Source organism: Agromyces sp. Y782 (assembly GCF_059445405.1).
Genome location: NZ_JCAIUG010000001.1, coordinates 1,585,229 through 1,641,138, shown reverse-complemented (window position 1 = coordinate 1,641,138; position 55,910 = coordinate 1,585,229). Strand labels below are relative to the sequence as shown.

The 55,910-nt window shown below is 69.5% G+C and carries 51 protein-coding genes and 1 pseudogene (2 of these 52 running past the window's edge); 30 read left to right on the top strand and 22 right to left on the bottom strand.

Translation table 11 applies throughout. The features are described 5' to 3' along the window. From AC1C2S_RS07500 to AC1C2S_RS07490, 3 genes are all read left to right on the top strand, one after another. Positions 1-221 carry the 3' portion of a pyridoxamine 5'-phosphate oxidase family protein gene (locus AC1C2S_RS07500; protein WP_495351900.1) on the top strand. It extends 484 nt beyond the left edge of the window, so only the last 221 of its 705 coding nucleotides appear in the window; its start codon lies off the left edge, out of view; its stop codon occupies positions 219-221. Positions 222-519: 298 nt separating this feature from the next. Then, a complete protein-coding gene (locus AC1C2S_RS07495; RefSeq protein WP_495351899.1) occupies positions 520-711 on the top strand; it encodes a hypothetical protein in 192 nt (63 codons plus the stop codon). Continuing rightward, positions 708-3,926, top strand: coding sequence for a helix-turn-helix transcriptional regulator (locus AC1C2S_RS07490; RefSeq protein WP_495351898.1), 3,219 nt, complete (start codon positions 708-710; stop codon positions 3,924-3,926). The genes AC1C2S_RS07495 and AC1C2S_RS07490 overlap by 4 nt, the downstream gene beginning before the upstream one ends. Positions 3,927-4,180: 254 nt before the next feature. Here AC1C2S_RS07490 and AC1C2S_RS07485 read toward each other — a convergent pair whose 3' ends face one another. Together AC1C2S_RS07485 and AC1C2S_RS07480 are read right to left on the bottom strand one after the other, a co-directional pair. Beyond that, on the bottom strand, positions 4,181-5,704 hold the full coding sequence (locus AC1C2S_RS07485) for a leucyl aminopeptidase family protein (RefSeq protein ID WP_495351897.1): 1,524 nt from the start codon (positions 5,702-5,704) through the stop codon (positions 4,181-4,183). After that, positions 5,701-7,374, bottom strand: a complete 1,674-nt coding sequence (locus tag AC1C2S_RS07480) for an MFS transporter (RefSeq protein WP_495351896.1) — start codon at positions 7,372-7,374, stop codon at positions 5,701-5,703. The genes AC1C2S_RS07485 and AC1C2S_RS07480 overlap by 4 nt, the downstream gene beginning before the upstream one ends. Positions 7,375-7,529: 155 nt before the next feature. On the opposite strand from AC1C2S_RS07480, the gene AC1C2S_RS07475 reads away from it, so the two are divergent. Genes AC1C2S_RS07475 through AC1C2S_RS07460 form a run of 4 tightly spaced genes read left to right on the top strand, consistent with a single transcriptional unit; the run spans position 7,530 to position 11,781 of the window. Further along, positions 7,530-9,293 carry a threonine/serine exporter family protein gene (locus tag AC1C2S_RS07475; protein ID WP_495351895.1) on the top strand — a complete coding sequence of 588 codons (1,764 nt, stop codon included), beginning with the start codon at positions 7,530-7,532 and terminating at the stop codon, positions 9,291-9,293. A gap of 27 nt (positions 9,294-9,320) precedes the next feature. Then, complete coding sequence (locus tag AC1C2S_RS07470; RefSeq protein ID WP_495351894.1) at positions 9,321-10,880, top strand: SLC13 family permease; 1,560 nt, start codon at positions 9,321-9,323, stop codon at positions 10,878-10,880. A gap of 35 nt (positions 10,881-10,915) precedes the next feature. Continuing rightward, positions 10,916-11,416, top strand: coding sequence for a glutathione peroxidase (locus AC1C2S_RS07465; protein ID WP_495351893.1), 501 nt, complete (start codon positions 10,916-10,918; stop codon positions 11,414-11,416). 56 nt (positions 11,417-11,472) lie between these two features. Beyond that, positions 11,473-11,781: a GNAT family N-acetyltransferase gene (locus AC1C2S_RS07460; protein ID WP_495351892.1), complete on the top strand. Its 309-nt coding sequence runs from the start codon at positions 11,473-11,475 to the stop codon at positions 11,779-11,781. Between the two features lie 62 nt (positions 11,782-11,843). On the opposite strand, the gene AC1C2S_RS07455 is transcribed toward AC1C2S_RS07460, so the two are convergent. Next, the gene (locus tag AC1C2S_RS07455; RefSeq protein ID WP_495351891.1) at positions 11,844-12,818 is read right to left on the bottom strand and encodes a carbohydrate kinase family protein; all 975 of its coding nucleotides are present in this window, start codon (positions 12,816-12,818) and stop codon (positions 11,844-11,846) included. 255 nt (positions 12,819-13,073) lie between these two features. Here AC1C2S_RS07455 and AC1C2S_RS07450 point away from each other — a divergent pair, with 255 nt between their 5' ends. After that, on the top strand, positions 13,074-13,778 hold the full coding sequence (locus AC1C2S_RS07450; protein WP_495351890.1) for a TetR/AcrR family transcriptional regulator: 705 nt from the start codon (positions 13,074-13,076) through the stop codon (positions 13,776-13,778). 117 nt (positions 13,779-13,895) lie between these two features. Then, positions 13,896-14,864, top strand: coding sequence for a DUF389 domain-containing protein (locus AC1C2S_RS07445; protein ID WP_495351889.1), 969 nt, complete (start codon positions 13,896-13,898; stop codon positions 14,862-14,864). A 56-nt stretch (positions 14,865-14,920) separates the two neighbouring features. Here the strand turns inward: AC1C2S_RS07445 and AC1C2S_RS07440 are convergent, their stop codons facing one another. Then, a complete protein-coding gene (locus tag AC1C2S_RS07440; protein WP_495351888.1) occupies positions 14,921-17,779 on the bottom strand; it encodes an immune inhibitor A domain-containing protein in 2,859 nt (952 codons plus the stop codon). Positions 17,780-18,110: 331 nt separating this feature from the next. Here AC1C2S_RS07440 and AC1C2S_RS07435 point away from each other — a divergent pair, with 331 nt between their 5' ends. After that, a complete protein-coding gene (locus tag AC1C2S_RS07435) occupies positions 18,111-18,521 on the top strand; it encodes a hypothetical protein (protein ID WP_495351887.1) in 411 nt (136 codons plus the stop codon). 31 nt (positions 18,522-18,552) lie between these two features. Here AC1C2S_RS07435 and AC1C2S_RS07430 read toward each other — a convergent pair whose 3' ends face one another. The 3 genes from AC1C2S_RS07430 to AC1C2S_RS07420 form a co-directional block, all read right to left on the bottom strand. Further along, entirely contained in the window at positions 18,553-19,248 is a 696-nt protein-coding gene (locus tag AC1C2S_RS07430) for an HAD hydrolase-like protein (RefSeq protein ID WP_495351886.1), read from the bottom strand. A 74-nt stretch (positions 19,249-19,322) separates the two neighbouring features. Beyond that, on the bottom strand, positions 19,323-20,018 hold the full coding sequence (gene nucS, locus AC1C2S_RS07425; RefSeq protein ID WP_495351885.1) for an endonuclease NucS: 696 nt from the start codon (positions 20,016-20,018) through the stop codon (positions 19,323-19,325). Between the two features lie 480 nt (positions 20,019-20,498). Then, positions 20,499-21,749 carry an MFS transporter gene (locus tag AC1C2S_RS07420; RefSeq protein WP_495351884.1) on the bottom strand — a complete coding sequence of 417 codons (1,251 nt, stop codon included), beginning with the start codon at positions 21,747-21,749 and terminating at the stop codon, positions 20,499-20,501. Positions 21,750-22,241: 492 nt separating this feature from the next. Here AC1C2S_RS07420 and tdh point away from each other — a divergent pair, with 492 nt between their 5' ends. The 3 genes from tdh (at position 22,242) to AC1C2S_RS07405 (ending at position 25,091) form a co-directional block, all read left to right on the top strand. Beyond that, positions 22,242-23,285 carry an L-threonine 3-dehydrogenase gene (gene tdh / locus AC1C2S_RS07415; RefSeq protein WP_495351883.1) on the top strand — a complete coding sequence of 348 codons (1,044 nt, stop codon included), beginning with the start codon at positions 22,242-22,244 and terminating at the stop codon, positions 23,283-23,285. Next, positions 23,285-24,481 (top strand): glycine C-acetyltransferase, encoded by a 1,197-nt coding sequence (locus AC1C2S_RS07410; protein WP_495351882.1) that lies wholly within the window; start codon positions 23,285-23,287, stop codon positions 24,479-24,481. Before tdh ends, AC1C2S_RS07410 begins: the two co-directional genes overlap by 1 nt. A gap of 178 nt (positions 24,482-24,659) precedes the next feature. Next, entirely contained in the window at positions 24,660-25,091 is a 432-nt protein-coding gene (locus AC1C2S_RS07405) for an SRPBCC domain-containing protein (protein WP_495351881.1), read from the top strand. A gap of 165 nt (positions 25,092-25,256) precedes the next feature. On the opposite strand, the gene AC1C2S_RS07400 is transcribed toward AC1C2S_RS07405, so the two are convergent. The 3 genes and pseudogenes from AC1C2S_RS07400 to AC1C2S_RS07390 all read right to left on the bottom strand — a co-directional run bounded on the left by AC1C2S_RS07400 (position 25,257) and on the right by AC1C2S_RS07390 (position 27,346). After that, positions 25,257-25,562 carry an EthD domain-containing protein gene (locus AC1C2S_RS07400; protein WP_495351880.1) on the bottom strand — a complete coding sequence of 102 codons (306 nt, stop codon included), beginning with the start codon at positions 25,560-25,562 and terminating at the stop codon, positions 25,257-25,259. Between the two features lie 71 nt (positions 25,563-25,633). Then, positions 25,634-26,741, bottom strand: a pseudogene (locus tag AC1C2S_RS07395) (dihydrolipoyl dehydrogenase family protein). Next, entirely contained in the window at positions 26,738-27,346 is a 609-nt protein-coding gene (locus AC1C2S_RS07390; RefSeq protein ID WP_495351879.1) for a hypothetical protein, read from the bottom strand. Before AC1C2S_RS07390 ends, AC1C2S_RS07395 begins: the two are co-directional and overlap by 4 nt. A gap of 179 nt (positions 27,347-27,525) precedes the next feature. Between AC1C2S_RS07390 and AC1C2S_RS07385 the strand changes: the two genes are divergently transcribed. The 6 genes from AC1C2S_RS07385 (at position 27,526) to AC1C2S_RS07360 (ending at position 33,855) form a co-directional block, all read left to right on the top strand. Next, positions 27,526-28,071 carry a TetR/AcrR family transcriptional regulator gene (locus tag AC1C2S_RS07385; protein WP_495351878.1) on the top strand — a complete coding sequence of 182 codons (546 nt, stop codon included), beginning with the start codon at positions 27,526-27,528 and terminating at the stop codon, positions 28,069-28,071. A 34-nt stretch (positions 28,072-28,105) separates the two neighbouring features. Further along, the gene (locus AC1C2S_RS07380; protein ID WP_495351877.1) at positions 28,106-29,176 is read left to right on the top strand and encodes a LacI family DNA-binding transcriptional regulator; all 1,071 of its coding nucleotides are present in this window, start codon (positions 28,106-28,108) and stop codon (positions 29,174-29,176) included. Between the two features lie 279 nt (positions 29,177-29,455). Then, entirely contained in the window at positions 29,456-30,397 is a 942-nt protein-coding gene (locus AC1C2S_RS07375; RefSeq protein WP_495351876.1) for an ABC transporter ATP-binding protein, read from the top strand. After that, a complete protein-coding gene (locus AC1C2S_RS07370) occupies positions 30,394-32,040 on the top strand; it encodes an ABC transporter permease (protein ID WP_495351875.1) in 1,647 nt (548 codons plus the stop codon). The genes AC1C2S_RS07375 and AC1C2S_RS07370 overlap by 4 nt, the downstream gene beginning before the upstream one ends. Before the next feature lie 54 nt (positions 32,041-32,094). After that, entirely contained in the window at positions 32,095-32,562 is a 468-nt protein-coding gene (locus tag AC1C2S_RS07365) for a GbsR/MarR family transcriptional regulator (protein ID WP_495351874.1), read from the top strand. 66 nt (positions 32,563-32,628) lie between these two features. Next, the gene (locus AC1C2S_RS07360) at positions 32,629-33,855 is read left to right on the top strand and encodes an amidohydrolase (RefSeq protein WP_495353213.1); all 1,227 of its coding nucleotides are present in this window, start codon (positions 32,629-32,631) and stop codon (positions 33,853-33,855) included. Positions 33,856-33,954: 99 nt separating this feature from the next. On the opposite strand, the gene AC1C2S_RS07355 is transcribed toward AC1C2S_RS07360, so the two are convergent. Next, entirely contained in the window at positions 33,955-35,295 is a 1,341-nt protein-coding gene (locus AC1C2S_RS07355) for an MATE family efflux transporter (RefSeq protein WP_495351873.1), read from the bottom strand. Between the two features lie 269 nt (positions 35,296-35,564). Here AC1C2S_RS07355 and AC1C2S_RS07350 point away from each other — a divergent pair, with 269 nt between their 5' ends. The 4 genes from AC1C2S_RS07350 (at position 35,565) to AC1C2S_RS07335 (ending at position 40,562) form a co-directional block, all read left to right on the top strand. After that, entirely contained in the window at positions 35,565-36,878 is a 1,314-nt protein-coding gene (locus tag AC1C2S_RS07350) for a D-alanyl-D-alanine carboxypeptidase/D-alanyl-D-alanine-endopeptidase (protein ID WP_495351872.1), read from the top strand. A 117-nt stretch (positions 36,879-36,995) separates the two neighbouring features. Beyond that, entirely contained in the window at positions 36,996-39,032 is a 2,037-nt protein-coding gene (locus AC1C2S_RS07345; protein WP_495351871.1) for a M13 family metallopeptidase, read from the top strand. 97 nt (positions 39,033-39,129) lie between these two features. Then, positions 39,130-40,035 (top strand): serine hydrolase, encoded by a 906-nt coding sequence (locus AC1C2S_RS07340; RefSeq protein ID WP_495351870.1) that lies wholly within the window; start codon positions 39,130-39,132, stop codon positions 40,033-40,035. A gap of 5 nt (positions 40,036-40,040) precedes the next feature. Continuing rightward, positions 40,041-40,562 carry a GNAT family N-acetyltransferase gene (locus tag AC1C2S_RS07335; protein WP_495353212.1) on the top strand — a complete coding sequence of 174 codons (522 nt, stop codon included), beginning with the start codon at positions 40,041-40,043 and terminating at the stop codon, positions 40,560-40,562. A 70-nt stretch (positions 40,563-40,632) separates the two neighbouring features. Here the strand turns inward: AC1C2S_RS07335 and AC1C2S_RS07330 are convergent, their stop codons facing one another. Beyond that, on the bottom strand, positions 40,633-42,207 hold the full coding sequence (locus AC1C2S_RS07330; RefSeq protein ID WP_495351869.1) for an alpha/beta hydrolase: 1,575 nt from the start codon (positions 42,205-42,207) through the stop codon (positions 40,633-40,635). A 20-nt stretch (positions 42,208-42,227) separates the two neighbouring features. Further along, positions 42,228-42,635: an NUDIX domain-containing protein gene (locus tag AC1C2S_RS07325; RefSeq protein ID WP_495351868.1), complete on the bottom strand. Its 408-nt coding sequence runs from the start codon at positions 42,633-42,635 to the stop codon at positions 42,228-42,230. A gap of 196 nt (positions 42,636-42,831) precedes the next feature. Between AC1C2S_RS07325 and AC1C2S_RS07320 the strand changes: the two genes are divergently transcribed. The 3 genes from AC1C2S_RS07320 to AC1C2S_RS07310 all read left to right on the top strand — a co-directional run bounded on the left by AC1C2S_RS07320 (position 42,832) and on the right by AC1C2S_RS07310 (position 45,989). Next, complete coding sequence (locus tag AC1C2S_RS07320; protein ID WP_495351867.1) at positions 42,832-44,163, top strand: alpha-hydroxy-acid oxidizing protein; 1,332 nt, start codon at positions 42,832-42,834, stop codon at positions 44,161-44,163. A 135-nt stretch (positions 44,164-44,298) separates the two neighbouring features. Next, the gene (locus AC1C2S_RS07315) at positions 44,299-45,684 is read left to right on the top strand and encodes a glycine--tRNA ligase (RefSeq protein WP_495351866.1); all 1,386 of its coding nucleotides are present in this window, start codon (positions 44,299-44,301) and stop codon (positions 45,682-45,684) included. A gap of 32 nt (positions 45,685-45,716) precedes the next feature. After that, the gene (locus AC1C2S_RS07310; protein ID WP_495351865.1) at positions 45,717-45,989 is read left to right on the top strand and encodes a DUF1905 domain-containing protein; all 273 of its coding nucleotides are present in this window, start codon (positions 45,717-45,719) and stop codon (positions 45,987-45,989) included. A gap of 58 nt (positions 45,990-46,047) precedes the next feature. Here AC1C2S_RS07310 and arr read toward each other — a convergent pair whose 3' ends face one another. The 4 genes from arr to AC1C2S_RS07290 all read right to left on the bottom strand — a co-directional run bounded on the left by arr (position 46,048) and on the right by AC1C2S_RS07290 (position 49,024). Next, the gene (gene arr, locus AC1C2S_RS07305) at positions 46,048-46,458 is read right to left on the bottom strand and encodes an NAD(+)--rifampin ADP-ribosyltransferase (RefSeq protein ID WP_495351864.1); all 411 of its coding nucleotides are present in this window, start codon (positions 46,456-46,458) and stop codon (positions 46,048-46,050) included. A gap of 336 nt (positions 46,459-46,794) precedes the next feature. Further along, positions 46,795-47,529 (bottom strand): hypothetical protein, encoded by a 735-nt coding sequence (locus AC1C2S_RS07300; protein ID WP_495351863.1) that lies wholly within the window; start codon positions 47,527-47,529, stop codon positions 46,795-46,797. Continuing rightward, complete coding sequence (locus AC1C2S_RS07295) at positions 47,526-48,311, bottom strand: ABC transporter permease (RefSeq protein ID WP_495351862.1); 786 nt, start codon at positions 48,309-48,311, stop codon at positions 47,526-47,528. Before AC1C2S_RS07295 ends, AC1C2S_RS07300 begins: the two co-directional genes overlap by 4 nt. Next, positions 48,308-49,024 (bottom strand): ABC transporter ATP-binding protein, encoded by a 717-nt coding sequence (locus tag AC1C2S_RS07290; RefSeq protein WP_495351861.1) that lies wholly within the window; start codon positions 49,022-49,024, stop codon positions 48,308-48,310. The genes AC1C2S_RS07295 and AC1C2S_RS07290 overlap by 4 nt, the downstream gene beginning before the upstream one ends. Positions 49,025-49,205: 181 nt before the next feature. Here AC1C2S_RS07290 and AC1C2S_RS07285 point away from each other — a divergent pair, with 181 nt between their 5' ends. Next, positions 49,206-50,009, top strand: coding sequence for a sensor histidine kinase (locus AC1C2S_RS07285; RefSeq protein WP_495351860.1), 804 nt, complete (start codon positions 49,206-49,208; stop codon positions 50,007-50,009). A gap of 29 nt (positions 50,010-50,038) precedes the next feature. Then, positions 50,039-50,683, top strand: a complete 645-nt coding sequence (locus AC1C2S_RS07280) for a response regulator (protein ID WP_495351859.1) — start codon at positions 50,039-50,041, stop codon at positions 50,681-50,683. Between the two features lie 172 nt (positions 50,684-50,855). Here AC1C2S_RS07280 and AC1C2S_RS07275 read toward each other — a convergent pair whose 3' ends face one another. Further along, on the bottom strand, positions 50,856-51,428 hold the full coding sequence (locus tag AC1C2S_RS07275; RefSeq protein ID WP_495351858.1) for a GNAT family N-acetyltransferase: 573 nt from the start codon (positions 51,426-51,428) through the stop codon (positions 50,856-50,858). Between the two features lie 185 nt (positions 51,429-51,613). Continuing rightward, entirely contained in the window at positions 51,614-51,835 is a 222-nt protein-coding gene (locus tag AC1C2S_RS07270; RefSeq protein WP_495351857.1) for a hypothetical protein, read from the bottom strand. Positions 51,836-51,932: 97 nt separating this feature from the next. On the opposite strand from AC1C2S_RS07270, the gene arfB reads away from it, so the two are divergent. Then, positions 51,933-52,370: an alternative ribosome rescue aminoacyl-tRNA hydrolase ArfB gene (gene arfB, locus AC1C2S_RS07265; protein ID WP_495351856.1), complete on the top strand. Its 438-nt coding sequence runs from the start codon at positions 51,933-51,935 to the stop codon at positions 52,368-52,370. Positions 52,371-52,602: 232 nt separating this feature from the next. Here arfB and AC1C2S_RS07260 read toward each other — a convergent pair whose 3' ends face one another. Genes AC1C2S_RS07260 through AC1C2S_RS07250 form a run of 3 tightly spaced genes read right to left on the bottom strand, consistent with a single transcriptional unit; the run spans position 52,603 to position 55,583 of the window. Further along, positions 52,603-53,289, bottom strand: a complete 687-nt coding sequence (locus tag AC1C2S_RS07260; protein ID WP_495351855.1) for a GNAT family N-acetyltransferase — start codon at positions 53,287-53,289, stop codon at positions 52,603-52,605. Between the two features lie 58 nt (positions 53,290-53,347). Beyond that, a complete protein-coding gene (locus AC1C2S_RS07255; protein WP_495351854.1) occupies positions 53,348-54,802 on the bottom strand; it encodes a glutamyl-tRNA reductase in 1,455 nt (484 codons plus the stop codon). A 58-nt stretch (positions 54,803-54,860) separates the two neighbouring features. Next, complete coding sequence (locus AC1C2S_RS07250) at positions 54,861-55,583, bottom strand: hypothetical protein (RefSeq protein ID WP_495351853.1); 723 nt, start codon at positions 55,581-55,583, stop codon at positions 54,861-54,863. A gap of 292 nt (positions 55,584-55,875) precedes the next feature. Here AC1C2S_RS07250 and hemE point away from each other — a divergent pair, with 292 nt between their 5' ends. Further along, a protein-coding gene (hemE, locus tag AC1C2S_RS07245) for a uroporphyrinogen decarboxylase (protein WP_495351852.1) crosses the window boundary here: on the top strand, positions 55,876-55,910 show its 5' portion. The gene runs 1,153 nt beyond the window's last position; 35 of the gene's 1,188 nt are visible here — the first part of the coding sequence; the start codon lies at positions 55,876-55,878; its stop codon lies off the right edge, out of view.

Below are 55,910 nucleotides of genomic sequence, written 5' to 3'. Positions count from 1 at the left end.
TGCAGCTTCGCCTCGACGACGTGGTCATGAAGGTGCGTGCGGCCGGGGCATCCGAGGCTCCCGACGACGGCGAGGACCACTCCGTGTGGGCCGGCGTCGTGCCGCTCGGCAAGGCCTGGGGTTCGCCCGAGCGTTCGGCGCTCACGCCCGAGTCAACCCCGACACCCGCCTCGGTGGTCGCCCTGACGACATCGACCGGCCAGGGCCGCAGGCTTCTCTGAGGTTTCATCAGATTCCGTGAGTGCCCATCAGAAGGGAGGTGCGCGATGTTCGCCATCCTGTTCCTCGCAGCGTTCGGCCTGGTCGCCGCCGTGGCGGTCTCAGCCGCGATCGTGCAGTTCGGCCGTGACGGCTACCGCCGTACACCGACCCTCTCCCGTTAACCGGGAGCGTCGGGTAAGTGGGTCCCGTCGGGGGAGGCACCGCGAAATAGGGCGATCGCCCGATGGGCCTCAGGCACCTTAGCGAGCACGCTGGAGGCATCCGGTCGGAAGTTCCGGAAGAGCACCAGGAGGAATCATGCAGTTCTCGGCAGACTTCGTCGCATTGCACGCCCACCAGACCGACGTGCTGCGCGCCGAGCACGAGCTCAACCTGCAGCGCGGTGCCGAAGAGAGCGGGTCGGGCGACGCGGTGGCGTCGCCCGGCACCGCTGCTCGAGGGCACCGTCACCACCACGCTCACCGCGCACCGCGACTCGCGTTGCGGTGACCACGGCACTCCCGGCCGCCCGAGCCGTGCCTCCGGCCGCGATGGCCGCCGGACCCCAGCTCGCGAGACCGGCGGCGTCAGCCCCAGCCGGTCCGCGGGTGCATCTGCATCCGCTGAGCGCCCCCGACCCGATTCCGCTGAGCGCGATCACGGATGCCGCGGCGGCCGCCGCTGTCAGTGGTACGTGGCACGATGAGATCGTGACCATGTCAGTGGCGGCCATGATCGGTCGCGACGCCGACCTCTCGAGGCTCAACGAGCGACTCGACGAGGTGCGCGCAGGCGCGCCGTTCACCGTCATCATCGGCGGTGAAGCCGGCATCGGCAAGACCCGGCTCATCCGCGAGTTCCAGCACGGGCTGCCGGCCGACGTGCAGCTCCTCGCCGGTCAGTGCGTCGATCTCGGCAGTGTCGCGGCGCCGTACGCTCCCGTCAAGGCGGCCTTGCGCACGCTCATCGCCGAGCTCGGGCCCGAGCGGGTGCTCGAGGCGGCCGGCCCCGGTCGCTCGGCGCTCGCCGCGCTCCTCCCCGAGCTCGCGGCGTCCGAGACCGACGTCCGGCCCGCCGCGGCACTGGCCGGTGTCGGCGCCGCCACCGGCCAGCTGCACGAGGGCATCGCGGTGCTGCTCGAGACCGTCTCCCGCGAGCGCCCTCTCGTGCTCGTCATCGAAGACCTGCACTGGGTCGACGCCGCGACGCTTGCACTCCTCCGATTCCTGATGCGCGCGCTGGGCTCGAGCAGAGTGCTCACGGTGCTCACGTACCGCAGCGAAGACGTCACGCGGGGGCATCCGCTGCGCCCCTTCCTCTCCGAGGCCGAGCGCGACCGCTGGGTCGAACGCCGCGATCTCTCGCGGCTCACTCGCGCGCAGGTGCGCAAGCTCGTGAAGGCGCTCGTCGTCGACGAGGAGCCCAGCGCGAGCGTGCTCGACACCGTGTTCCGCCGCAGCGACGGCGTGCCGTTCTTCGTCGAAGAGCTCGTCGGCATCGACGGATGCCGCGACGAGGGCTTCGTGCCCGACACCCTCCGCGAACTCCTGCTCGCCCGTTACGAGCGACTGCCCGATCCGGCACAGGAGCTGCTGCGGCTCATCTCCACCGGAGGCGTGCGCATCTCCCACGCCTTGCTGTCCGGCGTGTACGCAGGCACAGCCGATGAGCTCGACGCCGCGGCACGCCAGTGCGTGCTCTTCGGGGTGCTCACGATCGAGGGTGACGACTACGCCTTCCGACACGCGCTCGTGCGCGAGGCCATCCTCTCCGACCTGCTGCCCGGCGAGCGGGCGCGCTTCCACGCCCGGTACGCCGAGGCCTACGAAGCGGCCGCCGCCGCGGGCACGCGTCGACTCGCGGCCGAGATCTCCTTCCACTGGCTCGGCGCGCACGACGCGACGCGAGCCTTTCCCGCGACCATCCAGGCGATGCGCGAGGCGCGCGCCGCTGCGGCGTATACGACGGCAGCGCAACTGGGTGAACGCGCGCTCGGCCTGTGGGACGTAGTGCCAGATCCGGCCCGGGCCGCCGGCATGGGCAAGCTCGAGCTCATGGGTCGCACGGCCTCGCACCTCCGCAACGCCGGCGAAGGCGAGCGAGGGCTCACGCTCGTGAAGGCCGCCCTCGCCGAGTGCCCGCGCGACGATCCGCACTACCCTCGGTTCCTGCGCGACAAGGCGATGTACCTCGCCAACGTGGGGCGGCCGGGTTCGATTCCCGTACTCGAAGAAGCGCTCGAGGCGCTCGGCGAGCACGGCTCGAGCGAGATTCGCATGACCGTGCTCACCGGTCTCAGCGGCCGACTCATGATCGAGGGTCGGCTCGACGAGGCCGTCGAGACCGCAGAACGTGCGCTCAGCGTGGCGCTCGAGCTCGATTCGCCGAGATACGCGTCGATCACCACCAACATCGCAGCCGTCAGCCGTGCCAGTCGTGGCGAGGTCGAGGCAGGTCTGGCCGGCCTCGAGCGCGCACGTGATCTCGCCGCCGACGATGGAACGGCGCTCCTGCGCTACTGGGTGAACGCCTCCGACCTCCAGTACCTCGTTGGAAACTACGGCGAAGCGGTGCGGCTGGCCGAGGCAGGCCTCGAACAGGCGCGCGCCCAGGGCGTCGAGCGCAGCACCGGCGTGCTGCTCGCGTCCAACGCTGTCGACCCGCTCTTCGCTCTCGGCGAATGGGATCGCGCCGCCGCGCTGGTCGAGCGCGCCCTCGCCCTCGACCCTCCCGGCCCGTTCGGCGTCTACCTGCAACGCGCACGCATCTGGGGCATCCTGTGGCTCGGCGAACCGGTTCGTGCGGCCGAGCAGTTGCGGCGCGTCCGATCCGCCTGGGGCGAGGTCATGGAGGTCGAGACGCAGACGAGGCTCAGCGTGAGCCGCGTCGCCGCCGAGGTGGCGCTCGCCAACGGCGACGTGGCCGAGGCGTGGCGAGAGGTGCGGCGGGTGCTCGAAGAGCACGACGTGCCACTACCCGGCTACGCGCTACCGGCGCTCTGGGTGGCGGCGCGAGTCATCGGCGCCGCCAGATCGGGTGCGCCCGAGCGTGCAGGGGGCATCTCCGATGCGCTCGCCGCCGAGATCGGGGCGGCCGAGCCCACGTTCCGTGCGCTGCTCGATCGGCTGACCGTGTGGCCGACGCATCCGCTCTGGGCCGCGTTCTTCGACGCGGAGCTCGCCGAGGCGCCCGGGGGCGCCGCCGGCTCAGATGTCGCGGCCTGGAGCGCAGCGGCGAAGACCGCCGCCGCGCCCACCGCGCCCGGATACCTCGCACCGTTCGCCCTCCTCCGACAGGCTGAGGCCGAACTCGCGTGCGGCGATCGCGCCGCCGCCAAGGTGACGCTGCAGAGCGCGCTCGACCTGGCGCTGAGCGGCGGGGTCGGTGCGGTTCGCGACCGGGTCTCCCAGGTGGCGGCCGCCGCAGGGCTCGCGCTCGACGGCGGCATGGGCGCCGGCCGGGGCAAGGCGGCGAACAACGCCGGGGCACCGGGCATCGCGGGCGCCGCGGCATCCGATGCCGAACTGGCCGCTGCGACCGCCGAGCTCACCGCTCGCGAACGACAGGTGCTCGAACTCATCGCCGAGGGGCTCAGTAACCGGCAGATCGGTGAGCGACTCTTCATCAGCGGCAAGACTGCGAGCGTGCATGTCTCGGCGATCCTGCGCAAGCTCGGCGCGGCGACCCGCACCGAGGCGGCCTACCGGGCGGGCGTGCTGCGCTGACGCCGGCGCGCCGCCCTGCCGCGCACCCCATGCCGCGCACCCCATGCCGTGCACCCCGTGCCATGGCCCATGCCGTGCAGCAATTCAGGAGCGGAGGCGTGTCGTCCGGCGTGTTGCGTGGCTGAAGCGACGACACGCCGTGCGCTGACCTGAATTGCTGCAAGGCTCGGGCGAGCGAGAAGGCAAGGCGCGGGCGAGCGAGCGAGCGAGCGGAAAGGGCTGGGGATGGGGCCGGGGCGAGGACCAGGGAGCGCTCAGCGCACCGGGCGGAACCCCCGCGCGACGTCGATGAGGATGCGCGCACCGAACCCGGTCGCACCCTTCGAGCGCCACGAGTCGTCGGCATCCGACTGCATCGTGCCCGCGATGTCGAGGTGCGCCCACGGGGTCGCGCCCACGAAGTGGTCGAGGAACAGCGCCGCCGTCGTCGCGCCGGCGAACGGGCCGCCGAGGTTGGCGATGTCCGCGACCTCCGAGTCGAGCTGCTTGCGGTACTTGCGCACGAGCGGCAGCCGCCAGACTTGCTCGTCGGTCTCGGCCGACGCTCGCTCCACGGCCGTGAGCATCGTCTCGTCGTTGCCGAGCAGTGCCGCGACCGATGGGCCGAGTGCCATGAGCGCGGCTCCCGTGAGCGTCGCGATGTCGACGATCGCATCGACGTCGTCTTCGTTGGCGAGTGAGATGCCGTCCATCATCACGAGCCGTCCCTCGGCGTCGGTGTTCCTCACTTCGACCGTGGTGCCATTGCGCGCGGTGAGCACGTCGCCGAGCTGGTACGCCGAGCCCGACGGCATGTTGTCGGTGCACATGAGCCAGCCGCTCACGGTCGCGGTGGCACCGAGCGCACGCAAGGCGGTGAAGGCTCCGAGCACGGATGCCGCGCCGCCCATGTCCATCTTCATGAGCAGGTGCATCGGGTCCGACGGCTTCAGGCTGATGCCGCCCGAGTCGTACATGATGCCCTTGCCGACGAGGCCGAGGTGTCCGGTGGAGGATCCGGCGGGCGTGTAGCGCAGCTTGATCATGCGCGGCTCTTCGGTCGAGCCGCGATTCACGCCGAGCAGGCCGCCGCAGCCGAGGTCGATGATCTGCTGCTTGTCGAACACCTCGACGTCGAACCCGAACCGGGCACCGAGCTCGACGGCGACCCCGGCCAGGTCGGTCGCCGTGAGATGGCTGCCGGGCGCGTTCGCCAGGTCGCGGGCGATGTTCGCCGCTCGCGAGGTGATGAGGCCCACCTCGATGCCGGCTGCCAGTTCGGCGGCGTCGGGCGTCGCGGGCAGCACGTCGCCGATTCGCAGGGCGAGTCGCTCGAGCGGTGTGCCGGGGGGCTTCGTCGAGAGGCCCGTGTAGCGGTATCGGCCGAGCGCCGCACCCTCGGCGATCGCCTGTCCGGCGGCCGCCCGGTCGAGGCCCCCGAGCGCCGGGATCTCGAAGCCGAGGCGGGCGCTCGCCGATGCCGCGCGCACGAAGGTCGCGGTCGCGTCGCGCAGGCCGTTGACGGTCAGCTCTGCGGCCGCGCCGCCGCCGACGAGCACGGTGGCCTCGTCGCCCGGCACGAGCAGAGTCTGTCCGGGCTTCGCGTCGAACCCGGCCCGATGCCACGCTGCGGGGTCGAGCCCGGCGATGGACGCCTGCTCCGAGGCATCCGTGAAGACGAGTACACCGGTGGTCTCGACGTCGCCGAGCGCGTCGTCGAGCACGACCGCGGGGGAGTGCGCGAGCGACGGCGTCGCGGTGAAGTCGGCCGGAATGAGTTTGTTCGGACTGCGGGTCATGCGAGCGCCTCTTCTTCGTCGACGGGATCGATGGGGTCGTCATCGTCGGGTTCGATTTTCTCGGGCAATTCGTCCTTGCGTCGGCCGGGCATGCGGGTCGCCGGCACGATCGCGAGCAGCGCGAGCGCCGCGAGACCGAGCAGGGAAACCTGCAACGACTGCAACCGCGCCTCGGCATTGATGAGGATGGCGGCGTCGAGTTCGGGGCCTGTCGCCCGGGATTCGAGGGCGGCGGCGAGCTGCTCGTTCGTGAGGAAGTCGGCCTCGTTGAAGTTCACCTGGGCGATGAGCTCATCGGAGATCTCTGGGTGCTCCTGCGCGCCACTCAGGAGCAGTGTCGAGAGCATGCCGACCGCGAAGGCCGTGCCGACGGCGATGCCGACGCTGCCCGAGATGTTGTGCACGAGCCCGCGCCAGGCGCCGACGTCACCCGCGAGTTGCTTCGGCGCCGCGGAGAGCAGGGTGTTGAACACCAGTGCGACGATCGAGCCCTGGCCGAGGCCGAGCAGGATGAGTCCCACGATCACGAAGCCCTGGCTCCACTCGCCGCGCACGGTGAAGGCGAGCAGCGTGAGCGCGGCGGCCACGACGACGAAGCCTGTGCTCGCGAGCACCCGCGGCGGGAACCTGCCGTAGAGCGACGCGATGAAGGTCGAGGCGAGGAAGATCGACAGCGTGTACGGGATGATCGAGAACGACGTCTCGATGCTCGATCGGCCCTGCACGACCTGGATGTACAGCGGGATCAGGAAGTTCGCGGCGGTGCCGACGAAGAGCATGATGCCCATGCACGCGGTGATCGCGCGCTCGGAGCCCGTCGCGAGCACTCGCAGGTCGAAGATGCGCGGCTTGCCCTCGCGCCCGCGGCGGCGAAGCCACGTGAAGAACACCTGACCCACGATGAGGCCCGCGAGCACGAGGAGCGGCGCCGGCGAGATGCCGAGGATGTCGAACGGTGCCTGGTTCGTCGCGAGCCAGACGCCCCACGTCGCGAGTCCGGAGAAGCCGAAGCTCAGCAGGATGACGGCGACGGCGGCCAGCACGGCGCCGGTCCAGTCGATCGAGAGGCCGGGCTGGGAGGGCACTCGCTTCAGCCGGAAGCTCAGCAGCACGTTGATGAGTGCGAGGACGACCATGAGCACGAACGACCAGCGCCATCCGATCGTGTTCGCGAACCAGCCGGCGAGGAGGAGGGCGAGCACGCCCGCCGCGGGGATCGCCGCGGCGAGCAGGCCGATCGCCCTGCCCTGCTGCGGTCCGTGGTAGTTCGTGGCGATGAACACCGTGAGCGCCGGGGCGATGAGCGCGATCACGGCACCCGACGAGGCCTGAGCGATGAAGAGCATCGCCGGAGAGACGCTGAGTGCGACCCCGAGCATGGCGACGCCGTGGATCACGACGGCGATCTGGAAGACGCCGCGGCTGCCGAAGCGCGACCCGACCTTCGCACCGAGCAGGATGAATGCGGCCATCGCGAAGGTGCCGGCGGTGATCGCAGTGCCGACCGAGCTCGCAGGGGTATCGAGTTCAGTCGTGATGCCGGCCATCGACACGGTCAGTGCGTTCACGGCGAACGAGACCTGGATCTGCGTCAGCACCACCACGATCAGCGGCAGCCACGAGGTCTTCGATATCGGAACGGCGACGGATGCCTCGGCCTGCATGCTCATGAACGATCCCCTCGGTTCACAGATACTGTGCTCACCGTAGTGCGTGAGCCTCGCTCAGCGATACTGCCGCGACCGTGGTGGCGATGAATCTCCGCCCCGCACTCCGGACGGCAGTTCATTGAGTCGTGACGACTGCGACGACTACAGTGAGCGTCATGTCAGCCGGGGGGCGTGCGCGGGTCGCCTACGTGCTCGCGGCATTCGCCGTGGCCGCGATGCTCGGGGTCGGCGCGCTCGCCGCGGCCCCGTCGGGGGCGGTTGCGATGAGCCCTGTGGTCGAACCCGTCCAGCCGACGGCGCCGGCCGGGGAGGCGCCGGCCGGGGAGGTGCCGCCGACGGAACCCGAACCCGAGCCCGAACCGGGGCCGGAACCGGGGCCGACGGAGGATCCGAAGCCGCCCGTCGAGACCGTCGAGCCGCCGGCCTCCGAGGCGCCGGCACCAGAAGCGCCCGGCGACACCGTCGACGAGAACGGCGATGACGGCGGAGGTGACCCTGAGGATGCGCCGGTGCTCGAACCGGTGCCGCCCGCGGCATCCGATGTCGAGGATCGTTCGCCGTGGTCGTGGATCATCGCTGCGATCGTGCTGCTCGCGATCGCCGCTGTGCTCCTCGCGATCCGGCGGCCAGGCGCCGCCGAGCCCGTCGCGGAGACCGGCGTGATAGACGCGACCGGCGGCGCCGTGGTGCACGGGGTCGCCGCGGCCGAGACCCTGGCCGCCATGGAGGCCACGGGTGAGGCGATGATCGACGCGGGGTACTCGGTGACCACCGTGGGCGCTGCGCTCGAGGACATCGCCAGGGTGAACGGCATTCCCGAGACCGAGACCATCGTCTTCCCGACCGCGCTGATCGTCTCCGCCCGAGGCGTCGGCGAACTCCGCACCGGTGCCGTTTCGAGCGGGCACAGCCGCCTGATGCTGTACCAGGTCGACGAGTTGCACCGCACGGTCGAAGCCGCACGGGCGGGCCGCATCGACCCCGTGACGACGAAACGGAGCATCCGGAGGCTTCGCCGCCAGCCGGCACCGTACTCTGCGACCCAGCGCGTCGTCGCGTACGTGCTGCTCTCCGCGGGTCTCGCGGTGCTGCTCGGCGCCTCATGGGTGGGCGCCGCGGTCGCAGCGGTGCTCGGTGCGATCGTCGGCGGGGCGTTGCTCATCGCGGCACGCGCACCGCGCGACTACCAGGCACTCGTGACCGTCGGTATCGCGTTCTTCGTCTCGATCGCGGTGTTCCTGCTCATCCGCATGGGTCTCGACCCCGGCGTGCTGCCGTCGCTCATCGCCCCCCTCGTGACGTTGCTGCCGGGGTCGCTCCTCACGACGGGTGTCATCGAACTGTCGACCGGCCAGATGATGGCGGGCGCCGGCAGGCTCGCCGCCGGGGGGATGCAGCTCGTGCTGCTCGCCGTCGGCATCGTCGCGGGCGCCGCACTCGTCGGCGTTCCGGGCGTCGAGCTCACCGCGGCATCCCAACCGATCGGGCCGATCGCGCCGTGGATCGCGGTCGCCGTCTTCGGGGTCGGCATCGTCGTGCACCAGTGCGGTCGCCGAGACTCGATCGGATGGATCCTGCTCGTGCTCTACACGGCGTACGGCGCGCAGGTCATCGGCGACATCTTCTTCGGCGGCGTGCTCTCGGCATTCGTCGGGGCGCTCGTGATGACGCCGGTCGCGGTGATGGTGGCGCGCCAGCGCACCGGTCCGCCCGCCGTGGTCAGCTTCCTCCCGGCGTTCTGGCTGCTCGTGCCCGGTGCGCTCGGGCTCGTCGGGGTGGCCTCGATCCTCGGCGGCGACGAGGCGGGCGGGACGACCCTCGTCGCGACGGTGTCGACGATGGTGGCCATCGCCCTGGGCACGCTCGCCGGATCGGCCCTGACCAGCGGTTTGAGATCATCTCGCGGACCCCTGCTGTGACGGATGCCGCGCCGCTAGTCTGAGCGAATGGACCCCGTCGCGACCACGCTCGTCATCCTGGCGCTCGCGATCGTCGCGTTCATGTCGAACCGCGTGCCGCTCGGCATCGTCGCGATCGGTGTCTCGGTGGCGCTCTGGCTCACCGGCATCCTCGATCTCGGGCAGGCGCTCGCCGGCTTCGGCGATCCGACGGTGATCTTCATCGCCGCCCTCTTCGTCGTGAGCGAATCGCTCGACTCGACGGGGGTCACGGCGTGGGCCGGCCAGCAGGTGATCGGTCGGGCGGGCACGAAACGCGGGCCGCTGCTGCTCGTCGTGTGCCTGCTCGTCGCCGGCGTCACCGCCCTCATCAGCGTGAACGGCGCCGTGGCGGCGCTCATCCCCGTCGTCGTCGTGGTCGCGACGCGCGCCGGTATCCCGCCGTCGCAGATGCTCATGCCGCTCGCATTCTCGGCTCACGCCGGTTCGCTCCTCGCGCTCACGGGCACGCCGGTGAACATCATCGTGAGCGAGACGGCCGCCGACGCCGGCGCCCGGCCGTTCGGCTTCTTCGAGTTCGGTCTCGTCGGTGTGCCCCTCGTCGTCGGCACGTTGCTCATCGTCTCGCTCATCGGGCGTCGCCTGCTGCCCGAACGTGCGCCGACGACACTGCCGCAAGACGTGAGCGAGCACGCCCGCACCCTGCGGCAGCAGTACGACCTGCCCGAGGAGACCGAGCTGATCGGGGTGCGCCGCGGCGTGACCGAGGTCGTCGTCGCGCCTCGCTCCGAGCTCATCGGCCTGCACCTCTTTCCCGGCATGGTGACCCCGAGCGGCGATCTCGTCGTGCTCGCCGTGCAGCGCGGCGGGGAAGACCTCGTCGGCGCCGACTCGCGCCTGCAGGTCGGCGACACGCTGCTGCTCACGGGCCCGTGGGACCAGCTCGAGCGCAACACCGCCGGCCCCCATGTGCTCGTCGTCGACGAGCCGGCGCTGGTGCGCCGCTCGGTGCCGCTCGGCGGCGGCGCGAAGCGCGCGATCGTGATCCTCGCGGCGATGGTGGTGCTGCTCGCCACGGGCCTCGTGCCGCCCGCGATCGCGGGCCTCGCCGCGGCATCCGCTCTCGTGCTCACTCGCGTGGTGTCGCCGACGCAGGCCTACCGCAGCATCTCGTGGACGACTGTCGTACTGGTCGCCGGCATGATCCCACTCTCGACGGCGTTCATCAGCACCGGCACCGCCGATGTCATCGCCGATGGACTGCTCGGGCTCGTCGGAGACGCATCGCCGTACCTTGCACTGCTCGCGATCTGCGTGCTGACGATGGTGCTCGGCCAGCTCATCTCGAACACCGCGACGGTGCTCATCATCGCGCCCGTCGCGGTCGTCGTCGCGGCCGACCTCGGCGTCTCGGTGCTGCCGTTCATGATGGCGCTCACGGTCTCGGGGGCCGCGTCGTTCCTCACCCCGGTGGCGACCCCCGCCAACACGATGGTGCTCGAGCCCGGCGGATATCGATTCGGCGACTACTGGAAGCTCGGTCTGCCGTTGCTGTTGCTGTTCCTGGTCGTCGCGGTGTTCTACGTGCCGCTCATCTGGCCGTTCTGAGCTTCGCTCGACGTACGCTGGAATCGGAGGCGATGATGAACCGAATCGATGAGATCCCCATCACGACCATGGACGGCAGCACGACGACGCTCGGCGACTACACGGGCAAAGCCGTGCTCATCGTCAACGTCGCCTCGCGGTGCGGGCTGGCACCGCAGTACGCGAAGCTCGAGGAGCTGCAACGCACGTACGGCGAGGCGGGTTTCACCGTGGTCGGGTTCCCGAGCAACCAGTTCCTGCAGGAGCTCTCGAGCAACGAGGCGATCAGCGAGTACTGCTCGACGACGTGGGGCATCACGTTTCCGATCTTCGATCGCATTCGGGTGAACGGGCGCCAGGAGCATCCGCTCTACACCGAGTTGAAGCAGGCACCGGATGCCGCCGGCAAGGCCGGCCGCGTCACCTGGAACTTCGAGAAGTTTCTCGTCACGCCCGATCGCGAGGTGCTGCGGTTCCGCCCGCAGACCGAGCCCGACGCGCCCGAAGTGATCGAGGCGATCGAGGCCGCGCTGCCGGTGGTACGCCCGGCGGACTGAGCTCAGCCGGGCGGCGCGCCCCCGCCCGTTCGATGGGCGGCGAGACGGCGAGTGGCGTGAGCTCGAAGGATCGCAGCTCGGTCGCACCGCCGATCGGTTCGACCGACGGCCCCCGTGACCTCGAGTTCGAGGGTCTCTACGTGCTCGACGAGTTCCACGGTACGGGCGTCTGGCAGACGCTGCTCGACGCGGCCATCGGCGATCGGCCCGGCTACCTGTGGGCGCTCGACGACAACCCCGGGGCGCAGGCGTTCTCCCGTCGCAACGGCTTCGAGCTTGACGACGCCTCGAAGATCGAAGACGACTGGCAGGTGCGCGAGGTGCGCGAGGTGCGCGAGGTGCGCGAGGTGCGATTCGTGCGGTGAGGCGAGCCTCCGCGGCCGAGGCTGGCCCAGCCCAGCCCAGCCCAGCCCAGCCCAGCCCAGCCTCAGCTCGCAAGCACGGGTGGCCCCGCTGGCAGGCGCAGCAACGCGCCCTCGTGCCGCACGGTCGCGGCGGCGATGGTCATCGCCTCATCGAGCGCGTCGGCCCAGCGCTCGATGGTGCGCGGCATCCCGTGCACCGCGATGTGGTGCACGACGGCCGAGAGGGTCGCGTCGCCGGCGCCCATCGTGTCGACGATCGGTCCGGGCAGCTCGACGATGCCGGCGTGCACGGGGGCTCCGTCGCGGTGCACGGTCGCGCCGGCCCGCCCCGCTGTCGCGAGGATCGCAGGGGAGCGGGGAGCCGGGGCATCCGTCGTCGCCTCGCTCGTCGTCGCCTCGCTCGTCGCCTGCTCGCTCGTCGCGGGTGCTCGGAGCCGCTCGACGAACTCCGGAAGCGGGGCGTCGAGCAGCAGCTCGGCGTCTTCGTCGCCGACCTTGACGAGCAGGGCCGTCGCGGCGACCGATACGAACTGCTCGAGGAAGACCTCGCGATCGGCCAGCATGCCGGCCCGCGGGTTGCCGTCGATGATGAGTCGCTCGGCCGGTCGCTCGATCGCCGCAGCGAGCTCGGCCGCCTGGTCGGCGTCATCGAAGGGGAAGCAGCTCACCACCACGAGATCCGCCTCGTCGATCGCCGCGCGCGTGGCTTCGTCGAATCGGATGCGTCGCCGCTGCGCGGCCTCGTTGAACTCGTAGCGCGGCTCGCCGTCGGTTCGGTCGGAGACGGCACGCGAGGTGCCGTGCTCCGACGGGCTCTCGATGAGCTTCACCCGGTAGTCGCGGAGGTACTGTCGCACCCGCTCCGCAGGCTCGTCGTCGCCGAGCATGGCGACGAGAGTGGTGGCTTCGCCGAGCAGTGCGAGGCCCACTGCCACGTTGAGCGCGGCGCCGCCGACGAACTCCCGCGACCCGTGCGGATCGCGGATCTCGTCGATGAGAGCATCGCCGATGACGACGATGCGTGCCGGTCGCGTCATGCGTTCCCTCCTCCGATCGCGGCCCGATCTCGCCCGAGCCGCGCTCGAGCAACCGCGTCGGCACGATCGTACGCGCCGCGGGCGAGGCGTGTGCCGCACGGCGCGTCGCTCCCCACGACCTTTTGCCGGGAGACGGTCGTACGCCTCATCCGTGGTCGGGCAAAAGGTCGTGCGCGCCGGAGTTCGAGGAGTGGTGCGAGAGGGTGCACGCGAGCCGGGAGAATAGGGGTGAGACCCCGAGGAGCACCCAGCACCATGAAACCCGGACCGAGGCGCAGCGTCAGCCAGGTCGACATCGTCGACGCCGCGTTCGAGATCCTCGAGCGGAAGGGCTTCGCCGCCGTCTCCGTGCGCGGGGTCGCCGCGGCGCTCGGGCTCACGCCCACCGCGATCTACACCTATTTCCCGTCGAAGAACGCGCTGCTCCGTGCGATGGTCGAGGAGCTCCTCTCGAGTCTCGACCTCGCCGCGGCATCCGACCCGGCGCTCCCGTGGCGGGGCAGGGTGCACGCGCTCGCCGCGGCGCTGCGCACCCGCCTCGCCGAGCACACCGGCGCGATGGTGCTCGTGACGAGCGGTCCGCTCGAAGGGCAGTACGCGCTCGGCTTGAATGAAACCCTCATCACCGGTTTCATGGGCGAGCGGATGCCGCTCGCCGACGCCGCACGGGCCGCACACGCCGTGCGCGCCCACGTGCTCGGAGTCGCCGCCCTCGATGCGGCCGAGCGAACGGGCGACCCCGAGGCATCCGCTGCCCGAACGTCGTCCGGCGCGCTGTGGACGGATGCCGCGAGCCACCCGCTCACGGAGGCGACCGCGCACCTTGTGGCCGGCGCCGAGCCGGCCTCCGGGGTCGACGACACTTTCACCTGGAGCCTGGATCGCCTGCTCGACGGCGTGCTCGCAGCTTCGCTCGATGCGCCGCGCGCCTCTCCGCTCTCCTCTCCAACCGTGCTGTAGGACATTCCTCGGTACGGAGGACGAAGCGGATTGCGCGCCGTCCTACGAAGCGGCGGATGTCCTACAGACCGGCCCCGCCGGCCGGGCGACGGCATCCGCTCGCGCCAGACTTGCACCGTGCTTCATCTGAGAATGATCGTGCCGCAGGCGCTTCGGGCCGACGTCGACCGGCTACTGCTCGCCCCCGACGCGCCCGTTGCGAACCTCATCGTGCTGCCGGGCGCCGGAGCCGACCCCGTCGGCGACGTGATCCTCTGCGACGTCGAACGCGATGCAACGAGCTCCCTCCTCGCCGAGCTGCACGGCGTCGGCCTCGACGAACAGGGTTCCATCGCCATCGAGTCCGTCGACCTCGCACTCGGCCGCAAGCGGCGCCACAGCGCAGCAGCGGTGTTCGGCAACGACGACGACGCCGTCGTCTGGGAGGAGGTCGAGGCCCGCACCGACGACGAGGTGCGGCTGTCGGCGACGTTCCTCGTGTTCATGACGGTCGCCACGCTCATCGCCGCGGTCGGCGTGGTCACCGACCAACCCATCCTCATCGTCGGGGCGATGGTCGTCGGGCCCGACTTCGGCCCGCTCGCGGCCATCGCCGTCGGCATCGTGCGCCGCCGACCTCGGGTGGCCTGGCGCTCGGCGGCGACCCTGCTCATCGGGTACAGTGCGGCGATCCTCGTGACGATCGGGTTCGCGCTCCTGCTCGAGGCCATCGGCATCTTCCCCATCGACCCGCTGTCGCAGGAGCATCCGCTCACCGAGTTCATCTGGCAGCCCGGGGCGCTCAGCTACATCGTCGGCTTCCTGGCCGGCATCGCGGGTGTGCTCTCGCTCACCTCGGCGAAGTCGGGTGCGCTCATCGGCGTGCTCATCTCGGTGACGACCATTCCCGCGGCGGGCGCGATCGCCGTCGCGGTCGCCGACGGGCAGTGGTCACAGGCCGGTAGCTCGACCGTGCAACTGCTCGTGAACCTCGTCTCGATCGTCACCGGCGGGGTGCTCACGCTCGCCGTGCAACTCGCCGTGCAACGTCGAGCGCTGCGGCGGCGCGAGCGTCGCTTGCTCGCTCGGCCTGACAGACGCCGCTGACGCTCGAGGCGCCGACCCCGGAGGGGCCGACGCCTCGTCGCTTCGGTGTCGCTGGATCAGCCCGCGGTCGGCGGGGTGATCTTGATCAGCGCCGAGGTGTTGCGCTTGAGTGCCTTCTTCACCTCGATCACGGTGCCGTAGCCGACGCCCGCGTCAGCGGGGTTGCCGGTGCCGAGCGTCATGCCCGGCTGCACCTCGAGTCCGTAGAACTCGGGCAGCGGCTTGCCGTTCTCATCGACGACGCGGGTGGTGTACGGCGCGTTGCCGACCGACGGCACCACGACCGAACCGTTGCGCAACCGGTAGTACAGGTCGGTTCCGTTTCGGATCTCGATGCCCGGCACCCAGCCCTGGTCGTCGGTGAAGGTGCTCACCGGCTTCTGAGAGCGCACGTCGGTGCAGTACTCGTCGGTCACGTCGGCGCCCGTGATGCACTCCGTGAAGCGGTACGTCTTCTCGAGGCCGAACGCGGCGTTCGAGGACTGCGCCCGCGAGGGCATGTTGTCGGTCGTCGTCGGGTCGATCTCGGCCGCCTCACCGGTGCGGCGCAGCGGGTCGAAGTGACTGTCGACGATCAGCAGGCCGCCCTTGGCGCCGGCACTCGGCAGCGCCGTCTCGTTCGACACCACGTGGTTCGTGTTGCCGTACGTCGTGTCGCGGTACCAGATGAGCGCCCCGGGGGCGTTGTACTTGATCTTCTCGACCTTCCACGCACCCGCGCTGTACACGGAGTTGTAGCCGTATTGCAGCCCCTCGTCGAAGCCGTCGAAGTTACGCCACTCGACCATGTAGTACTGCGCCTTCACCGACGTACCGGTGTCGGTGCGCCAGCCGGGGCCGGTCGTCGCGGCGAACGTCTCGACCTCAGTGGTCCAGCCGTTGTCACCGCTCTCGACATCGTCACTCCAGACGGTCTCGGCTCCGCTCGTGAGGGCGAAGTCGTCGGCGAACCAACCGCGTTCCTGGAACGCGGCGTCGGTCGCGAGCCGCAGGCGCAGGCTCACCGTCGTGCCGGCGAACGAAGAGAGGTCGACGTACTGCTTCTGCCAACCGTTCGACGTGCCCGTGAGCCCGTACTTCTTGTTGCCGAACGTCGCCAGGTTGCCGTTCGGGTCGGCGTAGCCGTCGGGCGTCGAGACCTCAGCACCGGCCTCGTCGTAGACCTTCTGCTCGGTCCACGTCGTGCCGCCGTCGGTCGAGACCTCGATGAAGCCGAAGTCCCAGTCCTGTTCGATGACGAAGTTGCTGTTCAACCAGAACTTCGCGTCGGCGGGCACGTCGAGGCTGCGGACGATGCGGATGTCGCCCCAGTCCTGGTCGGCGCCGGTGTACCACATGTTCTCGCCGCTGGTCGGCTCGGCCATGGTGATCACCTTGTCGGGAAGATTGATCTTCACGCCGTCTTCGGTGCCGACCAACGGGCGGGAGTTCTGCCCCACGTTGATCGTGCTCGGAGCATCACCGGGGTTGACCTCGACGGGGTCGGCCCAGCCGAGCATCCACTTGTCCCAGATGCCCATGTGAGTCGGCATCGACTGGAAGATCGGCCCCGAGTGCGAGCCCGAGGACATCAGGTCCCAGAAGTCGATGTCGGAGTCTCCGGCACCCGAGGTGTCGTAGAGGTCGGGCAGGCCGAGGTCGTGGCCGTACTCGTGCGCGAACACGCCGACGCCCGAGTCTTCGGGCTGCACGATGTAGTTCGACAGCTTGAGGTCGGTACCGGGGATGTCCGCGCCGCCTGCGACGGCAGAGGAGTGCGCCCAGATGGAGTACGTGCCCTCGGCGCCGCCGCCGCCGGACTTGTCTTCACCGGCGTGCACGAGCACGACGTGGTCGATGACTCCATCGGGCTCGAAGAAGTCGCCGTCGCCGTCACGGTCGCCCTGGTCTTCGACGTCGTAGTCGGCCCACGGGAAGTCGGGCTGTGCCTGGGCGAGTGCCTCGACCGCGTCGATCGGGAGCTGGCCCGGACCGAGCGGGTTGTCGGGGTGACCCTGCATGTCCTGGATCGCTCCGGCCTCGTAAACCCCCTCCTCGTTCTGGAAGCAGAGGCTCGCGCCGTAGTAGGCCTCAGAGTGGGGTACCGAGATCCAGGGAGTGGCCTCGCCGGTCACCGTGTAGGCGCCGTGCGACATCTCCTCGTACATGGCCTTCATCGTGTGGCCCGAGATGTCGATGCCGCGGCGCCCGTCGGGACCCTTCAGGTCTTTGCGAACCCGCTCCGTGATGCCCTCGTCGGTGAAGAGCATCTTGTTGAAGTGCTCCGACGAGAAGTCGGCGACCCACATCGAGTTGTTGTCTTCGAGCTCGTAGTCGGCCGGGTTCGGGATGTTGTTGTGCAGCGGCCCGTTCGCCACCTCGCCGGGCTTGCACTCGGTCGCACCGAACTCGTTCGGCACGTAGGTGCCGGAGAAGTCGTCGTTCGCGCTGTCGTTGAACTCGACGAGGATGGTGAGCAGCTTCGCTTCCTGCGTCTCATCAGCCTGCTTGTAGTCGGGCTTCTTGTGGTGGTTCTTGTCTCGGCCGCGATCCCAGTGCCTGTCGCGCTTGAGCTGACCGGGGCTCTTACCGGTCTCGATCGATGCGGCCTCGAGCTGAGCGAGTCCCTCTGCTGCGAGCGGGTTGCCCTGCGAGAACTTCTGGTCGAACGCCTCGGCCTCAGTGGCGAGGGTGCCCGCGCTACGCTGCGCGGTGGCGTCGCCCACCAGCTCGTCGTCGGTGCCGAACGCCTGCTCCATACGCGGGGCGACGTAGTTCATGTAGTACTCGGAGTCGCTGATCACCGGTGGTGAGACCGGCGATTCAGCCGCGGCCGCGCTACTCGCCCCGACCGACACCAGACCGGTGGCAGCGAGCGCGAATACCGGGAGGACCGCAACCGCGCGCCTCCGCGCGCGGGTGGTGAATCCAGACATGCTTCTCCCTTCGAGCGCCCCTCGGAGGTGACCGTGGGGCGTGAACGACGTTCGTCGGTGGGCGAACGTACTGGGAATCCTGCCGTGCTTTGCATCGTCTATGGAAGAGCCCTGACGATTTTGCTCGAGCACGACGCACGTCCGTTGCGCGCCACCGGCAGAAATCGTCGATCACTGCCGTGCATCACTCGTTCGGGGGTGATCTGTGCGTCGACGCCGTGAAAGGTCGATCGGAATCGTCGCTGGCCGCGAAGCATCCGTCGGTCTACGCTGGGCGAAACCGGGGCGGGGCGGAACCCGGCCCGCGCGAAATCGTTGAGGGGGAACAGCGATGGGTCACCGCAAGGGCACGGCCGGGCATCGTCTGCGCGCGGCATCCGTCGTCATGCTGGTGTCGGCGACCATCGTCGCGCTCGCGGCCTGTGCCGGCGCATCGGGCGACGGGAGCACGTTGCCGCCCGTCGTCGCCGACCTCGGCGAGATCGACGGCACGACGATCGAGGTCGACGAGGGGGGAACGATCGACCTGACGGGCGACGACGAGACGTTCACCGAGTGGAGCGCCGAGATCGACGACCCCGCGATCGTCGAATTCACGCCCGGGCGCGATGACGGAAGCGCCCAGTTCAACCCCGGCCTCTCCGCGAAGGCGGTGGGGGAGACCGACGTGACGCTCGAGAACGGTGCGAGCGGCGACACGGTGTCGTTCACCGTGCAGGTCGCGGCGAAGACGGACTACTAGCGAGAAGACGGACTACTAGCGAGAAGACCGGCTACGAGCCGAGCAGCAGGGCGCGAAGCTGGTCGGCCGAATGCACGACCGCCATCGCGTCGGCGGCTTCGGCGGGCGAGCCGTAGCCCCACTCGACGAGGATCGTGGGCACGCCGTTCGCGAGCGCACCGAGCGTGTCGTACCCGCGGTCGCCGACCATCACCGCGTGCTCCGTGGTGATGCCCTCCGCGTGGAGCCGTCGGAGCGCCTCTGCCACGACGTCGGCCTTCGTGCTGCGCTCTTCGTCGTCGCTCGCGCCGGCGATGACGGTGAAGTACTGGCTGAGGCCCTGGTGGTCGAGCACCTTGCGTGCCATCGACTCGGGCTTCGACGTCGCGAGCGCGACCGGGATGCCGGCGGCGTGCAGTCGCTCGAGCACGCCCGCGACGCCGGGGAACACGGGGGAGCGCAGCACGTGCTCGCCGTAGTGGTCGCGGTAGACGTTGAGCGCTTCCCACGCCTCGGCGTCGTTGAAGCCGGCCGTCATGCGCAGGCTGTCGAGCAGCGGCGGGCCGACGTAGGAGCGGAGCTCTTCCTCGCTCGGCACGGGCAGGCCCATCTTCTCGAACATGTGGGCGAGGGAGCCGGTGATGTCGGAAGCCGAGTCGACGATCGTGCCGTCGAGGTCGAAGAGCACGGCCGACCAGGTGCGGGTCGGCGGCGTTGCCGGCGGGATCGTCAGGGTCTCGGTAGTCACCGTGACATCCTAGGGGGCTTGTCGCTGAGCGATTCTCAGACTCGACGTTCGCGGCGACGGATCGGAGCGACGGATCAGAACAACCGGGCGTGCCCGCCATCGACTCCGCGCATCGCGTCGTAGTCGAGTACGACGCAGCGGATGCCCCGATCTTCGGCGAGGGTGCGAGCCTGCGGCTTGATCTCCTGCGCGGCGAACACTCCGGTCACGGGGGCGAGGTGCGGGTCGCGGTTCATGAGTTCGAGGTAGCGGGTCAGCTGCTCGACGCCGTCGATGTCGCCGCGGCGCTTGAGTTCGACGGCGACCGAGGCGCCCGAGGCATCCGTCGCCAGGATGTCGACCGGGCCGATCGCCGTCATGTACTCGCGACGCACGAGCCGGTGGCCGTCGCCGAGGAGTTCGATCTGCTCGGCGAGCAGCTTCTGCAGGTGCGCCTCGACGCCGTCTTTCTGGAGGCCGGGGTCGATGCCGAGCTCGTGCGCCGAGTCGTGCAGCACTTCGTGGATCGAGACGATCAGCTGGTCGGCGGTCTTCTGGTGCACGACCTTCCACAGCTCGACGATGCCGGCCGAGCGCTGGTCGTCGTCGGGCTCGAGCGTGGTGAGCGTGCAGGGCGGGCTCATCCAGTTGAGCGGCTTGTAGCTGCCGCCGTCGGAGTGCACGAGCAGGCTGCCGTCGCCCTTCACCATCAGCAGGCGGGTGGCGAGCGGGAGATGGGCCGCGAGGCGCCCCGCGTAATCGACGGAGCAGCGGGCGATGACGAGACGCACCCGGCGAGTCTACTTGCCGAGCGGATGCCGCGGGGTGGCCGGGGCCCGTCCGTGCGCCGCTCCCCGCCCCCTTCTGTGTGTCTGCTCTGAGTGCGACCCCGACCCTCCCCCGCCCGCACCCCCGCCCCCCGCCCCCACCCCGAACCTCCGCCCCCCCTGCAGCAATTCAGGAGCGGAGGTGTGTCGCACTGGCCGGTTGCCGTCGACACGCCGCGACACGCTCCTCCACACCTGAATTGCTGCAGGGGTGCGGAGGGGGCGGGGGCTGGGGCACGGAGGGGCGGGTGTTGGGGCGCGGAGGTGCAACGAACGGAGGGGCGCGGCGCGCAGACGTGCAGGGGGTGTTGGGGCCACGGAGGTGCAACGAACGAGGCCGCGGAGGGGCGGGGGTTGGGCGCGGGCGCGCGGGAGTGCAGGCCGCGGGCGGGCGGGAGTGCAGGTGCCGAGCGGATGCCGCGGGGCGGCCGCCGCAGACGGGCGTCAGGCCGCGACGCGGGAGCGCTCGCGCGCGGCGGGCGCCGCGAGCGCCGACAGCACGAGCAGCCCGAGGATCACGAGCAGCGCGTTCAGGATGCCGAAGTGCTCGCCGAGGAAGCCGAGCAGCGGCGGCCCGGCGAGGAACGCGCAGTAGCCGATGATCGCGACGGCGCTCACCCGCGCGGCGGAGCGATGGGGATCGTCGGCCGCCGCCGACATGCCGACGGGGAAGCCGAGCGAGCACCCGATGCCCCAGAGGGCGGTGCCGACGATGAGCATCCAGGGCTCGGTGCTGAAGATGAACAGGCCCAAGCCGAGGATGCCGACGATCGCGAGCGTGCGCAGCACGGGCACGCGGCCGAAGCGGTCGAGCGCCGGCCCGCCGAGCACTCGGGCGACGGTGATCGCCACGGTGAAGACACCGAATATGATCGCGCCGATGGTCTCGTCGAAGCCGTGCCCGTCGACGACGGCGAGGGCGAGCCAGTCGTTCGCCGATCCCTCGGCGAACGACATGCCGAGCATGATGACGCCGATGAGGAGCAGCCGAACATCGCCCCACACCGCGAGGTTCTCACGCAGTCGCTGCGTCCACGGCGGCCGCGGGACATCCGCATGGGTGTCGTCGCCGACCTCTGCACGCAGCGGCACATAGCGCACCGCGATGACGATGGCGACGGCGATGAGCACGGCGGCGACGCTGAAGTGCACCGACACCGGCACGTGCAGAGCGGATGCCGCGGCGGCAAGCCCCGCTCCGGCGACCGTGCCGAACGAGAAGAAGGCGTGCATGAGCGGCATGACGGTCTTGCCGATCTCACGTTCGGCCTCCGCGCCCTCGACGTTCATCATCACGTCGACCGCGCCGTTGCCGAAGCCGAAGAGCACGAGGCCGATGATGACGATCGGCACCGAGGGCAGCGCAGCGCCGCCGATGCCGACGAGCACGAGCCCCACTGACACGGTGACGAGTGCCGAGATCATGCCGATGCGCGCGCCGAGCCGCGCAAGCAGCCATGGGGCCGCGACGAGCCCGAGTACCGAGCCGATCGACCCGGCGAGGATGACGAGGCCGACGCCCTGCGTGCTGAGGCCGGTGTCGTCGCGGATGGCGGGGATCCGGGCGACCCAGCTCGCCATGCTGAGTCCGCTGAGGAAGAAGATCGCGAAGACGGCGTTCCGCCATGCTACGAGCTCGCGCGGCGGGCGGGCGGTCGTCGCAGGGGCGTCGGAAGTGTGGGGAGTCTCGTTCATCGTCTCTGTCTCATCGTCGTCACGAGGCCGATCGAATCGATTCGACAACCCTGACTCGAGAACGATATCGGCGACCTCGCGCGGCCGCAACCGGCGCACTCACCTCGTCGCCTCGCCTCGCCCGGCTCCATCCGACGCCGAGAGTGCGGTTCGTGTCGGTATGCGCGCGGAATAGCGACACGAACCGCACTCTCGACGCGTGGTCGGGTGGGGGTGGGTCGGGTGGGTGTGCGGTGGGTCGGGGTGGGTGTCGGGTCGGGTGGGGCGGGTCGATCGGGTGGGTCGGGTGGGTCGGGTGGGTCGGGTCGATCGGGTGGGTCGGGTCGGGCGGGTCGATCGGGTGGGTCGGGTGGGCGTCACGGGTGACGGATGCCGCGGCATCCGTGGCTACCATGAACTGACTGGCGCTCGGAGCCACCGGACACGACCCGGATACCCCGACCCAGAGCCGAACACCCCCGGCTCGAGTACCAGAGAACAACGAGGTTATCGATGAAGGCCCTCTACAAACCCGCCCCCGGTGCCGGTCTGGAGTACGTCGACCGGCCCGAGCCCGAGACGGGCCCCGGCGATGTGAAGATCCGAGTGCTGCGCACCGGTATCTGCGGCACCGACCTGCATATCGAGCAGTGGGACGACTGGGCAGCGTCGACGATCGCCGCCCCGCTCATCCCCGGCCACGAGTTCTCCGGCGAGGTCGTCGAGGTCGGGCCGCTCGTGCACGACGTCGCCGTCGGCGACCGGGTCTCGGGCGAGGGGCACATCGTGTGCGGCATGTGCCGCAACTGCCGTGCGGGGCGTCGCCAGATGTGCATCCGCACGAAGGGCGTGGGCCTGCACCGCGACGGCGCCTTCGCCGAGTTCGTCGTGCTGCCCGGCGAGAACGTCTGGGTGCACCACGCCGAGGTCGATCCCGAGGTCGGGGCGATCTTCGATCCCTTCGGCAACGCGGTGCACACCGCCCTCACCTTCTCGGTCGTCGGCGAAGATGTGCTCGTCACGGGCTGCGGCCCGATCGGGCTCATGTCGATCGCGGTGGCACGTCATGTCGGCGCGCGGTTCATCGTCGCGTCGGATGTCTCGCCCGCACGCTTGTCGCTCGCGCGCGAGATGGGCGCCGACGCGGTCGTGGATGTCTCACGCGAACGCATCGCCGACGTGCAACCGCGCCTCGGCATGCGCGAGGGCTTCGACGTCGGATTCGAGATGTCGGGATCGGCGAAGGCGCTGCCCGAGATGATCGAGAACATGAACCACGGCGGTCGCATCGCCTTGCTCGGCCTGCCGAGCGAGCCGTACGCGATCGACTGGGGCAAGGTCGTCACCCACATGCTGACGATGAAGGGCATCTACGGTCGCGAGATGTTCGAAACGTGGAACTCGATGAGCGCGATGCTGCAGACGAGCGCCGAGCTGCGGTCGCGGGTCGCCTCGATCATCAGCGACCGCTACCCGGCCCGCGAATGGCGTGCAGCCTTCGATGCTGCCGCTTCGGGCGGCGTCGGCAAGGTCATCCTCGATTGGACGGAGCTCTGATGTACGGAACCATTCGCGGGCAACTGCGGGCCGAGCTCGATGAGATCGACGCGGCCGGCCTCACCAAACGCGAGCGGGGCATCCACGGGCCCCAGTCCTCCGAGATCGAGGTCGAGGGGCGCGCGGTGCTGAACTTCTGCGCCAACAACTACCTCGGGCTCGCGAACGACCCGCGCATCGTCGCGGCGGCGCACACCGGTCTCGACGAGTGGGGCTACGGGCTCGCGAGCGTTCGGTTCATCTGCGGCACGCAGGAGCTGCACTTCGAGCTCGAGCAGCGCGTCTCCGACTTCCTCGGCTACGACGACACCATCCTCTTCTCCTCGTGCTTCGACGCGAACGGCGGTGTCTTCGAGGTGCTCTTCGGGGCCGACGATGCGATCATCTCCGACGAGCTCAACCACGCCTCGATCATCGACGGCATCCGGCTCTCGAAGGCGCAGCGATACCGCTACAAGAACCGCGACATGGTCGACCTCGAGGCGCAGCTGGCCGCGGCATCCGACGCCCGCCGCCGGGTGATCGTGACCGACGGCGTGTTCTCGATGGACGGCTACATCGCGCCGCTCGCCGAGATCTGCGACCTCGCCGACCGCTACGACGCACTCGTCTTCGTCGACGACTCGCACGCCGTCGGCTTCGTCGGCGAGCACGGGCGCGGCACGCCCGAGTACTGCGGCGTCGAGGGCCGGGTCGACATCACGACCGGCACCTTCGGCAAGGCGCTCGGCGGGGCATCCGGCGGCTATGTGGCGGCCAGGCAGGAGATCGTCGACCTGCTGCGCCAACGGGCGCGCCCGTACCTCTTCTCGAACACGCTCGCTCCGGCGATCGTGGCGGGCACGATCGAGGCGCTCTCGCTCGTGGCCGGCTCGGGGGAGTTGCGCGAGCGGTTGCGTACGAACGCGGCGCTCTTCCGTTCGCTCATGACGGATGCCGGTTTCGAGCTGCTGCCCGGAGAGCACCCGATCGTGCCTGTGATGTTCGGCGACGCCGCGCTCACCGCTCGCATGGCCGACGCGCTGCAGCGGCACGGGGTGTATGTGACGGCGTTCAGCTTCCCGGTCGTGCCGCGCGGGGCCGCGCGCATCCGCGTGCAGCTCTCGGCGGCGCACTCCGACGATGAGATCCGCCGCTGCGTCGCCGCGTTCGAGGCGGCGCGCGACGAGGTCGCCTCGAGCACGCCGGTCGAGTAGCGACGAAGGAGCGTCTCGAGATGCACATGATCGATCGGCGGGCGGCCGATGCCGGGATCGGTCATGCCGCTCGGCGGGCGGTGTCGCGTTCGTGCAAGACCGCGTCGGTGGGAGCGCCTAACCTGATGCCGACGACCGCGACACCATCGGTCGTCGACTCGATGAGGGAGCAGATCAGATGACCGCAGACTTCGACGCGACGTCGACCATCACGATCGACGCCCCACGGGAGCGTGTCTGGGCCGTGGTGACCGATCCTGCGGCCGCCCGCGAGTTCATGTTCGGTACCGAGCTCGTGACCGACTGGTCGATCGGCAGCCCGATCCTCTGGCGCGGCGTCTGGAAGGGCGAGCCCTACGAAGATCACGGCGTCGTGCTGGCGGTCGAGCCCGGGGTGCGCCTCGTGCACACGCACTTCAGCCCGTTGAGTGGCGCCGACGACGTGCCCGAGAACCACCACACGCTGACCTGGACTCTCGAGGAGGGCGACGGTGCCACCGTGCTGACGCTCTCGCAAGACAACAACCCGACGGCGGAGGCCGCCCGGCATTCACAGGGGATGTGGGACTCCCTCGTCGCGAGTGTGAAGCAGATCGCGGAGCGTCCCTGAGATCGCCCTCGACCCGATCGAATCGATGCGGCCTCGCATCGGGCGCCTGCAGCCCGATGCCGCTTCACGCCCGACGCTCGCCGATCTCGAGGCGCGGCTCGTCGCGGCATCCGGTGAGGCCTCCCGCCGATCGACGGGAGGCCTCGAGCGAGCGGTGATCGACGATCAGTGCTGCTCGATGTCGGAGAACAGTCCGGTGAAGGATGCCCCGGTGCCGACGAGCGTCTGGAAGAACTCGCCGGCGACCGGAGTCGCCACCGCCGCGGAGGCGTGCTCGTAGCTGTCGAAGTACAGGTCGAGCGTGCGGTAGGCGGGGGTGGGCGTGTGGTCTTCCTTCGGCCAGACCTTCGCCGATTCGAACCGCTCGAGCGTCGGGAGCAGCTGCGCGAGCTCGAGAATCCTCGTATAGGCCTGCTCGAACGCAGCGGGGTCGCTCGGGTTGTCGATGATGAGTGTCACTTTGGTGGTCATGATGTCGTCCTTTCTCACGTGGCGTGGAACCTGAAGTGGTGGGGATGCGGTGTTGCTCGGATGCTACGCCCTCATCGTCCGGCGGTCTCGAGCAGGCGCAGCCAGACCTCGCTGATGGTGGGGTAGGCGGGCACGGCGTGCCAGAGCCGGTCGATGGGCACCTCGCTGGCGATCGTCGCCGGCGGCGCGCGCCTGGTACTTGCCCTGGTGGGTGAGCAATGCGCGCCGGTTGACGTCGCCCACGGCGTAGAGCCAGCCCTCGTCCACCAGTTCGCCGCCGGAGTCGACGACCCGAAGAGTGTCGTCGACCTTCAGCCAGCCGGCCACCGGGAGTCCGACCAGTTCGAGGCCGAGGTCGCCCGTGTTCGGCTTCCGACCCGTGGCGACGAGCACATCGTCGGCATCGATGATCTCGCCATCGGCGAGGGCGACGTGTGCTCCGTCGCCGTCGCGAGTGACCCGGTTGGGGTTGGCGCCGATCATCACCCGCACACCCTCGCGTTCGAGGGAGGCCCTGACGTGCTCGGCGGCATACGGCTCGACGTTCGGAAGCACACCGTCACGCGCGATGAACGTCACCTCGGCACCGAGCGCGCTGTAGGCGGTCGCCATCTCGGTGCCGACGACACCGCCGCCGATGATGGCGAGCCGGTTCGGGATCTGCGTCGCGGAGACCGCTTCACGGCTCGTCCACGGCGCCGCATCCGCCAGCCCCGGGATCGGAGGGAGCGCGGCGCTCGTGCCCGTGGCGATGACGACCGCGTGCCGCGCTGTGAGCGTGGTGACGTTACCGTCTTCACTCGTGACGGCGACCGTTCGCGGGGCGCTGAGACGCCCGTGACCACGCACGAGGGTGATGCCGGCGTGGTTCAACCAGGCGACCTGCCCGTCGTCGTGCCAGTGGGACGCGAACCGGTCGCGACGGGCGAGCACGGCGTCGACGTCGAGCGTGCCGATGGTCGCCGCGCCGGCGCCGGGAAGCTGCCGGGTGGCGCGGAGGGCGGCGGCGTCGGGGAGGAGCGCCTTGGTGGGCATGCACGCCCAGTAGGAGCATTCGCCGCCGACGAGTTCGGATTCGACGACGACTGCGGTGAGACCTCCCTGAACGACGCGGTCGGCGACGTTCTCTCCGACGGGACCGGCGCCGATGATGATGACGTCGTACTCGGTGGCGGTCATCGGTTGGTGCTCTTCGCGCCGTTCTTCGCGGCGTTCTTCGCGGCGCGCTGCAGGCGGAGTGCGGAGATCAGGAAGAAGATGCCGCCGAGGGTGGCGTACCCCGCGAGGGTGGCGATGGAGCCGGTGGAGCCACCGGACATCATGATGAATCCCGTGCCGGCGATGACGGAGATGCCGCCGCTGAGGATCATCGGCCACGCTCCGCCGAGCGAGTACCGGGTGATGGCGACGATGAGCTGCACGACACCGGCGGTGATCGCCCACGCACCCCAGACCACGAGCACGGCCGGCAGGCCGGAGGTGACGGCGATGCCGAGGCCGATCGCGGCCAGCAGGCTCAGCGCCATGTTCACGTACAGGACGGGCGCCGGCTTGGTCCCGCGCGTCGTGCGGTGATCGATGACGGCCGCAGCGAGGTCGAACACCGGGTAGAGCACGAGGAGTGTGGCGCTCACGGGGTTGATGGTGCTTGCGGTGAGGAAGACGAGCACGGCCCAGACGACCGCGAAGCCGAAGCGCGCGAAGTAGAGGTTTCGGAGTGCGGTGGCGATCGTCGGCGGGCGATGGTCGGTGGTGGGGGTGGTGGGGGTGGTGGTGGAGGTCATGTGGATTCCGTTCGTGTGTAGGGCGCGGTCGGAGTGGGGTCGCTGGAAGGTGGATGCGCGGTTGCACTGTCAGGTAGAATAACTAGTCACTCTACCTGAATCGACAGTAAACGACGATCGGCAACCGGCGCAAGTGCCGCTGAGAGGGGGCTCCTATGATCGAGGCTGTGAAGGTGTCAATGCGTGAACGTCTCATCGACGCCGCGACCGAGCTGTTCTATGCGGAGGGGCTCCGCGCAGTCAGCGTCGACAAGGTCATCGAGCGCGCAAGCACGACGAAGGTGACCTTCTACCGGCACTTCAAGAGCAAGGACGACCTCGTGGTCGCTCACCTGGAGCGCCGAGCGGAGCTCGAACGCGAGGGCATCGGCGCTGCGATCGCACACGCCGCCGGCGACCCCGATCGAGCGTTCCAGCTGATCTCGGAACAACTCGGCACGATGGCCTGCGAACCCGGATTCCGTGGCTGCCCGTTCATCAACGCCGCCGCCGAGTACCCCGACCCGACGAGCGCCGTCCGCCAGACGGTCGACGTGCACCGCGCCTGGTGCAAGGCCGCGTTCGCCGAACTCGTCGGGCCGCTCGGCCTCCCCGACCCCGGCGCGGTCGCCGACGATCTCATGCTGATCCGCGATGGCGCGATGGTCGCCGGGTATCTCGACGACCGCGCCACCCTGGCGGCGTCGTTCCTGCGAAGCAGTCGCGCCCTCACTGCATCGCGCTGAGCCGATCGAATCGATTCGGCCTAGAATCGGGCGCATGCAGTCCGATCCTGCCCAGCGTCCGACGCTCGCCGATGTCGCGGCGCGCGCCGGCGTCTCGCAGTCGACGGCGTCGCTCGCCTTCAGCGGCTCGGGCCCCGTGTCGGATGCCACGAAGCAACGCGTGCTCGTCGCGGCATCCGAGCTCGGCTATGCCGGCCCCGACCCGCGCGCCCGCTCGCTCCGCCGCGGACGCTCGGGCATCGTCGGCGTCGTTCTCGAAGAGCGGGTGCGTGCGGCATTCCTCGATCCCGTGAAGATCCAGATGCTCGACGGCATCTCCGAGGGCATCGCGCCGCTCGGCGCCGGGCTCCTGCTGCTCACCGACACGGGCGCAGAGGGCGGCCAGGCCGTGAGTATCGAGAGTGCCCCCGTCGATGCCGTCGTGCTCATCGGCTGCAGCCCGCGGCTCGGCGTCTCGATCGAGGCGCTGCGACGCCGCGGCATCCCGGCCGTCGCGATCGAGGGGGCGACGGGCGAAGACATCCCCGAGATCTCGATCGACAACCGGGCGGCGACCCGGCGCGGCGCCGAGTACCTTCGCGAACTGGGCCATACGGATGTCGCGATCGTCACGCTGCCCGTCGACCCGGCGCGCACCCGTGGCCCGATCACCGCCGAGCTGCTGCAGTCGAGCACCGCCGACACCGCCAGCCAGCGTCTGGCCGGCGCACGCGAGGTCTTCCCGAACGCGACCGGACGCGTCGCCGCCGCGAGCTCGATCGAAGAAGGCCTCGAGGCCGCGCGTGCGCTGCTCGCCGATCCCGACCGCCGCCCGACCGCCGTGATCGCGCAGAGCGACCTGCTCGCGGCGGGGGTCATCCAGGCGGCGGAGGAACTCGGGTTGCACGTACCAACCGACCTCAGCGTGCTCGGGTTCGACGGCATCAGGGTCGACGGGTTGCAGCACGATCTCACGACGCTCGTGCAGCCGTCAGTGGCCAAAGGGCGGGCCGCCGGCGAGGCCGTCGTGCAGATGCTTTCGGGCGAGCCGCCGGCCTCGCGGTGCTTCACCAGCACGCTGCACGTCGGCGACACGACGGCGGTGCCGCGACCCGCCGCGAGCTGACGCGCCCCGCGGCATCCGTCCGCCCCGCGGCATCCGTCACTCGCCCTGTCCTTCTCCACGCCTCTCTCGGACGCCTCCCTCCCACGCCGCTCCGTGCAGCAATTCAGGTGCGCACCCGGCGTGTCGGCGTCGGACCGGCGCGTCGTCGCCGCGACACGCCTCCGCTCCTGAATTGCTGCAGCGGGCCGTCTTCGAGACTCGGACGCCTTGCCGATGGACCCCGTTAGGATTCCGTTAGGAATATTCACAAATTTGTGAATCGAGCGTATTGTCTGCCGCATGAACACCGTCATCGAAACGCGCGGCCTCGACAAACGCTTCGGCCGCGTGCGTGCACTCGACGGGCTCGACCTCAGTGTCGAAGCCGGCGAGGTGCACGGGTTCCTCGGCCCGAACGGCGCGGGGAAGTCCACCACCATCCGGGTGCTGCTCGGCCTCATCAGGGCGAGCGGGGGCAACGCGACGCTCTTCGGCCGCGACCCCTGGCGCGACGCCGTCGAACTGCACCGCCGTATCGCCTACGTGCCCGGCGACGTCAACCTCTGGTCGAATCTCTCGGGCGGCGAGGCCATCGACCTGATCACGCGCCTGCGTGGCGGCGCGTCCGACAAGCACGCATACACCGCGCGACGCGAGCACCTCGTCGAGGTCTTCCAGTTCGACCCGTCGAAGAAGGGCCGCACCTACTCGAAGGGCAACCGGCAGAAGGTCGCGCTCATCGCGGCGCTCGCGACGCCCGCCGATCTCTACATCCTCGACGAGCCGACCTCGGGCCTCGACCCGCTCATGGAGGCGGTCTTCCGGCAGGAGATCGTGGCCCTGCTCGGCGACGGGGCGACCGTGCTGCTGTCGAGCCACATCCTCTCGGAGGTCGAGCACCTGTGCGACCGGGTGAGCATCATTCGCGCCGGGCGCACGGTCGAGACCGGCACGCTCGCCGAGCTCCGCCACCTCACCCGCACCGAGATCTCGTTCGCGGCCGAGGGGATCGAACCCGCAGCGCTCCAGAGCATCCCGGGTGCGCATGACCTCGCCGTCGACGGCTCGCGTGTGCGCTTCACCGCCGACTCCGACGCGATGCCCGAGGTGCTCGCGGCTCTCGGCCGCCTGCGTGCGACGGGCGTCACCGTGAACCCGCCCTCGCTCGAGGAGCTCTTCATGCGGCACTACCACGATGAGGTCGAGCAGCCCGCCCGGTCGAGCCTCGAGGGCGTGCGATGAACACGCTGCCGACCCTGTTGCGGGCGCGGTTCCGCCGCGACCGCGTGCAGATCGTCATCTGGCTGGCGCTCTTCGCGGTGCTCGAGGTCGTGGGCCACGCGGCCGTCACCGAGACGTACGGCACCGCCGACGAGCGGGCGAGCGTCATTCACCTGGTGATCATGAGTCCGGCGATCCTGATGCTCCGCGGCACCCCGCAGGGCACTGCGCCCGACGCGTTCCAGTTCTTCCTGCTCTTCGGATTCCTGGGGCTCATCATCGGCCTCATGAGCACCTTCCTCGCCGTGCGGCACACCCGCGGCGATGAGGAGGCCGGTCGCGCCGAGCTCGTCGGCTCGACACCGGCCGGCCGCATCGCCCCGCTCGTCGCGACCGCGCTCGAGGGCGTCGTTCTGAGCATCGCCGTCGGCTTCGTCATGGGCGGCGTGGCCTGGCTCTACGGGGCGGATGCCTCGGGCGCCGTGCTCTACGGAGCGGCCATGTCGGCCGTGGGCATCGCCTACCTCGGCGTCGGACTCGCGTGCGCGCAGCTCATGCGCACCTCGCGCGGCGCAAACGGACTCGCTGCGGCGATCGTCACCCTCGGCTACGCCCTGCGCGCGATGGGCGACGCGACCGGCACGGTGCAGCCCGGCGGCCTCAGCATGCAGGCCGGGTGGTGGAGCCGGCTCAGCCCTATCGGTTGGGGACAGGCGGTCGCGCCATTCACACACCAGCTCGTCTGGCCGCTGTTCGCGTGTCTCGGCCTCGGCGCTCTGCTCTTCGCGGTGTCGGCGTTGCTGCAGTCGAGCCGCGACATCGACTCGAGCATCATTTCCGAGCGCGCCGGTCGCCGGCATGCCCCGGCGAGCCTTTCGGGCCCCGTGGGCCTCGTCTGGCGCACGCTCCGCAATCCCGTCATCGGCTGGGTGGTCGGAGGCGCGCTCTTCGGGCTCGTGATCGGCGCGGTCGGGCAGACCGTCGTCGACCTCGTGAACACGCCCGACGGCGAGGAGGCATCGCAGGCGATCGGCGACACCCTCGCGTCGCTCGCCGGCCCGAATGCCGAGGGCGGCATGATCGACCTCTTCACGACCGGCATCTTCGGTCTCGTCGGCGCGCTCGCCGCGATCGGCGGCGTGCAGGCGGTCATGCGCGCCCGGCAGGATGAAGCCGGAGGCACGGCAGAGCTCGTGCTCGCGGCTCCCGTCTCGCGCTTCCGCTGGTTCTCGTCGTACCTCGTGATCGGCGCCGTCTCGGTCGCCGCCGTGCTCGCCTTCGCGGTGCTCGGTTCGTTCGTCGGACTGATCGGATCGACGGATGCCGGTGCGCGCATGTCGATCGTCGCCGAGGCGGGGCTCGCGCAGCTGCCGGCGGGGCTCGTGATCGTCGCGATCGCAGCGCTCGCCTTCGCGGCGCTGCCACGCCTGTCGATCGCGCTCGGCTGGGCGGTGCTGCTCCTCGCCATCGTGCTCGGGCAGTTCGGCGGGCTCTTCGGATTCCCCGAGTGGGTGCGCGACCTCTCGCCGTTCAGTCACACGCCGATCGTCACGGCCGAGGACGTCGACTGGGCCGCGGCGTGGGCGATGGCCGCCATCGCGGTCATCGTCGCGGCGGGCGCCACGGCTCTCGTGCGACGGCGCGACCTCGCACTCGGCGGGTGAACGAGGGGCGGGGCATCTGTGCGGGTGCCCCGCTCGTTCTGTGAGGATGGGAGCATGGCGCGAGACGACCAGGCGGTGAACGAGTTCGTCGAGCAGTCGGCCGCGGCGATGGCCGAGGCGGGCTTCCCTCGTATGCCGGCGCGCGTACTCATGGCGCTCATCGCCGCCGAGGCGACCGGCCTCACGGCGAAGGAGCTGGGCGAGCAGCTCGTCGCGAGCGCCGCGGCGATCTCGGGAGCAGTGCGCTACCTGCAGACGCTGCGCATGGTGCGGCGGGTGTCGCAGCCGGGCTCGCGACGCGACGTCTACGAGCTGCCCGAGCACGCCTGGTACACGGTCACGATCGCCAAGAACCCGCTCTACGACCACATCGAGGCGCTCGCGACGAAGGCGGTCGCCGCGATCGACGACCCCGAGTCGCTCGCCTCGCAGCGCATCCAGGAGATGAGCGACTTCTTCGCGTTCATCCAGCGCCGCATGCCCGAGCTCCTCGTCGAATGGCGGGCCGAGCGCGGCGAATGACCGGCGGGTACCACGTGCGCGTGCGCTTCGAATTCCGATCGGCATAGGCTGACCCTCATGACCGTCATGAGCCTCGACCTCGCCGCCGTCTATCGCGATCTGCACGCCAACCCCGAGCTCTCGTTCCAGGAGCACCGCACCGCCGGCATCGTCGCCGAAGCGCTCACCGCGTTCGGCCTGACGGTGACCACCGGCATCGGCCGCACCGGTGTCGTCGGCGTGCTCGAGAACGGCGCCGGCCCGACGGTGCTGCTGCGCGCCGACATGGACGGCCTGCCCGTGGCCGAGGCGACCGGGCTGCCGTACGCGAGCACTGCGCGGGGCATCGACCATGACGGGAACGATGTGCCGGTCATGCACGCCTGCGGCCACGACGTGCACGTCACGTGCCTGCTCGGCGCGACCGAGCGGCTCGTCGCCGATCGCGCCACCTGGTCGGGCACCCTCGTCGTGCTGTTCCAGCCCGCCGAGGAGTGGGGCGGCGGCGCGGAGGAGATGGTCGGCGACGGCCTCTACGACCGGGTGCCGAAGCCCGACATCGTGCTCGGGCAGCACGTCGCGCCGTTTCCCGCGGGGTTCGCCGCGGTGCGCGCGGGCGCGGCGATGGCAGGCGCCGACTCGCTCACGATCCGACTCCACGGCACCGGCGGTCACGGCTCGCGACCCGAGACCACGGTCGACCCGGTCTACCTCGCCGCATCGACGACGGTGCGATTGCAGGGCATCGTCGCGCGCGAGCTGGCACCCACGGATGCCGCGGTGGTGACGGTCGGCCAGATCCACGCGGGCCTGAAGAACAACATCATCCCGGCGGAGGCGGCACTCGGACTCAGCGTGCGCACTTTCGACGAGACGGTGCGCACGAAGGTGCTCGCGTCGATCGAACGAATCGCCCGGGCCGAAGCCGCTGCGGCGCAGGCGCCGCGCGAGCCGGAGTTCGACTACGAGGAGCGGTTCCCGGTCACGGTGAACGACCCGGCGGCGACCGAGCGCACCGCGGCGGCGTTGCGCCGCGCGCTCGGCGAGCAGCGGATCATCGATCCGGGCATCGTCTCGGGCAGCGAAGACGTCGGCGTGCTCGCGACCGCAGTAGGCGCGCCCCTCGTCTACTGGTTCCTCGGCGGCTCCGACCCATCGCTCTTCGGCGATGCGCTCGCGACCGGGCGGATGCCCGACGACATCCCGTCGAACCACTCGCCGCACTTCGCCCCTCTCATCGAGCCGACGCTCGACGTCGGTGTCGCAGCCCTCGTCGCGGCCGCGCGCGAGTGGCTGGGCGAGCCGGCCGCCTGACCCGCGGCCCGGTGCGCGCGTCCGCCGGCCCGTTGCCCCGCTCGCCGATCAGCGCCCCGCGCCGATCAGCGCCCCGCGCCGATCAGCGCCCCGCGCCGATCAGCGCCCCGCGCCGACCACCATCCACGACGCGCCGCGCGCCCTGAGCCCGAGCGTCACCGCCCGCGCCCCGAGGTAGCCGATCGCGAACGCCGCCATGAGCCACGCCGGGCCCGCGGCGCCAGCCGGAGCGACGGCGACCACCCAGAGGGCGAGCGGCACGAACACCGCGAGGTTCACGATGCCGGTCCAGGCGAGATAGCGGGCGTCTCCGGCGCCGATGAGCACGCCGTCGAGCACGAACACGACGCCGCCGAGCGGCGCGGAGAGTGCGAGGACGACGAGGGTCGGGGGCAGCAGCGCTGCGACATCCGCTGAGCTCGTAAAGACCGCCGGAAGCACCCACGCCGTCGCGATCACGACCACGCAGACGACGGCGCCGCTGGCGACGCCCCACTGCAGGCAGCGACGCAGCACCGCTCGAACCGCGGCGACGTCGCCCGCGCCGAGGTCGCGCCCGATGAGCGCCTGCGCGGCGATCGCGAGCGCGTCGAGCGCGAAGCCGATCGTGAAGTAGATGGTCATCGCGACCTGGAACGCCGCGAGCTCGTTGGAGCCGAGCGAGGTCGCCGCCCACGTTGCGAGCAGCAGGGCCATGCGCAGGCTCAGGGTGCGCAGGAACAGCCACCCGCCCGAGGTCGCGCCGCGGAGTACCCCGGCGTGATGCGGCCACGGGCTCGCCCCGACCCGTGCGGCGTGCCGGGCGACGACGACCAGGTAGACCGCGACCATGCCCCACTGGGCGATCACGGTGCCGATGGCGGAGCCGGCGATGCCCCAGCCCGCGACGTAGATGAAGACGTAGTTCAGGGCGATGTTCACGGCGAAGCCGATGCCCGCCACCCAGAGCGGCGTGCGGGTGTCCTGCAGGCCGCGCAAGAGGCCGGTGGCGGCGAACACGACGAGCATGGCGGGCAGCCCGGCCATCGAGATCGTCAGGTAGACGGATGCCTCGGCGGCGACGTCTGCGCTCGCGCCGAACAGGCCCACCAGCACGGGCGCCGCCACCCAACCGGCGACCGCGAGCACCGCCCCGATGCCGAGCGCGAGCCAGAGCCCGTCGATGCCGGAGGCGACGGCCCCGCGCTCGTCACCCAGTCCGACGCGACGCGCGACGGCCGGCGTCGTCGCGTACGCCAGGAACACCATGAGCCCGATGATCGTCTGCAGCACCGCGCTCGCAAGGCCGAGGCCCGCGAGCGGGGTGGCCCCGAGGTGCCCGATCATCGCGGTGTCGGCGAGCAGGAACAGCGGCTCGGCGATGAGCGCGCCGAGCGCGGGTACGGCGAGGCGCAGGATGTCGCGGTCGACGGACCGTGGGGCGGTGTCACTGGTACTCATGAGCGCGTCGAGCCTATGCGCCGCCGGCGACGTCGGCACGCGAGGCGGTCGATCGATTCACGCTCGATGCGAACGGTGTGCGGTGGGTCGTCGACGACCTGCGGACCGACGCCGCGGTCGGGCGCGACGACCGACGCCGCACGGAACTGACGTCGGCGCCGAGGCATCCGTATCGGAAGCGCGTGCCTTCTGCCGCCCACTGCCCTAAGCTTCTCGGCATCCGACGAGGATACGTTTCGTATGTTGCGCCCGATCGGCGCGGTGAGGGGATGCCACGTGCCGACCATGAGCGCAACCGCGAACGCTCGGGCGAGCGCGCGATGACGACCGAGGCGCCGGTGGGAGTCGGCCGAGGGCGCACGAGCGTGCGCGCCGGCGACCCGAGGCTCGGCTCGCCGAGGATCCACGTGATCGACGTCGCCGACGGCACCGTCGTCTTCGATCGCGACGGCGCGGTGCCCGGCCCCACCGCGAGCGTGATGAAGCTCCTCACCTCTGCGGCGGCGCTCGCCGCGCTCGGTCCCGACCACCGGATTCCGACGAGGGTGGTCGCCGGAGCCGAACCCGGCGAGGTCGTGCTCGTCGGCGGCGGTGACGTCACGCTGACGAGGCTGCCCGTCGGCGAGGCATCCTTCTACCGGCACTCGGCGCACCTCGAGACGCTCGCTCATGCGGCGCTCGCCGCGCTGGGTGACGAGCCCATCACTCGCCTCGTGCTCGACGACTCGCTCTTCTCCGACCCCGCCTGGTTGCCCGACTGGGACCACGCAGGGCGGAGCCCCGAGGGCTACATCTCCCTCATCACGGCGCTCCAGGTCGACGGCGACCGTGACGACCCGACCGTCGACGACACCCCGCGCAGCGAGGATCCGGTGGGTCGGGTCGGTGCGGCATTCGCGGAACTGCTCGGCAGTGGTGCTGACGGCGGTGCTCGAGACGATGGCGTTCGCGGCGGCGCGGGCGGCCCCGCCGGCGGCATCCGGATCTCCCGCGGTCGTGCCCGCCCCGACGCCCCGCTGCTCGCCGAGGTCTTCTCGCCGCCGCTGTCGGAACTCATCCGGTTCGGCCTCGAGACCTCCGACAACGCGCTCATGGAATCCCTCGCCCGTCTCTCCGCGATCGCGATCGGCGAGCCGGCCGACTTCGAGGGCGTGTCGAGGGCGATCCCCACGCTCCTCTCGCGGTACGGCCTTGCCGTCGACGACCTGACCATTCGCGACGGCTCCGGACTCAGCCACCGCAACGCGGTGCCCGCGCGCTTCGTCGCCGAGCTCCTGATGCGGGCGCACCGCCGTGAGCACCACCTCGGCGTCATCGACGACATGCTTCCGGCGACCGGGCCGAACGGCACCTTTCCGCGCCGGCGGTTCACGGGCGACAACACGATCGTGGGCGACGCCGTGCGCGCGAAGACCGGCTTCATCAACATCGTGTGCTCGCTCGGTGGCGTCGTTCGCGCTGCCGACGGCACCCAGTTGGCGTTCGCGGTCTTCGCGATCGGCGAGATGATGGGCGACCCGGCTCGCGCCGCCATCGACGATCTCGTCACGAGCCTCTACCTCGACGGCCGCGAGGTCGCCTGACCGCCGCGAGGTCGCCTGACCGCCGCGATGCCGCCGAAGCTGCGAGGTCGCCGGACGCCCGCGCGTCGCCCGCATTCGGGGTGCCCGAACGTCGGCACCCGCGCTTAGGCTGGGGGAATGACCGACGTCGCGCTGCCCTCCGGAATCACGAAAGACGAGCTCGACGCGGGCATCCGCCCGCAAGACGACCTCTTCCGACACGTCAACGGCAAGTGGATCGAACGCACCGACATCCCAGCCGACAAGGCCAGGTACGGCTCGTTCCTCGTGCTGCACGAGGAGGCCGAGCAGGCCGTGCGCGAGATCATCGAGGAGTCGCAAGACGCCGAGCCCGGCACCGAGGCGCGCAAGGTCGGCGACCTCTACGCGAGCTTCATGAACGAAGAGCACGCGAACCTCCTGGGCGCGACTCCCATCGCCGGCCAGCTCGTCGAGGTCGAGCTCATCAGCTCGGTCGACGCATTCCTCACGACCCTCGGCAAGCTCGAGCGGCAGGGCGTGCCAGGCTTCATGCAGCTCTACGTCGACAACGACCCGGGCGACCCCGAGCGTTACCTCGTCTTCGTCGAGCAGGGCGGCATCGGCCTGCCCGACGAGAGCTACTTCCGTGAAGAGCGATTCGAGTCCGTGCGCGAGGCGTACCGTTCGCACCTCGAGCGGATGCTGCGGCTCGCCCGACTCGAAGCGCCCGAAGAGCGCGCGGCCCGGGTGTTCGAACTCGAGACCGCGATCGCCGCGGCGCACTGGAACAACGTCGACACTCGCGACAGCGAGAAGACCTACAACCTGTTCTCCTGGCAAGACGCGGTTGCCGAGGCATCCGTCGACCTCGATCTCTGGCGCGACGCGATGGGTGTGCCCGCCGGCGCGTTCGACGAGATCGTGCTGCGCGAGCCCTCGTTCGTGCAGGGCCTCGGTGCGCTGCTGACCGAAGACCGCCTGCCCGCGTGGAAGGACTGGCTCACCTGGCAGGTCATTCGCGGCAGCGCGGCGTACCTGTCCGACGACTTCGTCGAGGCGAACTTCGACTTCTACGGCCGCACCCTCACGGGCACCCCGCAGATGCGCGAGCGCTGGAAGCGCGGCGTCTCGCTCGTCGAGGGCGCCATGGGCGAGGCCGTCGGTCGCATCTACGTCGAGCGGAACTTCCCGCCCGCCGCGAAAGAGGCGATGGACGACCTCGTCGCGAACCTCGTCGAGGCCTACCGCCAGTCGATCACCGGCCTCGAGTGGATGGGCGAAGAGACCCGCGCGAAGGCCATCGACAAGCTCGAGAAGTTCACGCCGAAGATCGGGTTCCCGGTGAAGTGGCGCGACTACTCCGCGCTCGAGACCACCGACGACCTCGTGGGCAACGTGCGGGCCACGGCGGAGTTCGAGTTCAATCGCGAGCTCGGCAAGATCGGCAAGCCGCTCGACCGCGACGAGTGGTTCATGACGCCGCAGACGATCAACGCGTACTACAACCCCGGGTTCAACGAGATCGTGTTCCCCGCGGCGATTCTGCAGTACCCGTTCTTCGACGCCGGGCGGGATGCCGCGGCGAACTACGGTGCCATCGGTGCCGTGATCGGCCACGAGATCGGGCACGGCTTCGACGACCAGGGCTCCAAGTACGACGGCGACGGCCGACTCACCGATTGGTGGACCGAGGCCGACCGTGCCGCGTTCGAAGAGCGCACGACCGCGCTCATCGAGCAGTACGACGCGCTCGTGCCGGCCCAGCTCCGACCTGACGCCGAACTGCCCCCTGAGCCTGTCGAAGGTTCCGCCGACGAGGCCGCTTCGACGAGCTCAGCGGGCGAGCACGCCGTCAACGGTGCGCTCACGATCGGCGAGAACATCGGCGACCTCGGCGGCCTCGCCATCGCGTGGAAGGCATACGTGTTGTCGCTCGGCGGCAGCGTCGACGAGGCACCGGTCATCGACGGTCTGACCGCGGCGCAGCGCTTCTTCCTGTCGTGGGCGCAGGCCTGGCAGATGAAGGGCCGCGACGAAGAGGTCATCCGCCTGCTCGCGATCGATCCGCACTCGCCGAACGAGTTCCGGTGCAACCAGATCGTCAGGAACATCGACGAGTTCTACGCTAGCTTCGAAGTGACTCCCGATGACGCTCTCTGGCTCGACCCAGACGAGCGCGTGACGATCTGGTAGTAGCAGATCCGCATCGCAAGAACACCGAATCTCGAGCGCGCCGCTGACCGCGGTGGGGGAGCGCCGACTGCCAGAGGAAGGCCGTGGAATCACCGTGGTGACGTCGTCGCAGGGTTCGGAGCGGCGAGCACGGCATTCCGGCATCCAGCACGGCAAACATCGCACTGAAGAGGCCAACGAGAGCTTCGCCCGCGGCTTCAACTCGCTCGGCGAACTCGCGCTCGCGGGCGTGCAGGTCTCGGCACGCGCGACCGACCTCGCGACCGGAAAGGTGCTCTTCTCCGTCGACGACCATGTGGTGATGCCGACCGCCTCGATCGGCAAGGTGCTGTTGCTCGTCGAGGTCGCCTCCCGCCTCGCCGGCGACGGCAGCGAGTCGTTCACCGTGCTCGACAGGGCGCCCCGCGACGCGGTCGGCGACTCGGGTATCTGGCAGCACATGCAGTCGCCGTCGCTGCCTCTCGCCGACCTCGCGGCCCTCATCGGTGCGACGAGCGACAACCTCGCGACGAATGTGCTCATCCGTCACGTCGGTCTCGAGGCTGTGCGCGCTCGCACCGAGGCACTCGGCCTCACCCGCACCGCGCTGCTCGACCTCGTGCGCGATCACCGAGGCCCCGACGACGCCCCGCAGCTCTCGATCGGCTCGGCGAAAGAGCTCACGTGGCTCTTCGCCTCGCTCGCCCGCGGTGAGATCGTCTCACCCGAGGTGTCGCAGCGGGTCGCCGGATGGCTCTCGCTGAACGCCGACCTGTCGATGGTCGCGAGCGCGTTCGGGCTCGATCCGCTCGCGCACCGCGCGCCCGATCACAACGTGCTGCTCATGAACAAGACCGGCACCGACGGCGGCGTGCGCAGCGAGGTCGGCGTGCTCCGCGGACCGCGCGCGAGCGTCTCGTACGCCGTGTCGATGTACTACGCCGACACCATGCTCTCCTCGCGTCTCGCCGTGCTCGACGGCATGCGCCAGGTCGGCGCCGACCTACTGGAGTACGTGCATTGAACGAAGTGCTCATCCGCCCGCTGCATCCGCTCGACCATGCGATCGTCGACCGGCTGCTGTCGGTCGCTTTCGCAACGCCCACGACGACGGTCGACGACCCGCCGATCGAGGTGGGCCTCAATACTGCGCTGCTCGCGTCCGACGCCGTGCTGCCGCATCTCGCGCTCGTCGCCGAAGTCGATGGCGAGGTCATCGGTTATTGCATCAGCACGCGGGGCAGCGTCGGCGGGACTCCGGCGATCGGTCTCGGACCGATCGCCGTGTTCCCCGAGCGGCAGGGGGCCGGTGTCGGGTCCGCGCTCGTGCGCGAGACGGTCCGTGTCGCCGAAGAGCATGGTGAGCGAGTGATCGCCTTGCTCGGCGACCCTGCCTACTACGGCCGGTTCGGCTTCGTCGCCGGCTCCGAAGTGGGGGTCATCTCACCCGACCCTGCGTGGGGCATCTACTTCCAGGCGCTTCGCCTGTCGGGTGCCGCTGACGAGCGTCGCGGCGACTTCCGTTACGCTGCTCCGTTCGAAGCACTCTGATCGGGCGTCGGGTGTCTGCGCGCCAGGCGGCACCCGCAGCGCGCGTCCGGCATCGCTCGGGTCGCCTGCATCATTCGTGCCGCACCGCGGCCGCCTCGGTGAGCGACGCGACTCCCGTGACGACGGCTGCCGCCGTCTCGGGGGCGGCGAGGATGCGGAAATGCCCGGCGACCGGAACCTGCACGTTCGTCGCGCCCGCGAGCGCACTGCCCTCGGGCACGTGCGGGTCGAAGAAGCCGAACACCGACACGATGCGCGAATTGACGGATGCCGCATCGGAGAGTTCGACGATCGTCGCGCTCGCGGGGTCGAACTCGCGCAGCCGCGGATCGAACAGGTACCGTGCGAGGCGCGAACCGCCGAACGGCGTGGCGACGGTGACGACCCCGAGCAGGCCGAGCCTCCGGTCGGCGTCGTCGAGCAGCATCCGCTTGCCGACGAGGCCGCCTTTCGAGTGCGCCACGATGATGCGGCCGGCGTGCGGCGGTGGGATCCGCTCGAGCGCTCGAGTGATCCGCTCGGCCGTCTCGGGGATCGCGAGCAGGTTCGCGCCGAGGCCGTGCACGACCCGAACGCGGTAGCCCCGCGCGTTGACCGCGTTGCCGAGCGGTTCCATGAACGACCAGTGCTCGTAGACGCCCGGCAGGAGGAAGACCGTCGGTTTGTCGGCGTCGCCCTCGGCCCAGAGCCTCGGGGGCTTCGGCACGGTGAGCACGCGCGTGTGCCGCCTCGCCGCATCGAGGTAGTCGAGCGCCCACCAGCCCGCGGCCGCGAGCGGCGCGAGTGGTGCGGGAGCCGTCGTCGCCGGGGCATCCGTCATGGTCGCGTCGCTCGTCACCGCGGCATCCGTCGGCGGCGAAGCGGATGCCTCCGCGAGCGCCACCGCCGCAACCCTGCGGCCGACCGCCTCGCCGCGCGCATGCCTCGCGATGAGTTCGGCCACCTGCGGTCCGGCGGTGATCATCGTCTCGTGACCGCGTCCGGGAACCTCGATGTATCGGCCGTTCGGCACGAGGCCGGCGACCTGCTCCGCCCAGCCGCGGGGAACGATGCGGTCGCGCTCGCCGCGGATCACGAGGGTGACGGCTGCGATTCGCGGCAGGGTGCGCTCGATCTCGTGAGCGATCACGGGCCTGAGCGTTTCGAGGAACCAGCCGAGGCCCGCCTTCGCGTACGACACGATGCCGAGGCCGATCACCTTCGGGCGAGCGAGCACGAGGTCTTGCGCCAGCCGGGCGGCCTGCTTCGCCACCGTGCGCTCGTCGGGGTTCACGGTCGGCGCGATGAGCACGATGCGATCGAAGAGCTCGGGACGCCGCGCCGCGGCCTCGGCCACGACCTGCGCCCCGGCGGAGTGCCCGACGAGCACCGGTCGCTCGATGCCCTCCGCGACCACGAGCGCCGCGAGCAGCTCGCCTGCCTCCGGCATCGAGGGCGCCTGCTCGGGCTCCGGCGCCTCGCCGAAGCCCGGCATGTCGAGGGCGTAGATCGTGCCGGTGCGACCGAGGGCCTCCGCGACATCCGACCAGTACTCGTGCGCCATACCGATGCCGTGCACGAGCACGTAGCCAGGGCCGTCGTCGATGCCCGTCTGGGTGATGAGCGTGACCCACTCGCCGCTGCGGAACTCGCGCGTCGTCGGCATGCCCGAAGTCTACGAGGCGGTCAGTCGATGAGTCCGGCCGCCGCGAGGCGCTGGAGCACTTCGGCCCCGGCGGGCGGGCAGCGATCGAGGTCGGCGGTCGTTACCCAGTGCAGGCTGCCCACCTCGGCGGAGGCGATGGGCGCGGCATCCGTCTCGGCGCGGAAGACCCGCATGTGCACGAGCCGTCCGTCGGGCTCTCCGTGCGCCTGCACGACGACCTCGAAGAGTTCCTCGAGCGAGGCCGGATCGAGAATGAGCGCGACCTCTTCGAGGGCTTCGCGGGCGGCGGCCGCTGCGGCCGATTCGCCCTCGTCGATCTTGCCGCCCGGCATGTAGTAGACGTCGCGGTCGCGAGCCGTGACCATGAGCACCCGACGATCGCGCACGAGAGCGATGGCGGCGACGCGGATGTCGGTGAGTTCAGGCATATCCGTTCCAGCCTATGTCGTGCGTCGGTGCGGGCTCCGTCGTCAGCGCGGTCACGCCTGACCGGCGCCCTGTCGTGAGCCCTACTGTCGCAGCTACGCTGGCTCGCATCCGCCGATCGCGAAGGAGCGAGCCTGTGTGATCTCTGGCGTCGCAGCTACGCTGGCTCGCATCCGCCGATCGCGAAGGAGCGAGCCGATGACATCGACCGAGCCGATGACCGCCGACGAGCAACGTGGATTCGCGAGAGCCGTGCAGTCCGAGGTGTACCGGGCGGGGCTCTCGGGAATCCGTCCGGCGGTGCCGGTCGACGGTGCTGCACTCGAACGCGCCGCGCGCAAGGCCGTGTCAGCCGAGGCGTTCGCATACCTCGCCGGCGGCGCGGGCGCCGAGGCGACGATGGCGGCGAACCGTGCGGCATTCGCGCGCTGGCAGATCTGGCCGCGCGTGCTGCGCGACGTTTCCGAGCGCGATCTCTCGATCGAGTTGCTCGGGCGGCGCCGCGCGACGCCCTTCGTGCTGTCGCCGATCGGCGTCACCGAGATGGCGCACAGCGAAGCGGATGTCGCGGTCGGCCGTGCCGCGGCGGCGCTCGACGTTCCGTACATCCTCTCGAACCAGGCATCACGCCCGATGGAGGAGGTCGCCGCCGCGATGGGCACGCGATCGCGCTGGTTCCAGCTGTACTGGAGCGCCTCCGATGAGCTCAACGCGTCGTTCGTGCGTCGCGCCGAGGCATCCGGGTGCGAGGCGATCGTCGTCACCCTCGACACGCACCTGCTCGGCTGGCGCACTCGCGATCTCGACGCGGCCTATCTGCCCTTCACGCGCGGGCAGGGGATCGCGCAATACACGAGCGACCCGGTCTTCGCCGAGCTCGTGCGGCAGCGCGTTGCACGCGGCGCGGGCGGGGTCGGCGGGGGAGCGCGACCGAAGGTCACGCCGAAGCTCCTCGCCTCGGCGTTCTCGATCGCGCGTGCCGGCGCCCGAACGCCGCTCGTCGACGGCGGAGTACGTGCGGCCCTGCGCTCGCCGCTGCCTCGCGCGGCGATCGAGACCTTCCTCGACGTGTTCTCGAACCCGGCGCTCGAGTGGGGCGACCTCGCGAAACTGCGTGAATGGACGTCGCTGCCGGTGCTGCTGAAGGGAGTGCTGCATCCGGATGACGCGGCGCGCGCGCTCGACCACGGCGTCGACGGCCTCGTCGTCTCCAACCACGGCGGGCGACAGATCGACGACTCCGTCGCAAGCCTCGACGCGCTGCCGGGTGTCGTGGAACGGGTCGGCGGCCGCGTGCCCGTCATCCTCGACAGCGGGGTGCGCGGCGGTGCCGATGCCTTCATCGCCCTCGCACTCGGCGCCACGGCCGTGGGCATCGGCCGGCCGTACGCCTATGGCCTCGCCGTCGCGGGGTCGACGGGTGTGCACGAGGTCGTGCGCAACCACATCGCCGAATTCGACCTCACGCTGGGCCTCGCCGGGCACCGCTCGGTCGCCGAGATCAGGGCCGGGTCGTTGCGGGCCGCGTGAGCCGCGGCATCCGCTCGCCAGCGTCTGCTCGCCGGGCGGATGGCTCGCGCTCGTTCGCGCTCGCACCCGCCCGTAGGATGGTGTCACCGTGTCGTTTCCGGGAAACCCCCGATCTCTAGGACCATTGGAGCCACCGTGGCCGCACCCAGCCGTCTCGAATCCGTCATCGCCCTCGCCCAGCATCGGGGGTTCGTCTTCCAGGCCGGCGAGATCTACGGCGGATCCCGCTCCGCGTGGGACTACGGGCCCCTCGGCGTGGAGCTGAAAGAGAACATCAAGCGGCAGTGGTGGCGGTACATGGTCACCGGCCGCGACGATGTCGTCGGCCTCGACTCGAGCGTCATCCTGCCCAAGCAGGTGTGGATCGCCTCGGGCCACGTCGGTGTCTTCACCGATCCGCTCGTCGAGTGCCTGCACTGCCACAAGCGCTTCCGCGAAGACCACTTGCTCGAGGCCTTCGAAGAGAAGAAGGGCCGCGCCCCCGAGAACGGCATGGGCGACATCGCCTGCCCGAACTGCGGCACCCGCGGCCAGTGGACTCCGCCTCGCGACTTCAACATGATGCTGCAGACCTACCTGGGCCCGGTTCAGGATGAGTCGGGGCTGCAGTACCTCCGCCCCGAGACGGCGCAGGGCATCTTCACGAACTTCGCCAACGTGCTGCAGGCCGCACGCATGAAGCCGCCGTTCGGCATCGGTCAGATCGGCAAGTCGTTCCGTAACGAGATCACGCCCGGAAACTTCATCTTCCGCACGCGCGAGTTCGAGCAGATGGAGCTCGAGTTCTTCGTCGAGCCCGGCACCGACGACCAGTGGTTCGAGTACTGGCTCGACTACCGCTGGGACTGGTACGTCGACCTCGGCGTCGACCCCGAGAACCTGCGTCGCTTCGAACACCCCGAAGACAAACTCTCGCACTACTCGAAGCGCACTGTCGACATCGAGTACCGCTTCGGCTTCACCGGTGGCGAATGGGGCGAGCTCGAGGGTGTCGCCAACCGCACCGACTTCGACCTCAAGACGCACTCCGAGCACTCCGGCAAAGAGCTGTCGTACTTCGACCAGTCGAAGAACGAACGCTGGATCCCGTACGTGATCGAGCCCGCGGCGGGCCTGACCCGCTCGCTCATGGCCTTCCTCGTCGACGCGTACGACGTCGAGGAGGTGCCGAACGCGAAGGGCGGCGTCGACACTCGCACGGTGCTGCGACTCGATCCGCGTCTCGCGCCGGTGAAGGCGGCCGTGTTGCCGCTCAGCCGCAACGAGCGTCTCTCGCCGCTGGCTCGCGAGGTCGCCGCATCGCTGCGCAAGCACTGGAACGTCGACTTCGACGACGCCGGTGCGATCGGCCGTCGGTACCGTCGCCAAGACGAGATCGGTACGCCGTTCTGCATCACGGTCGACTTCGACTCGCTCGACGACAACGCCGTGACCGTGCGCGAGCGCGACAGCATGGAGCAGGTGAGGGTGCCGCTCGCCGAGCTCGAGGGTTACCTGGCGGCGAGGCTCATCGGGGCGTAGGGCGCCGGTTCGAACGGGCTACAGTGGCCTCCATGACAGAGATGGAACTGCGCTTCGAGGCGCCGATCGGCGTCGAGGTGAAGGGCGAGACGTGGTCGTGCGTTGAGATCCCTGGGTCGGCTGCGTTCTTCGGCACGGGGAAGTCGGTGCGGGTCGATGCCGATGTGGACCACGTGCGCCTCGAGAATGTGGGCGCGATGGTGACCGGTACCGGCGGTCACATGATCTCTCTCAACGCCAAGGTCCGAAAGCAACTCGGCAAGGATGTGGGCGACACGGTTCAGGTCGTCGTGTCGCCCCGCTGAGGGATCTGCCACCAGGCGACGGAACACCGCGAGCATTCTCGCGTCGATGCAGATCTGGTCAGTTGATGATTTCGCCTCGCTCGTCGGCGCGGAGCGCTGACAGACGTTCTCTCCACGCCTGTAGCGCCTCGGGAGTCTGTCGCGTGAAATCAGTGATCTCGCCAACGACCCTGAGTGGGGCAGTGCTGCGGTACGAGCGGGTGGGGTTGCCGGGGAACTTCTTGTCGGTCACGTTCGGGTCGTCCTCGAACGGGCCGGTCGGCTCGACGGCATAGACGCGCGGCGCACCGTCACCGGCCGCGAGTTCCGCAGCGAGTCCAGCACCGTCGGGAAGGGCGGTGAAATAGATGTGGTTCATCACGACTTCGGGACGATAGTTCGACCGGAAGCCCGCCGTAAGAAGATCACCGTTCCGAAGATCGGCTTTCGTGCCGTGAAAGAACGGCCCCTCGTCCAGCGCTTGGCTCACTGCGACAGCCTAAGTGGACGACGTCCGTAAGCACAGGGGGCACCGGCTCGGATCTGCAGAGATTCCTCGTTGCGCAGAAGGATCGGCGGATTCAAGCGGTTATTGCAACAAGAGCTCTTCGATCAGTTCGATCCGCAGCGGCGCTACGCGCGATCCGCGCTCGTTCTGCCATGACGTGGCGATCCACGCATGCCTGTATGAAATCGAACGGACAGGAGCGCGGCCGGTCGTCTCAAACAGCGGTCAGCGACCCTGTCAGCAGAGCCAGATCAGGCAACCAGGCGGACAGCGGTTCTGGCTCGAAGGGCGACGTTGTCTTCACGATTTTGGCTGGGATTACGGGTCGCGACGGATGAACTGTGTGATTCCGAGTGCGCCGATCAGAATGATCCAGGCGCTGGCCACGAGTGCGCCAGTTCCCGTGGTGAGGAAGGGGTCGGTGGGGTCATAGAGCTGTGCCGCCGCACGGTCGGGCAGCCAACGGGCATGCTCGGTGAGGCCTGCCAGGACTGGCGAGATGATCAGCACGAGGCTGAGCATGCCCACGAGTGCGGGTACCAGGTGCCGGACGATGAGGGCGACGGCGTGGGAGAGCAGGCCGATCAGTGTGAGGTATCCCGCTGCTCCGACGAGGGGCCACAGTTCCGTATCTCCCGTCGGTTGCGGTACGGCGAAGAGGGCACGGGTAATCAAGGCGGCGGTCAGTGCCGCCGCCATTGTGGCTGTAGCGGTGAGTGCGATGGTAGATCCTGCCGCGACTGTCTTGCCTGCGACTAGGAGGCCACGGCGCGGCACCACGGTGAGGCTTGTGCGGATCTGACGGCCGATGTATTCCTGGGTGGCGGGGAGGATGCCGAGCAGAACGAACCCGGCTTGGATGAATGGCACTGCACGACGTGCGGCATCCACAGCCGTCACCGACGCTCCCTGGCCAATCGCGCTGGCGGCAATAGCTGCGGTGATCAGCGCTCCGATGAGGATCGTGCCGAGAATGGTGAGGATGGTGACGGGGAGGGTTCGCAGCTTGTCGAGTTCGGACGCGATGACGTTTCCGATGCGCACCGTGCTCACGCATCCCGGTGGCGGAAGACGACCGCTGCGATCACCAGAAGCAGAACGACCCAGCCGGTCATGATCAATGCCCCTGGACCGGCATCCAGTCCGCCCTCGATGGTGCGTAAACCGAAGAGCTTGAGTCCTGCCATGTCGGGGAGCCAGTGCGCAGCTGGGGTGAGTTTCGTCAGGAGGAGTGAGACCGACACTACGGAGCTGTTCAGGATGAGGATGATGAGCGGGATGATGCCGTTGCGGGTGAGGACGGTGATCGTGAAGGCGATGAGTCCGGTGAGGGTCCAGTAGAGCGCACCGCCGAGGCAACGGACGAGTGCGTCGGCTAGCGTGATGGTCTCGGTTTCCTCATCGCCGATGACAGCGCGTGCGATGCTGATGGCGAGGGGCATGGCGACCGCCGCGACGACAATGATGAACAGGCAGACCGTGATTGCCTTCGCGATCAGGAGCCGCACGCGATGCGGCATCGCGGTGAGGGTCGCGGTGATCTGCTGTCCTCCGCCGACATCGGTGCTGTTGGCGGTGTATTCGCTGCTGAACACCATGACTCCGATGACGACAGCGCCGACCGTGCCGAGTGGCATCGCGGCGAATGCCGTCTCGAACGGCGACGTGGATGCGTGCATCTCAGACTGGCCCGCGCCGAGCGCGGCACGAGTCGACAACGAGTTGAGCAGGGTGATCGCGACCGATCCCAGCAACGTCACGGCGATTCCAGCCCAGACTCCGGGCAACGTTGCGGCCTTGTGCAGTTCAGCGCCAATGGCGCGGATGAGGCTCATCGTCCGTCCTCGACCCGGGTTGATTCGGTGAGGGCGAAGAAGGCGGTCTCGAGCGTCGGATACCCCGCGGTGACTTGAGCCAGCGAGCCGTCCGCGACGATGTGTCCACCGGCGATGACCACGAGGTCGTCGGCGATCTCCGCGACCTCGCTCATCAGATGGCTGGACAGCAGGACGGTCCCACCCGCGTCGGCATGGTCACGCAGCAGCCCTCGTATCCACCGGATGCCCTCGGGATCGAGGCCGTTCACCGGCTCGTCCAGCACGAGCGCCGCCGGCTCGCCAAGGAGTGCCGCGGCAAGGCCCAGTCGTTGCCCCATGCCGAGGGAGAGATTGCTGACGCGGGTGCGCCCAGCGTCTGCGAGGCCCACCTGTTCAAGCACGTCGTTCACGCGGCGCTTCGGGATGCCATTGCTGCGTGCTACCCAGGCGAGGTGGTTGCGGGCGGTGCGAGAGCGGTGTGCGCCAGAGCCGTCCAGCATGGATCCGACCGTGCGCAGCGGATCACGCAGGCTTCGGTACGGCCTCCCATCGATCAGTACGGACCCTGCAGTGGGACTGTCGAGGCCGAGGAGGATGCGCAACGTTGAGGACTTGCCCGCCCCGTTCGGCCCGAGAAATCCGGTCACTCGGCCGGGCAACGCCTGGAAACTCGCATCGGAAAGCACGGTGCGCGAGCCATGCCGTTTGGTGAGCGCATCGATGGAGAGCATGACACCATGTCAGTCGAGAACCGCCCGAGCGTCATCGGACCAGTGACCTGTCTTTCGAGGTCTTCTCGGTCTCAGGTCTCTCCGACCCAGGGCCGATGCTCGCGAAAGCGCCGGAATATAAAATTGGTTGATGGACTCCGCCCGCCCCACGTGGCGCTCACGCGTCTGGCTCGTCGCGTTGATGGTGCTCGTCGCGATCGTGCTGGTTCTGGCGATCACCGGGACCGACAGACCTGTTGCGGGCTGGATCGCGTTGGTCGTGTCCGCGATCATCATCGTCTTGGTGATGGGCTGGGCCTTTGCCCGCTCACGGTCGCAGCGCAAACACTATGAAGACGACTTGGCAGCGTGGGCGGCCGAGCGTGCGACGCAGCGCGAACGGCTGCGGATCGCTGCCGATCTGCATGACCTGGTCTCCCACGGAATCGGACTCATCACCGTGCGCGCCGCCACTGCCCGCTGCATGACAGGTCCGAACGGCGAGTCCGAACGGATGAGTGCGCTGACCGACATCGAGCACGCCAGTCGTGAGACCACCACCGAGCTTCGCCGGATGCTGGGGGTTCTCCGCGCCCCAGGCGTGGCCCCCTTGCGTCCCGCCGACACTCTCAACGACCTGCCCTCGATCATCACGGCCGCGAATGCAGCCGGCGTCACCGCCAGCCTCGACCTCGACTCGGGAGGTGATGTGTCACCCGGTGCACAGCTCACCGTCTGCGCCATCGTCCGTGAGGCACTCAACAACACCCTCCGACATGCCGGCCCCACGACCGCGCGCATCAGCGTCCACCGGGACGGCGACGCGATCGTCGTCGACGTTCACGACGCCGGACCGCGAGAGGGCTGGTTCCCACACCCCGGCGCAGGCCACGGACTCAACGGCCTCCGTGAACGCGTCACCGCACTCGGAGGCACCATTCACACCCACACCAAAGGAAAGGGCTTCCACCTGACTGCGCGCTTCCCCGATCAGGGGAACCCGTGAACAACGCGTTAGATACAGCCGCGATCCGAGTGCTCATCGTCGACGACCAACCGCTGCTCCGCCACAGCCTCACGATTCTCATCAACGGCACCTCAGGCCTTACGGTCGTCGGGGAAGCCGCCACAGGTCAGGACGCCGTGCGTCTTGCACGCGAACTCACCCCCGACGTCACCTTGATGGACATTCGCATGCCCGGCGGCGATGGCATCGAGGCGACACGCAATATCGCTGCAGACCCCGCACTCGCGTCCTGCCGAGTGCTCGTGCTCAGCATGTTCGAGCTAGATGAGTACGTCTACGGCGCACTTCGAGCCGGGGCCAGCGGCTTCCTTCTCAAAGACGCTCACCCAGACCAGCTCCTCGACGCCATCCGCCGTACCCACGCCGGCGAATCCCTCTTCGCACCAACCATCCTGACCCGGCTCGTCGAGCACTACGTCAACCGCCCAGCCGCTACACCGGCTCGAAAACTGGATCCGATCACCGAGCGGGAGACCGAAGTGCTCACCCTCGTCGGACAAGGGCTGTCCAACGACGAAATCGCCACCACGCTCATCATCTCGATCAAAACCGTCAAGACCCACATCGGCAACCTCCTCGCCAAACTCCACGCCCGCGACCGCGCCCAACTCGTCATCACGGCCTACGAAACCGGCCTCGTTGCCCGCGCATGATCCCTCAAATCGCTCCTGTCCTGCAGCATGAACGCAGACCACGGCGAGACCTAGGGTTGACGATTACGGTCCGAGGCCGTGTTCGTGCTGCGGTCCAGGGTGTCAATTTCAGCTCACGCACACGTTTCAGCTCACGTCTGCACAGCTCGTTCCGGCCTGTGCAACCCCGGCGTCAGCCGCGGGCCGGAGGGACCGTCTTGCGCATCACGGTCTTGCTCTTGCCGATGTGACGCTCGAACGTGAATCCCGCCTTCTCGAACATGGCCCTCGTGCCGTTGTGGAGGAACGAGGACGACGTCTTCTTGCCGGGGGTGAGTTCGTTGGGGAACGAGACCACCTCGCCCCCGCCGGCCTGCGCGATCAGTTCGAGCGCGCCGTCCAGCGCCTCGCGTGCCACTCCCGAACGTCGGTGGTCGCGGTCGACGAAGAAGCAGGTGATGCGCCACGGTGCGGGCTTGGTCTCGCCCGCGTCGTACTGCTTGCGGTGGTAGATGTTCGGCAGTTCGACCGGGCTGCCGTACTCGCACCACGCGATCGCGTCGTCGCCGTCGAAGACGAGCGCGGCGTGTGCGACGCCCTCGGCCACGAGTCGCTGTTTGAACGTCGGCCGGTCGTACTCGTCCTTGACGGTGTGCTCCGTGTCGTCGTGAAAATATGAGCAGTAGCATCCGCCCCAGACCCCATTGTGCTTCTGCGTGAGTGCCAGCCACGCCGGGAAGGTCTCGGGGGTGAGCGGCTTGATCACGTGCGAAGTCAACACGCCCACCCCACCGGCCCCACGTGCCAACGCGGCGATGTCGATGCCGTGGTATTCAGGTGTCGGAGGATCGCTCGCCACGCGCGTGCCATGCCGTCATCTTGCCAGCATCACCGATCGATGTCACGGCTCTCAACGCTTGCCGAAGACCGGTCGATCCGCGCAGCAAGAGATTATCGCTCGACGCTTGTCTCGACCCAACTCACCGGAAGGAACGGGCTGTACACATAGACGACCTTGTCTCCCTTGCGGTCGATCTCGATAGTTCCCTTGCCCGTGTTCATCGCATTGATGATCTGGGACCGAACACCCTCCCACGTGGGGCCATCCGTGAAGCGGAACTTCGCGTAGTTGGGTGCGACGCTGCCGATATAGAGAGTGACGTCCGTTGCCATGTGACGCACTCTACCGAGGGCTGCCGGGCATCAGAATACTTTGCGCAATAGCAATACGTGTTCAGGCGCATCTCGAGCGCAAGAGGATGATGGATCTATGCCCGCTGCCCACCGTCCTGGTCTTCGGGTCGACTCAGGACTCACGATCCCCGAGTCCGAGCTGTCTTGGCGGTTCTCGCGGTCGTCCGGTCCCGGCGGGCAAGGTGTGAACACCGCCGACTCTCGAGTTGAGCTCGTGTGGGATGTGGCAGGGTCGGCCGTTCTCTCTCCGCTCCAGCGGGAGCGACTCCTCGAGCGTCTGAGCAGTCGCGTTGTCGACGGAGTACTGACGATCACAGCATCCGAGCACCGAGCGCAATTGCGCAACAGGAATGCTGCGCGCGCCAGGCTCGCCGCCGTCGTGGCTGACGCCCTACGGCCGCCCTCACCGTCGCGACGAGCGACGAGACCGAGTCGCGGTGCCAAGGAGAGACGCTTGGAAGCGAAGAAGCGGCGCACCGACGTCAAGCGACTGCGTCGCCCTCCTCACGACTGACCACCGAGGTGCCACTCCCTGGACGGGAGAACGTCGCCGACCTGAGCGGGCTTCGCCCGTGGAGCCGCTCGCGGAGTGTGGTCATGCACCCAGCCTTCCACGGGCCTCTGATCGGAAATCCAGTTGAGCAGCTTCACTCTCAAGCTGTGGATAACTTGTGGAGAACTCGGCGAGCTGGTCGTCGGTGCCCGCAGAAGCACGCCGCAGTGCAGCGCCCAACCTCGACCGACCGTCAGTGCGACGGGCGAGCGGCCGCCCACTCGCGCCGCAGCACTCCGTAGACCGCAGTGTCCTGCCACTCGCCGTCGTTGAACTGCTCCTCGAGGATCGTCGCCTCGCGGCGCATGCCGAGGCGTTCGCAGAGGGCAGCGGATGCTCCGTTGCGCGCGTCGAGGAACGCCTGAATCCGGTGGGGGTGCAGCGTCTCGAACGCGAAGTCGCGGATCGCGCTCGCGGCCTCGCGGGCGTACCCACTGCCCTGGAAGTCGGGGTGCACCACCCAGCCGAGTTCGAGCTGCGCGTGGGTGAGGCTCGAGACGCGCACCATCATGTCTCCGATGACGCGATCTCGCTCGGCGTCGTCGATCGAGGGTGTGCCGGGCAGCGCCATCGCGAACACGAAGAAGTCGCCGTCAGCGGCGAGTACGCGTCCCCCTGCACGAGTCGCCGTGTGAGCGTAGCCCTCGTCGTGGTCGCGCTCGGGCCACGGCAGGTACCGGAGCACCTCGGGGATGCGCTGGTACTCGTAGACGTCGGGGGCATCGGATGCCTCGAGCGGGCGCAGCACGAGGCGGTCGGTGCGAATCGGTGAATCGGTGAGCGTCGCCGCATCGAACGGGAATCGCAGTGCGGGCGGGCCGTCGGCTGCCGCTGCTGCCGCGCGTTCGGAGAGGGTCGCAGGGTCGCTGTTCTCGTGCATCGTCAGGAAGCGTATCGCGCGCCCCCGACGGACGGTATCGCGGGCGCGTGGCCGACGTTCAGGAGGCCGCGACAGCGCCCGCACTGCCGAGGTCATGCGAAGCGGCACCACCGGAACCGGCACCACCGGAAGCAGCACCCCCGGAACCGGCGCCACCGGCCTCGCGAATCTCGGCCCCCGCGGCATCCGCTTCGGGGACCACGCCGAAGATCGCAGCGATGCCGTCGATCCAGGCCTGCTGTTCGCCGGCGCGCGCGAGTTCGCGCGAGCGCACCATGGGGGTGTGCAGCAGCACGCCGGCCATGTGCCGCAGTGCGGCCTCGGTGCGTCCGTCGTCGTCGCCGCGACCGCGAGCACGCTCGATCTCACCGTCGAGGATGCCGAAGACATGGCGCCGCAGGGCCACGACGGCGGGTGCGACGTCATGCTCGTCGCGGGCTTCGCTGAAAGCGCGGGCCGCTCCGCCGACGATCGCGCGCGCGGCATCCGTCGCCCCGAACTCTTCGAGCGGTGCGTGGATGCGGATGGTCTCGAGGTCGAGCAGCTCGACGCCGGGCACCTCGACGACATCGGGGGCGACGTTGCGCGGCAGGCCGAGATCGATCACGAGCTGGCGTTCGATCGCCGCGTCGCCGGGCTCGCCGACAAGGCTGAGCGCACCAGCACCAGCACCAGCACCAGCACCAGGGGCAACGGATGCCTCGAGCCCCGCCCGCCCGGATTCGAGCAGGGCCCGATCGACGACATGGTGCTCGGCCGTGGTGCAGGTGACGATGATGTCGGAGGTTGCGGCCGCGGCGGCGACTTCGCCGCGTGCCACCGCATCGATGCCGTGACCGGCCGCGAACTTCGCCGCCCGGCCCGAGGGCGAGAAGACGCGTACATCGGTGACGCCGCGGTCGCGTAGCGCCGCGAGCGAGGCGCCCGCGAAGCGTCCGGTGCCGACGAGCAGCACCCGGGTCGCGGCCCAGTCGGTGATGCGGCTTTCGGCGAGTTCGAGCGCGAGGCGCACGAGCGAGCGCCCCTCGCCGCCGATGCCGGTCTCGTTCTTCACTCGGCGCGAGATCTGCGAAGCGCGCTGGAAGAGCCGTTCGAGGTCGGGCGTCGTCGTGCCCTCGCTGCGTGCGCGTTCGAGCGAGCGGCGCACCTGGCCGGCGATCTCGCCCTCGCCGACGACGACCGATTCGAGGCCCGACGCAACGGCGAAGAGGTGGCCGGCGACGGCGTTGCCGTGCACGAACCCGAACGTGGTGCGCAGCTCGTCGGGCTCGAGGCCCGCAACGGTGCCCACCGCGCGAATCGCTTCGTGCACCGCCGGCACGGGCGATTCACCCTCGGCGGCGTCGAGGTCGAGATACGCCTCGAAGCGATTGCAGGTGGCGACGACCACCGCACCTCGCACGGCGTCGTGGCCATTGCGGATGCGCGGGCCCGAGGCATCCGCGGTCACCGAAAGACGCTCGAGCATGTCGAAGCCGGCGTTCTTGTGACTCGCAGTGAGGCAGATGAGCACTAGGGGATTCTACTCGCCGTCGAATCAAGGTTTGCTCAGTGCGGACTCTGAGCGAATCTCAGCGTGCGGCGAGCACCAGACCCGGCTGGATGATCTGAATGGGTGCGGTGAGCGGCGGCAGGTCGAGGCCCTCGGCGGCGAGCGCGGCGCGGTGCTTCGCCTTCCAGCTGCGCACGACGGCGAAGAACGGGGCGCCGGCGAGCGCATAGCGGCCAGGCCGCTCCGCGGCGAGGATGAGTGGCAGTTCGATGCTCATGCCGCCGTGCCGCACGCGCAGCACGAGCACCGCCAGCTCCGAGTCGCCGGCGACGACCGAGTCGCTGCGGATGCCGCGCACCTCACGCCACGGGAAGTACACCGTGCGCCGGGGGCGCCGACCGCCGTTCCAGAACGCGACGCCGATCTCGTCGACCACGATCGAGAAGCGGGCTCCGAGCTTGACCGTGCGCGGATCATCCGCAGTCAGTTCGTTGAGGCTCGCGACGAGGCCTCGACTGCGGATGCCGCAGCTCACCTCGCCCCGCACGCTCGCCTCGAGCGCGCGGCGACGGGCGCGAGCGCGGGCGAGCTGGCCGACGCGTACGAACACCCAGATGACGGCAGCCAGCACGACGAGTGCCGAGACCATCACGGCCGCGCGCTCGAGGCCCGGCACCTCGGGCAGGCGCAGCATCAGGCGGTGCAGGAAGCCGGAACTGGCGATGAGCGCGCCGATGACGAGGGCGGCAGCGGCGCCGACCAGGAAGGTGACGCCGGCGCGGTGCGGCGTGGCGGCGTTCATCGCGCGACTCGGGTCGATCGGGCGGACGGGTTGTTGCAGCACTGCGTGATGGGCATGGGATCTCCGTGGGTGCGGAGGCGCACGAGCGGGGGAACACGCGCGTCGTCGTGCTCGGGGGCGCACAACGTCTCGACCTTAGCGCTGATGAGCGCGCGAATGTAAGGCTTCCGAACAAATCGGCCTGCGGGTGATCCGCCCGACTCGGATCCGGAAGTGACCTGCGTCACCCCCATACCTGCGCGAGCGGCACACGGCTGCTCTTCGAGCGAATTCCCCAGCCCGGTACGCGACAATGTCAGGCGTGATCCTCTCCCCGCAGCATCCGCT

Excerpts from the sequence above, each read along its gene's own strand:
- AC1C2S_RS07250 (WP_495351853.1), bottom strand. The coding sequence starts at position 55,583 with ATGAACGCCGCCACGCCGCACCGCGCCGGCGTCACCTTCCTGGTCGGC.
- AC1C2S_RS07290 (WP_495351861.1), bottom strand. The coding sequence starts at position 49,024 with ATGCTCTCCATCGATGCGCTCACCAAACGGCATGGCTCGCGCACCGTG.
- AC1C2S_RS07370 (WP_495351875.1), top strand. The coding sequence starts at position 30,394 with ATGAACACGCTGCCGACCCTGTTGCGGGCGCGGTTCCGCCGCGACCGC.
- AC1C2S_RS07365 (WP_495351874.1), top strand. The coding sequence starts at position 32,095 with ATGGCGCGAGACGACCAGGCGGTGAACGAGTTCGTCGAGCAGTCGGCC.
- AC1C2S_RS07455 (WP_495351891.1), bottom strand. The coding sequence starts at position 12,818 with ATGACGCGACCGGCACGCATCGTCGTCATCGGCGATGCTCTCATCGAC.
- AC1C2S_RS07320 (WP_495351867.1), top strand. The coding sequence starts at position 42,832 with ATGACATCGACCGAGCCGATGACCGCCGACGAGCAACGTGGATTCGCG.
- AC1C2S_RS07450 (WP_495351890.1), top strand. The coding sequence starts at position 13,074 with ATGAAACCCGGACCGAGGCGCAGCGTCAGCCAGGTCGACATCGTCGAC.
- AC1C2S_RS07285 (WP_495351860.1), top strand. The coding sequence starts at position 49,206 with ATGGTGCTCGTCGCGATCGTGCTGGTTCTGGCGATCACCGGGACCGAC.
- AC1C2S_RS07475 (WP_495351895.1), top strand. The coding sequence starts at position 7,530 with ATGTCAGCCGGGGGGCGTGCGCGGGTCGCCTACGTGCTCGCGGCATTC.
- AC1C2S_RS07345 (WP_495351871.1), top strand. The coding sequence starts at position 36,996 with ATGACCGACGTCGCGCTGCCCTCCGGAATCACGAAAGACGAGCTCGAC.
- AC1C2S_RS07465 (WP_495351893.1), top strand. The coding sequence starts at position 10,916 with ATGAACCGAATCGATGAGATCCCCATCACGACCATGGACGGCAGCACG.
- AC1C2S_RS07440 (WP_495351888.1), bottom strand. The coding sequence starts at position 17,779 with ATGTCTGGATTCACCACCCGCGCGCGGAGGCGCGCGGTTGCGGTCCTC.
- AC1C2S_RS07405 (WP_495351881.1), top strand. The coding sequence starts at position 24,660 with ATGACCGCAGACTTCGACGCGACGTCGACCATCACGATCGACGCCCCA.
- AC1C2S_RS07390 (WP_495351879.1), bottom strand. The coding sequence starts at position 27,346 with ATGACCTCCACCACCACCCCCACCACCCCCACCACCGACCATCGCCCG.
- arfB (WP_495351856.1), top strand. The coding sequence starts at position 51,933 with ATGCCCGCTGCCCACCGTCCTGGTCTTCGGGTCGACTCAGGACTCACG.
- AC1C2S_RS07495 (WP_495351899.1), top strand. The coding sequence starts at position 520 with ATGCAGTTCTCGGCAGACTTCGTCGCATTGCACGCCCACCAGACCGAC.
- AC1C2S_RS07435 (WP_495351887.1), top strand. The coding sequence starts at position 18,111 with ATGGGTCACCGCAAGGGCACGGCCGGGCATCGTCTGCGCGCGGCATCC.
- AC1C2S_RS07480 (WP_495351896.1), bottom strand. The coding sequence starts at position 7,374 with ATGAGCATGCAGGCCGAGGCATCCGTCGCCGTTCCGATATCGAAGACC.
- AC1C2S_RS07400 (WP_495351880.1), bottom strand. The coding sequence starts at position 25,562 with ATGACCACCAAAGTGACACTCATCATCGACAACCCGAGCGACCCCGCT.
- AC1C2S_RS07260 (WP_495351855.1), bottom strand. The coding sequence starts at position 53,289 with ATGCACGAGAACAGCGACCCTGCGACCCTCTCCGAACGCGCGGCAGCA.
- AC1C2S_RS07355 (WP_495351873.1), bottom strand. The coding sequence starts at position 35,295 with ATGAGTACCAGTGACACCGCCCCACGGTCCGTCGACCGCGACATCCTG.
- AC1C2S_RS07295 (WP_495351862.1), bottom strand. The coding sequence starts at position 48,311 with ATGAGCCTCATCCGCGCCATTGGCGCTGAACTGCACAAGGCCGCAACG.
- AC1C2S_RS07330 (WP_495351869.1), bottom strand. The coding sequence starts at position 42,207 with ATGCCGACGACGCGCGAGTTCCGCAGCGGCGAGTGGGTCACGCTCATC.
- AC1C2S_RS07375 (WP_495351876.1), top strand. The coding sequence starts at position 29,456 with ATGAACACCGTCATCGAAACGCGCGGCCTCGACAAACGCTTCGGCCGC.
- AC1C2S_RS07385 (WP_495351878.1), top strand. The coding sequence starts at position 27,526 with ATGCGTGAACGTCTCATCGACGCCGCGACCGAGCTGTTCTATGCGGAG.
- AC1C2S_RS07270 (WP_495351857.1), bottom strand. The coding sequence starts at position 51,835 with ATGGCAACGGACGTCACTCTCTATATCGGCAGCGTCGCACCCAACTAC.
- AC1C2S_RS07350 (WP_495351872.1), top strand. The coding sequence starts at position 35,565 with ATGCCACGTGCCGACCATGAGCGCAACCGCGAACGCTCGGGCGAGCGC.
- AC1C2S_RS07470 (WP_495351894.1), top strand. The coding sequence starts at position 9,321 with ATGGACCCCGTCGCGACCACGCTCGTCATCCTGGCGCTCGCGATCGTC.
- AC1C2S_RS07410 (WP_495351882.1), top strand. The coding sequence starts at position 23,285 with ATGTACGGAACCATTCGCGGGCAACTGCGGGCCGAGCTCGATGAGATC.
- AC1C2S_RS07360 (WP_495353213.1), top strand. The coding sequence starts at position 32,629 with ATGAGCCTCGACCTCGCCGCCGTCTATCGCGATCTGCACGCCAACCCC.
- AC1C2S_RS07310 (WP_495351865.1), top strand. The coding sequence starts at position 45,717 with ATGACAGAGATGGAACTGCGCTTCGAGGCGCCGATCGGCGTCGAGGTG.
- AC1C2S_RS07380 (WP_495351877.1), top strand. The coding sequence starts at position 28,106 with ATGCAGTCCGATCCTGCCCAGCGTCCGACGCTCGCCGATGTCGCGGCG.
- AC1C2S_RS07485 (WP_495351897.1), bottom strand. The coding sequence starts at position 5,704 with ATGACCCGCAGTCCGAACAAACTCATTCCGGCCGACTTCACCGCGACG.
- AC1C2S_RS07325 (WP_495351868.1), bottom strand. The coding sequence starts at position 42,635 with ATGCCTGAACTCACCGACATCCGCGTCGCCGCCATCGCTCTCGTGCGC.
- tdh (WP_495351883.1), top strand. The coding sequence starts at position 22,242 with ATGAAGGCCCTCTACAAACCCGCCCCCGGTGCCGGTCTGGAGTACGTC.
- AC1C2S_RS07420 (WP_495351884.1), bottom strand. The coding sequence starts at position 21,749 with ATGAACGAGACTCCCCACACTTCCGACGCCCCTGCGACGACCGCCCGC.